Origin of the sequence: Luteitalea sp., assembly GCA_009377605.1 — a bacterium.
Lineage (GTDB): Bacteria > Acidobacteriota > Vicinamibacteria > Vicinamibacterales > Vicinamibacteraceae > WHTT01.
Genome location: WHTT01000021.1, coordinates 1 through 57,671 on the forward strand (window position 1 = coordinate 1; position 57,671 = coordinate 57,671).

A 57,671-nucleotide genomic window follows, 5' to 3' on the forward strand; every position below is an offset into this window, starting at 1 on the left:
AAACCGAGACGAGGCTAGCGATCCAGCAGTTCGAAACGCTCTTCAAGCGTTGGCCCAACAGCAAGATCACGGCCGCGGCCCAGGAAGAATACCGTGAAGCGCGGGACCGCCTGAGCGAGTCCATCTACCGCGTTGGCCTCTTCTACTTCCGGCAGCAGTGGTATCCGGGAGCGATTACGCGATTTCGTGAGGTCCTCGACGACGACCCGCGGTATACGTATCGTGACGCGGTCTACTATTACCTCGCGCGGGCACTGATTCGAGTCAAGCAGCAGGCGGAGGCGTTGCCGTTACTGGACAGGCTGCAAAAGGAGTTCGAGACCAGCGAATATCTGGGGAGGGCCAAGGAGCTGGCCGCGCAACTGAAGTCGTCAATGGAGGCAAACCTCAAGCCGTCGTAACAAGCAGGGCGCATGGGGCGAGGCGCCGCCCTCCCCTACCACGGCGCGTTCGGCGAGCGCGCCCGACCATGCGGCTCGGACCGATAAAGGTGGGGCTCTGAGGCCCTGTCGAGAGCGGGCGCGGGCACGCCGCGACTGAACGCGACATAGTAGTCGACTGCGGACCAGATCGCGAATGCGAGCACGGCCCACAGCGCCACGGTGCCGAGGAACGCGAGCGAGCCCAGGTAGTCGGCGCCAAGGATGAGCAACAGGATAGCGACGACCTGCGTCGTCATCTTGAGCTTGCCGAGCGGTGAGGCGGGCATGCTCTGTCCACGTGTCTGAGCCACGCTCCGGAGGCCGGTGACGGCAAGCTCGCGGCCGATGATCACCGCCACTATCCAGGCGGGGGCGCGGCCCATCTGGACGAGCGACACGAGGGCAGCCGTGATGAGCAGCTTGTCCGCGAGCGGGTCGAGCCATTGACCGAGGGCGGTGACCTGTTGCCGCCGTCGCGCCAAATAACCGTCGAGCCAGTCCGTCAGCGATGCGACCAGGAAGATGGCGGCGGCGACATACTCCTTGGGGAGGCCGACGATCGCGCGCCCCTCGAACTTCGTCAGCAGCACCACGACCAGCAGAGGTACGAGGAAGATGCGTGCCAACGAAAGGGCGTTTGGCAGGTTCATACGCTGACGATCATTGTATGCCTCTTTTTCCGTTATGATTGCGCGTTGATATGAAGGCGATTCTGCTAGCGGGCGGCAAGGGCACGCGTTTGCGGCCACTCACACTCCATACACCGAAGCCCATCGTGCCGATCTTCAATCGACCGTTCCTCGCGTATCAGCTCGATCGCGTACGGGAGCTTCCCGAGATCAGCGAGGTGGTGCTCAGCCTGAACTACCAGCCACGCCGGATCGAGGAAATCTTCGGCGACGGTGCGGCCTACGGCGTCCGCATTCGGTACGCGGTGGAGCCGTCACCGCTGGGGACCGGCGGCGCGATCAAGTTCGCGGCGCAGCATGCCACCGACACCGTGGTGGTCTTCAACGGGGATGTGCTGACGGCCATCGACCTCGCGGCCGTGATTCGCCTGCACCGGGAGCGGCGGGCCAAGGCGACCATCGTTTTGACCCCGGTTGCCAACCCCGAGGCGTACGGGCTGGTAGAAACGAGCGCCGACGGCGCCGTTCAACGGTTCCTCGAGAAGCCGAACCCGAACGAGATCACCTGCAACACCATCAACGCCGGGATCTACGTGCTGGAGCCGGAGACATTCGACCGTATCCCTGCCGACGAGCCCTACTCCATCGAGCGCGCATATTTCCCGTCGCTGGTCGAGCGCGGCGAGCCGTTCGTCGCGCACATCTACGAGGGCTACTGGATCGATATCGGCACGCCGGAGAAGTACCGCCAAGTGCACCGCGATATCATGGATGGTCGCTTTTCGGTCGCCCCGTTCGACGAGACGTCCAACGGGCCCGCGGTATGGGCGACGCAGGCAAAGGTCGAGGCGGGCGCCGAGATCGAAGGGCCGTGTTTTCTGGACGAGGGCGCGGTCGTGAAGGCGGGCGCGCGCATCCGACCCTACACGGTGCTCGGACGGCAGTGCCATGTCGAAGGCGGGGCCGAGATTGGCGATTCGATCATCTGGTCGAGCTCCTGGATAGGCTCCGACGCCAGCGTGCAGGGCGCGGTCGCGGGCCGCAACTGCCACATTGGTCGGAGCGTCCGGATCCGACCTGGTGCCGTGCTCGGGGACAAGTCCGTCGCGACCGATTTTTCGCAGCTCTAAGACGATGCCTCAAAACGATGTCGCTCCCGAGATCTTCAAGGCCTACGACATTCGTGGGCTCTACCCGGATCAGATCAACGAGGCGGCAGCGCACGATATCGGTGGCGCCTTTGCGTACTACCTTGCCGCGCGCCGCATCGGTGTGGGCCGAGACATGCGGCTCTCATCGCCGGCTCTCGCCGAGGCGTTCATCGAGGGCGCACGGCAGCAGGGGTGCGACGTCATCGACTACGGCATGATCGCGACCGATATGTTGTACTACGCGGTCTGCCGCGACAAGCTCGATGGCGGCGCGGAGATCACGGCGTCGCACAATCCACGCGAGTACAACGGCATGAAGCTGGTGCGCAAGGAGGCGCTCCCGCTCAGTGCCGAGGCGGGCATCGATGACATCAAGGAGATGGTGCTCGAGCGCACGCTGCCGCCGAGCGACGCGTCCAAGGGGAGTCTGGAGCGACGCGAGATCATGGACGCGTATCTCGATCACGTCTTCACGTTCATCGACGCCTCGCTCATCACGCCGTTTCGTGTCGTGCTCGACGCCGGCAACGGCATCGCCGGCCTCGTCGCTCCGCGGATTTTCGAACGGCTCCCCTGCCAGGTGGTCGGCCTCTGCATGGAGGTGGACGGGACGTTTCCCAACCATGAAGCGAACCCGCTCCTCGAGGAGAACCGGCGCGACATCATGGCACGCGTGGCGCAGGATCGGGCCGATATCGGGATTGCGTGGGACGGCGACGGCGATCGCTGCTTCTTCATCGACGGCACCGGGCAGTTCATCCCGGGTGACTTCGTCACCGCGCTCATCGCCGAGTCGTTCCTGCACAGACAGCCTGGCCAAACCATCGTCTACGACCTCAGGGCGAGCTACGCCGTGAAGGAGACCGTGGCCAAGTATGGCGGCACGGCGCTGATGAATCGCGTGGGCCATGCGTTCATCAAGCATCGGATGCGGAAGGAGAATGCGATATTTGGCGGCGAGGTCAGCGGCCACTATTACTTTCGCAATAACTTCTACGCCGACAATGGCTTCATCCCAGCCCTGGTCATGCTCGAGCTCATGGCGCGCCGCGATCAGACCCTCACCGATCTGGTCGCGCCGCTGAGAGCGAAGTATTTCTTGTCGGGCGAGATCAGCATCAAGCTGCGGAGCCAAGCGCAGGCCGAGGCCAAGATTCGTGACATCGCACGCCGCTACACGGATGCCACGGTCTACAGCATGGACGGGATCTCCATCGAGTATCCCGACTGGCATTTCAACGTACGCCCCTCGAACACCGAGCCACTACTCCGCCTGAACCTCGAAGCCAAGACCCCTGACGTCATGGCCAAACGCCGCGACGAGGTGCTCGCGATGCTGCGGTCCTAAATGATTCGCGACGGTAGCGCCCGACCCAAAGAGCCTGTAGCCGAAGCCGCCCGAAAGGGCGGCGAAGGCTGGCTGGAGCGGGCTACGGGAATCGAACCCGTCTAGCTGGCTTGGGAAGCCAGAGCATTACCACTATGCTAAGCCCGCTCAGGTAACAACGCGTTCTAGCAAGGCGACGCTAAGTGGGCTAGTCGCGCACAAAACCAAAGTCGTGGTTCAGTGCGCTACATGCGGCATCGCCATACCTGATGGTCCCCTCGAAGAGCCCGTTGATGCCCGCAGTGGCAACGCTACCGATCAGAGTGCCGGAGGCTTCGTAGCTCCGAGATCCGTCCGGGACTACGTTGACCGTGCCCTCCACGTGCATCGTTGAGCCGTCTAGGATCCCCTCGAAGGCACCCTCGGTTGGAAGGCCCTGCCTGCTGCTCAAGGTCACCGCGACATCAGTGCCGCTTTGGGTGATGGTCGCGTCAAATTCCTGTATGCGACCCGCGTCCAAGTCAGGGCTACAGGTCCCAGACGCGCGAATCGCCAGTCGATAATCGCCCGCGATGCCGGTGTCCGCCGGCGCTGTGGGCGATTCATCGTCATCACTGCACGCTGTCGTTCCGAGCACCATCATGCCAATCGCAATGGCGGAGAGGCTACGCATTATCCAACGTCGTCGTGCAGTCGTCATCAGCGCTCGCCATGCCAGAGAAACGCCCGCTTCACGTAGAAAATGCGAGACAAGCAGCGCAAGAGGCAGGCTCACCCCTTGCCTTTCTCGCCTCGCATTGTGCACATAGAGACGACGAACAGGTGGTCGGGGCGGGCGGATTCGAACCGCCGACCTCCAGTACCCCAAACTGGCGCGCTAACCAGGCTGCGCCACGCCCCGAGCAGCGCCCGCTCGCGCGAAGCGCATCCTGTGATTCTACCTCAACGCGAGCGCTTGTTACGTGTGGGACGGCGCAGCGGCACACGATCTTCAGACGACTCAACGGGCGCCTCTGGCGCCTGAAGCTCGAAGTCGCGCCCCTGGGGCTCCTCCTCGCGGCCGGCCTGGCTCGCACGGATTGGTGAAGAGTCGTCGAGCAGAGAGAGCAACGAGCGAAGCCCCTCCTTGACCTTGAGCACGCCTGCCCGAGCACGGTCCTCGACCTGTGCCGCGATGGCCAACATGTCGTCGCTGTCCACGACATCGGGCGCCGTCGGCGCCTGCTCCTGCTCGAGCTGGCGTCGCGCGCCGGCCAAGGTCAGGCCATCACCAAAGACGAGCTGCCGAATGCGCACGACCCGCTCGACGTCGGCGCGGCGATAGATGCGGGGTCCCCCCGGCGTCTTGGAGAGCCCTAGATCGGGAAACTCGCTTTCCCACGTGCGCAGGACGTACGGCTTAATCTTCGCGATCTCGCATACTTCGCCCGCTTTGAACGCGGGCCGGTCCGGAATAACAAACTCGGCCAAATCCGCCATTGTCCAACGACGGAGTATAACAGGTTCGAAGTTCGAGGTTCGAGGTTCAAGGTGGGGGTGTACGAAGCTTCCGGGTTGACGTCCGAGCACCCGGGGAGCATCGAGATACCCAAGCTCAAACCTCGAACCTTGGACCTCGAACCTTATCCCTCGCCCCTCGCCCCTCTCTTGCGCACCACCACCCTGATCGGCGTGCCACTGAAACCGAACGAGTCACGCAGACCGTTGACGAGAAAGCGCTCATAGGAAAAGTGGAATGAGGATGCGACATTCGTAAAGAAGACGAAGGTTGGTGGCGCAACGCCCGTTTGCGCCGCGTACATGATCCTCACCTCACGCTTACCTGGGCTGACGGGCGGGTGCACAGACGTCACGGCCGCGACCCAGCGGTTGAGATCTGCGGTGGGCACGCGGTGGCGGCGCGCGGCCGCAACGCGGTCGATCATCTCCAGCAAGCGCGGCGTCCGCTCGCCGCTTGCCGCTGAGATGTGCAAGACCGGCGCGTAGTCGAGGAACTTCATCCCACGCCGGAGCTCCTCGTCGAAGGTGCGCCCGAAAGCGGCACCACGGTCTTTGACGAGGTCCCATTTGTTCGCCGCAAGGATCACACCGCAGCCGAGCCGATCCGCTTCTCCCGCAATTGCCGCATCTTGATCGGCCGGCCCCTGGGTGGCGTCCACGAGCAGTACCGCCACATCGGCGCGCGCGATCGCTCGGCGCGCGACCAAGACGCTGACCATCTCGATCTCACCTGATCGCGCCACACGCCCCGGGCGACGGATGCCCGCCGTGTCGACGATACGAAAGGTCCGCTTGTGCCAGCGAAGAACAGCATCAATCGCGTCGCGCGTGGTGCCCGGCATCTCACTGACCATCACCCGCTCCTCGCGCAGCAGGCGATTCACGAGCGACGACTTGCCGACGTTGGGACGCCCGACAATGGCCACCGCAATCTCGGACTCTTCGACCTCTCGTGTCGGTACGGGGCGAGCCCGGCCCTGCCCGCGCAGCTGCCCGACGACTGCGTCGAGCAGTTCGGCAACCCCGGTTCCATGCTCAGCCGAAATCTCCAAGACCGGCTCGAATCCAAACCGGTAGAACTCAACGGCCTCGCCCCGGGCGCGCTTGTCATCTGTCTTGTTGACGGCGATCATGGTCGGTGCGGAGGCACGACGCAGTACTGCAGAGATCTCCTCGTCGGCGGCAACCCCGCCCTCCCGGCCATCGACCACCAAGACGAGGACGTCCGCTTCTTGAATGGCGCGTCTGCCATGATGCACGACGAGCTCGTGGAGTGGATCCATACTGTGGCCGAACATACCTCCCGTATCGACCAGTTTGAACGGGACGCCGTCCCATTCCGCGTCGTGCGCCAGGAGATCGCGTGTCGTTCCCGGCGTACGCGTGACAATCGCGCGCCGCGTGCGGGTAATCCGATTGAAGAGCGTGGATTTGCCAACGTTGGGCCGGCCAACGAGCACCACGCTGGGAAGTGACGCCGTGCGTTTCACAAGAGTTTTCTTCGGTCGCGGCGGTAGCCTTGCACAGGTTGGGATGCCATCCCGCCCAAAGGCCCGCCTTGACAGGCTAAGTGGTTCTTCCTATGCTAGTTACGAGCCTCTGTCCTTCGTTCGAAGGCTTGGGTGGCTATGTTCGTTTTCGCTCGGGCGCCCTGGCGAGCTCATCGGACCCTGGGCCCGCCTTCGCGACAAGCGCTACGGCGACATCCCGACATAGCTGGTTCGCGGAGGTGGGAGTGGAGGCCATTTGGGAGCTCGCACATCGATGATTAAGGCGGACATCGTCAACGAAGTCTCGCGCGTTGCTGATATTACCAAGGTCAAGGCCGAGGCGGCAGTCGACGCGGTCTTCGACGCGATGCGACTCTCTATGCAGCGCGGCGAGCGCATAGAGCTGCGAGGCTTTGGCGTGTTCCAGGTCAAGCCACGCAAACGCGGCATCGGGAGGAACCCCCGCACCGGCAAAGAAGTCCGCATTCCGCCCGGTCGGACGATTCGCTTCAAGCCGGGCAAGGAGCTCCAGAACATCCCCTGAGTGCGGACGAATCCTAAGGACGATTTCTTTGCCGGCTGACGATCTGCCACCGTACCCCTACGATCGCAGCCTCTCTGTTCCAGGTGCGTCGCCAGAGGGCATATCGAGCGCCCAGTGGCAGCCCCTGCCACCGAGGCCACGCGCTCGCAACCGTGTCTGGCTTCACATCTTGCTCTTTCTGGCGACGGTCTTGACGACATCGTTGGCGGGCGCGGGCGTGTACCAGGGCTGGTTGACCGACTTTGGGCGGGAGTCTCTTCCCGCTGGAAGCGGTCTGGGCGCCATGATGGTGGGCGGCCTGTGGTATAGCTTCGCCGCACTTGGCATCCTCACCGCGCACGAGCTCGGTCACTACTTCGCATGTCGCTACTACGGGATCGACGCCTCTCTCCCCTACTATCTGCCGATGCCCAGCATGATCGGCACGTTTGGCGCGGTCATCCGCATTCGCCAACCGATTGCCACCAAGCGGATGCTGTTCGACATTGCGGTGGCGGGCCCCATTGCCGGTTTCGTGGTCGCCATTCCGATGCTTCTGCTTGGGATGAGCTGGTCCAAGGTAACCGCTATGCCGTCCGGCCCTGACATCGTCGAGCTGGGTGAGCCCTTCGTCTTCCAGCTCGCCGCGGACTGGATTTTTGGGGCTCTTGGCGATGGGCAGACCGTGAACATGCATCCCGTAGTGTTCGGCGCGTGGCTCGGCCTCCTGGCAACAGCCCTCAACCTCGTCCCCGTCAGCCAGCTCGATGGCGGCCATGTCTCTTACGCCGTGTTTGGCCGCGCTTCGACGATCGTCTCCATTCTCTCCCTCGCCGCAGCACTCGGACTTGGGTACCTCTACTCGCCGAGCTGGTTCTTCTGGGTTGGTCTGTTGATTCTCCTGATGGCGCTTTCGGGCTTCCGCCACCCGCGTACGATCGACGAGAACGAGCCCCTCGACCCCGGGCGGAAATGGATTGCTTTCTTAGCGCTCCTCATGTTTGTGCTCTGCTTCACGCCCACGCCGATCAGTCCCACAGAGCTGGTGGGGGGATGAAAACGGGGACAGCCCTCGTTTTTCGACATGTGGAAAACGGGGGCTGTCCCCGTTTCCCCTTACAGCATCGACCAGGGGTCGACGTCCACCGTCGTGCGGCGGCGGAGATCCGGTCGCGCTGCAAGGGCCGTGCGGACCGCCTCGCGCATCGCGCGGCGCTCGGTCCCCTTTAGAAAGAACTGGACGCGAGACTGCCCGCGTAGGCGCTCGAGCGGCGCCGACGCCGGCCCAAGGACCCTGAACCTCCGGCGATCCGCCCCCAGCCCCACGATGAGGTCGTTGGCATCACGCAATCCCTCCGCATGCGACCCGGCTCGCACGACCACATTGATGAGCGCGACGTGCGGTGGATAGTAGAGCTTCCGCCGGTACTCGATCTCCTGCTCGAAGAAGGCGAGGTAGTCCTGCCGGCTGGCCAGCTCGATGCTGTAGTGCTCTGGGAAGAGGGTTTGGACAATGGCTTCGCCGGCCTGGTCACCTCGCCCTGATCGCCCAGCCACCTGCGTGAGCAGCTGAAACGTTCGCTCCGCCGCGCGAAAGTCGGCGAGCCCCAGCCCCACGTCCGCGGAGATCACGCCGACCAACGTCACGGCCGGAAAGTCGTGACCCTTGGCGATCATCTGTGTGCCCACCAGCACGTCGAGCTCGCGCCGTCTGAAGCGACGAAGCACCTCGACCATCGCACCGCGTCGCGTCATCGTGTCGCGGTCGACGCGCGCCACGCGCACCCCAGCGAATCGCCCGGCAATTTCCTGCTCCACTCGCTCGGTCCCGACGCCGGCGTACTCGAGAAGGAGGCCGCCGCACGCCGGACACGCTTTTGGCACGCGTGTCGCGTGGTCGCAATAGTGGCAACGCGCCCGCTCGGCGCGGCGGTGCAGCGTGAGCGCGACACTACAGTCTGGGCACTCGAGCGTGTGGCCGCACTGGCGGCAGAACACCGTGGGCGCATAGCCGCGTCGATTGAGGAGGACCATGCTTTGCTCGCCGCGCGCCAGCCGCTCTTCCAGCGACGCCTCCAACACGCTGCTCAACACGATCTCCGGACCGCGCTCGGCGTACTCGTCCCGCATGTTGACAATCCGGACTGCCGCCAGGGGACGGTCCAAGACGCGCCGCGCCATGGTGAGCAAGTGATAGCGGCCCCTTCTCGCATTCTCGTATGTCTCCATCGCCGGCGTGGCGGACCCGAGCACGACGAGCGCTCCCGCGTCACGCGCGCGCATGATGGCCACGTCCCGGCCGTGGTAGCGGGGGCTCTCTTCCTGCTTGTACGACGTATCGTGCTCCTCGTCGACGACGACAAGGCCCAGCCTCGTCAACGGCGCAAACACCGCGGACCGCGTCCCCACGACGATGTCCACGTCGCCGCGCCGGATACGATGCCACTGATCGTGGCGCTCTCCGTCGGAGAGGCCGCTGTGCTGAACGGCCACGCGATCACCGAACACGCTCCGGAAGAGCAGGGCGACGGCAGGGGTCAGCGCGATCTCCGGAACCAAGACGAGCACCTGGCGACCGCGGCGCTGCACATGGTCGGCCAACCGTAGGTAGACCTGTGTCTTCCCGCTGCCGGTGACGCCGTGCAACAGGCCCACCGCGAACTCGCCGCGTGAGAGTTGTGTCTTCAAGCGCGTGAGCGTCGCCTCCTGCTCGTCGGTCAGCTCCACCGCCAAGGTCGCCGCCGCATCGGCAGCAGAAGCCAGCTCCTCTACCGCAAAGGGATCGCGCTCCTCGCGCCGCTCGGCCCAGCGGATGAAGCCGAGCCGCTCGAGACGCTGCAACGTCTCGCGAGAGATGCCCTGCTCTGCGAGGCTCGCAACGGGGAGCCCCTCGCGCTCTTCCGCCAGCAGCCGGCATGCCTCACGCTGCTTGTGTCCCAGCCGCCGACTCGTTGCGCCCTCGGTGACGATCGCCGTCGGTATCGCGATCGTGACGAGCTTGAACGCTGATTCACGGAGTGCAACGTCCGGTGCTCGTGTCACGGCGCCCACTTTCTCCAGCCGATGGATGGCCTGCTCGAGGCTCGCGCGCGATGGTCCCGCCGGCGGGTCATCAGTCCACAGGACATCGCCAACGGAGAGCAGCTTTCGCACACGAGCGATGACGAGCCGCTGGGGTACCGGTCGGCCTCCGGCGAGCGCCCTCAGGACTGCAGCTTGGACGTCATCGTTGTCAGTGCTTCCAGTCTCGGCGAGCGACGTCATTGAGAGGTACGGCTCGCTCTTCGCGCTGGCGCGAGGCGGCAGGGCTGCCGCCACCGCCTCGCCGGGCCCGGCCAGATAATAGTCCGCGACCCACAGTGCAAGACGAACCACCTCGGGCGGCAGAAACGCCTCTTGGTCGAGAACGCGAGCGACCGAGCGAACATCGATCGAGGTGGGCAAATCACTCTCGGACGCCGTGTCCGGGCCACTGACGACAACGCCGGTGAGCAGGCGGCGACCGACGGGCACGACCACGCGCGCCCCTGCGTGAGCGGAAACCGAAGGCGGGAGGGAGTAGGTCAGTAGGTCGAGGCCAGGAACCGGAACAGCGACACGAACGAACCGCACCTGGACAGCTTACTCCAGCGATTCACCGAGGAGCGCCATCACCTTCTTCATGTCTTCCCAGCAGTCGCGCTTCTTGTCGGGGCTGCGCAACAGATACGCCGGATGAAAGGTTGGCACGAGCTGCGCACCACGATACGGGAAGAGTCGCCCGCGCAGCTTCGAGATCGGCGCGTTCGTCTTCAAGAGGCACTGTGCCGCGAACGTACCCAGCGCGACGATCACTTTTGGCTGAATGACGTCGATCTGTCGAAAGAGAAATGGCTCACACGTGCGAACCTCGTCTGCCTCCGGGTTGCGGTTCTCGGGGGGACGGCACTTGATCACGTTTGCAATGTAGACGTCCTCGCGTCGCAATCCCATGGCTTCGATGATCTTCGTCAGCAGCTGACCGGCTCGGCCGACGAACGGGATGCCCTGCACATCTTCGTCGTAGCCGGGCGCTTCGCCGGCGAACATCAGATCTGCGGTCGGACTGCCCACACCAAACACGATGGTCTTACGCCCGAGCCCGCAAAGCTTACAGCGCGTGCAGTCGCCGATGTCGCGGCGGACGTCCTCGAGTGTCTCTTGCGGCGCATCCGCGGCACCGGCGTCGAAGAGCGATGACGCGGCGGGGGGCGCTGCCACGGCGGTGAGACGAGGCGCGTCTACGGCCACCGAGGCGTCACCCTCCGGTACCGTTTTGCTCCCCTCCTCCGGGGCACTGTCCAACGGCTGTCGCCATGCCGCATCGCTGCTGATCCCCGCGACACCGAGCTCCCCAAAGAACTCGATATGGGCTTCGAGCTGGGCTCGCAGACGTGGATCGATCGGCATATGTGTCTTATCTCGTACCGGGTGTGCCAGCGCTGGTGGATCGGCTTCGCTCGCCACGGGCGGCAAGCAGTCGGTCGACGCGATTGAGAATCTCGTGTGCGATATCACGCTTTGGTCGTAACGGCAGCTCCTCATTGCCCGCCGTGGAGATCAGCGTCACCTCGTTCGTGTCCGCGTCGAAGCCGGCGTCCGCACGAGAGACGTCATTGGCCACAATCAGGTCGGCACCCTTGCCGACGAGTTTGGCGCGTGCTCTCTCCGCCAGCTCACCTGTCTCTGCCGCAAAGCCAACGAGAACGGGAAGGTCCCGACCGGCTCGTGCGCGACCGACATCCGCAAGGATGTCCGGTGTTCGCGTCAGCCGCAGCGTGAGGGTCTCGTCGCGCTTCGTGATCTTGTCGATGGCCGGGCCCTCGATGGGCGTGTAGTCGGCGACCGCAGCGGCCATGACAACCACCTCCACGCTGGGCGCGCGGCCCAGCACCTCGCGGTGCATCTCGCCGGCCGAGCGGACACGGACAACCTCGACGCCGGGCGGTGGCGGGACCGTCGTGGGTCCGAGCACGAGCGTCACGGATGCGCCACGACGCGCGGCGTCGGCGGCGATCGCCATGCCCATCCGTCCGCTGGAGCGGTTGCCCACGTAACGCACCGGATCGAGGTCTTCGAAGGTCGGACCGGCCGTCACGAGCACGCGACGCCCGCGCCAGGTGTCGCCGCCGCCGAGCACGCGCTCCACGGCCTCGACGACCTCGTCCGGCTCCGCCAGTCGCCCCTTGCCGATCCAGCCGCACGCCAGGAACCCTTCGCCAGGCTCCACGAACAGGACGCCACGCGCTTCTAGTGTCCGGATGTGCTCATGAACGGCCGGGTGCTCGAGCATGTTCGTGTTCATGGCGGGTGCCATCAACACTGGGGCCCGCGACGCGAGGTACATCGTGGACAAGAAGTCGTCTGCGAGGCCGAGCGCGAACTTTGCGATGACGTGCGCCGTGGCTGGTGCGATGAGCAGGAGATCGATAGACGAGGCGAGCGCGATGTGCTCGATGTCAGCGTTCATGCCCGGCGCCCACTGGCTCGTGATGACACGGCGCTGGGTGATCGCCTCGAACGTCACCGGACCGACGAACCGCCGCGCCGTCCGCGTGAGAATCGCCGCCACGTCGTGACCCCGGCGTCCGAGGCCACGCGCAATCTCGACGGCCTTATAGGCGCCGATTCCACCGGTCACGCCGAGTGCGACCAGAGCCATAGGACAAGGGGCAGGCGTCAGGGTTCAGCGGCCAGCCTCAGCGGTCAGCCTCAGTGGTCAAGGCAGCACGCGTTAGGTGCTCGACGTCTCCGTCTCGGTCTCCATTCGCTCCTGCGCGGGCGCCGCGCGGTGCACGAGGCCGCTGAGGACCTCCCGCTGCGCGGTGCGTGCCGGCTTCGCGCTGGGCTCGACCTTGGGAAGACAGCCTTGCAGGAGCTGCTTGGCTCGCGCGCTCGCGACCACAACGAACTCGAACGCGTTCGGGACTCGGTTCCGATCCACGCTCAGTCGCCACTTGTCGACGGCGGCTTGATCGGCCTCAGGGGTTGCATCCTTGGTCTGGATCTGTTCCACGGTCACTCCAATTAGTAGTTTCTACCCTTCCTGGTACGTAGCGCGCGGCCTTTCCGCCTTCGCGCTTCGGCGGACCCGACGGTGGCGAAGCCGCGCGTGCGAGGGGGGCTACAAACCCTCGCTGACTCACGCCGTTCCAGTGCGACGGCCCGTGAGCCCTGGAAACGTTCGAATGATGGCCTCCGCAATCGGCTCGACGTTCGTGCTCCGCGCCCGCTCCGCGACGATCACCGCGCTCAGTGCATGAACGCAGGTATCCAGATCGTCGTTGACGATGACGTAGTCGTAGTCGTGGTATTCCACGACCTCGCGGCGAGCCGTGTCGAGCCGGCGGTGAATCGCCTCCTCGGTGTCTTGACTCCGGCCACGCAAACGCTGCTCGAGCACCTCGTAGCACGGCGGCAAAACGAACACCGAGACGGCGTCCAACGTCTGACGACGCAGCTGTTTCGCCCCCTGGACGTCAATCACGAGGATGACATCCTGGCCCGACGCCATGAGCTGTTCCGTGTCCTCTCGCCGCGTGCCGTACACATGACCGAACACGTCGGCCCATTCGAGGAACTCGCCGCCGGCCACCATGGCTTCGAACCGCTCACGGCTCACAAAATTATAATCCAGCCCGTCCCTTTCCCCGACACGAGCCGGCCGTGACGTGTACGAGCGGGAGATCGTGACCCCTTCCAGGACCTCCACCAGTCGTTCGACTACGGTGGTCTTTCCTGTCCCTGACGGGGCCGACACGATGAAGAGCGTGCCGCCCGACCGCGGCCGGTGGGGCGCCTCACTCGACATTCTGGACCTGCTCCCGCATCTTCTCCAGTTCGGCTTTGGCGTGCACGATGAGCTGCGAGACGTTCGGACCTTCGGCCTTGGATCCTATCGTATTCACCTCTCGGTTCATCTCCTGCAGCAGGAAATCCAGCTTCCGCCCGCACGGGTCCGGCCCCTCCGAGAGCGTTTGCCAATGCTGCACGTGGGCCCGAAGGCGCACGAGCTCCTCCTGAATATCGGAGCGGGCCACGAGGCGAACCACCTCCTGCGCCAGGAGCTGCGGGTCTGACGCGCCATCCAAGCGTAGCTCCTCGAGCCTCGCGCTGAGACGCGCCTCCAGACCTTCCGCACCCGCCTGCGCTGCGCCTTCGATCCGGTCGACCGTCTCGGCAAGGCCTGCTCGCCGACCATCGAGCTCGGCGCGGAGATACGTTCCTTCCTGACAACGCATCGTGTCGAGCGCCACCAGCGCTTCGCCAACCGTCACCTCCACGAGCGCCGACAACCGTTGCTCGTCTTCCGTCTCGGGAGCATCCTGGAACGTGACCGCCTGCGGCAGTCGCAATAGGTCTCCTGGCGTCAAGCTCCCGTCGATCACGCGGCGGGCGCGCAGCCGGGCCATGGCGGCCGCCAGTGCCTCCACGAGCGGCTCGTTGATCTCGACGCTTGGCGGACGTATCCCGCGTGGCTGTGCCGCAATCGTGACGTCTACCCGCCCTCTCGCGACGCTTCGTTGAACCACCGCCCGCAAGGCGGCCTCGAGCCCCTGCAATGCCGAGGGCATCCGGAGCTGCACGTCGAGGTGACGATGGTTCACGCTGCGTATCGTGACCGCCACGGTGGCAATCTCGTCCTCCTTGGTCACGGAGGCAAATCCGGTCATCGATTTGATCATCTACCCCCTCACCCTGTCCCCGACCACCGTCCGTGCCTCCCGACCGCCAAACACTTGGAGCGCATAGAGCCGCGCATAAATGCCATTCGGACGGGTCACGAGGTCATCGTGACGGCCGATCTCGCGCACCATGCCCCGGTCGAGCACGATGATGGCGTTGGCGCGGCGGACCGTCGACAGCCGGTGCGCAATCACCAGCGACGTTCTGTCCTGCATCAACCTCGCCAACGCGTCCTGCACCAGCAGCTCGGACTCGGCGTCGAGTGACGAGGTGGCCTCGTCCAGGATCAGGATTGGCGAGTTTTTCAGGAGCGCGCGCGCAATGGCAAGGCGTTGCCGCTGACCGCCAGAGAGCCGTTGGCCACGCTCACCGATATGCGCGCGGTATTGCGTGGGGAGCGCGACGATGAACTCGTGCGCGTGTGCGGCGCGGGCGGCACGCTCGATGGCCTCGCTCGATGCATCCGGCACGCCATACGCGATGTTGGCCGCAATCGTATCGTCGAAGAGCACCGTGTCCTGTGTCACGAGCGCAATCTGCGTGCGCAGCGAGCGCAACGTCGCGTCGCGAATGTCGACGCCATCGATGAGGATCGCGCCACCCGTGACGTCATAGAAGCGCGGAATGAGATTCGCCAGCGTCGTCTTGCCGGCACCGCTCAGACCCACGATCGCGACCATCTCGCCTGCTCGCACCGTAAACGACACCGCGTCGAGCACCTTACGACGGTCACGATCTCCGTAGTTGAAGCTCACATCGCGGAACTCAATCGCATAGCGCAGGGGGGCAATGGGAGCGGCACCCGGCCGATCCTGCACTTCCGTGTGCGTGTCCAGCAGCTCGAAGATTCGCCCTGCGGCCGCCATCGCTTGCTGCAATGTCGCATTGACCCGGCTGAGCCGCTTCAGCGGGGCATACATCATGAACAGCGCCGTAAGGAAGGCTGTGAACTCCCCAATCGACATCTGATCACTTGTGATGCGCCCGCTGAAGTACCACAGGGCGCCGGCCAACGCCAGGCCACCCAGCAGCTCCATCAGAGGCGGCAGCGCCAGCACGGCGCTGGTGACCTTCATCGCGGTCCGATAGAGCTGGTCTGAGGCGGCGCGAAATCGGCGCCCTTCGTGCGCCTCGGCCCCAAACGCCTTGACGATCCGGTGTGCGGCAAACGCCTCGGCGGCCACGTGCGATAGATGCTCCTGCTCTTCTTGGCTACGCCGCGTCATGCGGCGCACACGCTGACCCAAACGGACCAACGGATAGACGACCAGCGGTGCGCCGGTCATGCACACCAGCGCGAGGCGTGCGTCCCAATAGAACAACAGGCTCGCGTAGAAGAGGAGAGCAAGCGACTCCTTGAGCAGGTCGCCAACCGTCTCCGACACCGCCCGCTGGACGAGCGTGACGTCGTGCGTCACTCGCGAGAGAAGCTGACCGGTCGATCGGCGCGCGAAAAACGCGGCGGACTGGCCGATAACATGGCTGAACAGCACACTGCGGAGGTCGCGGACGACCCGCTGTCCCGTTTGCGTCATCAAGTAGCCGGACAGATAATCGCCCAGGCCCTTGACGAGATAGGCACCGATCAGACCGAGCGCCACCAGCCCGAGCTGCGACCGATCCCGCAGCACCTGATCGAAGATCGGCTTGACGAGGTAGACGATGGCCCCAGATGCGAGGCCGTAGGCCAGCATGGCGACCAGCGCCAGCAGGATCCGCCACCGGTATGGGCGGGCATAACCGAGCAGCCGACGAAAATGAGTCACCTTTGGAATTTCACTCTTCGTACCCGTGCGGATGCGCCTCATGCCAGCGCCACGCATCCGAGACGATCGCGTGAAGATCAGCAAAGCGCGGCTGCCAGCCCATGTCTCGCTGGATGCTGCCGTTGGCCGCGTAGAGCGCGGCCGGATCCCCGGCGCGCCGCGGCCCGATCCGTGCCGGCACCGGCATTCCGGTCACCTGCTCGACGGTCGCAATCACCTCTCGGACAGAATGCGGCTGGCCGTTGCCGAGATTGTAGGCGCCCGACCGCCCGCCCGACTCCAGCCTTTCGAGCGCACGCAGGTGCGCGTCGGCCAGGTCGCTCACGTGGACGTAGTCCCGCAGGCAGGTGCCATCGGGCGTCGGGTAGTCGTCACCGAAGACGACCAGCGGCTCGCCACCTCGCGCTGTCGCAATGGCGCGCGGGATGAGGTGCTGCTCTGGATCATGATCTTCGCCAAGGCAACCACCGGGATCAGCGCCCGCGGCGTTGAAGTACCGGAGGGCGGTCCAACGGATGTCATACGCCTGCTCGAAGTGCGGCAGGGCGCGCTCGACGGCGAGCTTGGACTCGCCGTAGGCGTTCACGGGATGCCGCGGATGCTGCTCAGCGATCGGTGTCTCTCTCGGCTCACCGAACACTGCGCAGGTCGACGAAAAGATGAGCCGCTTGACCTGTGCGCGCTGCATGGCGGTGAGCACCGAGAGCGTTCCCACGACGTTGTTCTGGTAGTAGCCAGCCGGGTCTTTGACCGAGTCGCCCACCGAGAGCCAGGCCGCGAAGTGCAGGACCGCGGTCACCTCCTGCTCGGCGAGGAGATCGGCCAGCCGCGCCGTCTCCTGCATGGCGCCAACCACCAGCTCCACGGCTCCCCCGCCCGCAGAGGCCGAGGCGCGCTGTGCGTGCGTCACCGCCTGTCGATGACCAGCCGATAGATCGTCGTATACGATGACGCGCCGGCCCGCACGTGCGAGCGCGAGCACGGCATGGCTGCCGATGTACCCAGCGCCGCCGGTCACCAAAACCGTCGACACGGCTACCTCCCGATCGAGTAATAGGTGAAGCCGAGCCCGCGGAGGTGCTCAGGCTTGTAGATGTTCCGCCCATCGAAGACGACGGGCGATCGCATGAGCTTCTTCATGCGGTCAAAGTCCGGCTCGCGGAACTCGTTCCACTCCGTCACGAGCGCCAGCGCGTCCGCGCCCTTGAGGGCATCGTAGCTGCGGCTGGCGTAGGTGATACGCGTGCCGAAGTGTCGGCGGGCCACCTCGCGCGCCTCCGGGTCATACGCCTGGACGCGTGCGCCGCGCGTGAGTAAGTGCTCGATGATCGTGATGGCCGGCGCTTCCCGCATATCGTCGGTGCGCGGCTTGAAGGCCAGTCCCCAGACGCCGATGACCTTGCGTTTCAGCCCGCCGAAGTGCTGCTCCATCTTGTCCACCAGGCGCTCCTTCTGGCGCTCGTTCACCTGCTCGCAGGCCTCGAGGATCTTGAACTTGTATCCGTGGTCCGCGGCAAACCGCCCCAGCGCTTTGACGTCTTTTGGGAAGCAGCTCCCTCCGTACCCGACGCCCGGAAACAGGAACGACGCACCAATGCGACGGTCCGATGCCACCGCGCGCCGTACCTGGTCCACGTTGGCGCCGACCAGCTCACAGACGTTCGCTACCTCGTTCATGAAGGAGATGCGCGTCGCCAGCATTGCATTCGCCGCGTACTTGCACAGCTCGGCGCTGGAACAGTCCATCACCATGACCGGTGCACCCGTCCGGGTAAACGGGGCGTAGAGCTCCACCATGAGTTCGGCGGCACGATCGTCGTCGGCGCCTATCACCACGCGGTCCGGCTTGAGGAAGTCGTCGACCGCCGCGCCCTGCTTGAGGAACTCCGGGTTGCTCACGACGCTGAAGGGATGTTTGGTCTCGGCGCTCATGACCTTCCGCACGCGGGCGGTGGTCCCAACCGGCACGGTGCTCTTGTCGACAATCACCTTGTAGCCGTCCATCACCTTGGCGATCTCGCGCGCCGCAGCGAGCACGTGCTGCAAATCGGCCGACCCGTCCTCCCCCTGAGGCGTCCCGACGGCAATGAACACCAGGCTCGAGCTCCGGACGGCCCGAGGCAAGTTCGTCGTGAAGCTCAGACGCTTCTCCTCTGTGTTTCGGTCGACGAGCTCTTGGAGACCAGGCTCGTAGATGGGCAGCTTGCCACGCCTGAGCTGTCGTATCTTTCCTTCATCTTTGTCGACACAGACGACATCGTTGCCGTTCTCGGCAAAGCAGGCGCCTGCCACCAGTCCCACGTACCCTGTCCCGACGACCGCAATCTTCATGGGCAATCACTCCACAGTTCACCGCACGAACGAATACGCTAGCATACACAACCGCTGTGCGTATCCTTCTCGACTATCGTCCCGCCTTGCGACAGCGCTCTGGGGTCGGGGAGTACGTGCACCAGCTCGCAGGCGCCCTTGCCGACGAGGGCACCCACGACATCACGCTCTTCTCGAGCTCATGGCGGCATGTCGTCGTGCGACCACCCTCGGGCACAGCCGTCGTCGACCGCGCCGTTCCGGTGCGATTGCTGAACTTTCTCTGGCACCGGCTGGAGCGGCCCTCGGTCGAGTGGCTGACGGGTGGCGCGTTCGATGTGGTGCACGCACCGCATCCACTCCTGCTCCCGTCGCAGCGAGCCGCGCGTGTTGTGACGATTCACGACCTCGCCTTTCTCGAACACCCGGAGTGGACGCGTCACGAGATTCGGCGCGATTACCCGGCGCTCGTCCGGGCGCACGCGCAGCGCGCCGACGCGATCGTGACCGTGTCACGTGCCGTTGCACGGCAGGTGGTGGAGCGCCTTGGCGTCGCCGAAGAGCGTGTCGGGGTGTGCCCCCACGGCGCGCCGCCCTGGCAAGCCCGGGACCATGTGCCGACCCATGGCTACCTCCTGTTTGTTGGCACTCTGGAGCCACGCAAGAATGTTGGCACGCTGCTGGAGGCATACGCGCGGCTGGTCGAGCGCCATCCGACAGTGCCAGAGCTCGTCCTGGCCGGCGCTCCCACACCGGCGGCGCAGCCATGGCTGGAGGCGCTGGCGCGGCCGCCGCTGGTGGGCCGAACGAGACATGTGGGTTACGTGGAGGACAGCGGCCGCACGTCGTTGTACCGGGATGCCCTGATGCTTGTCCTGCCATCCTGGGACGAAGGGTTTGGCCTCCCCGTCGTTGAAGCAATGGCGGCCGGCGTCCCGGTGATCGTCTCGAACCGTGGTGCGCTTCCGGAGGTCGTGGGTAATGCAGGCGTCGTCGTCGACGCTGCCGATAGCGCTGCCCTGAGCGCGGCGATGGCGGAGCTGCTCGAGCATCCAGCGCAGCTCGAAACGCTCAGACAGCGCGGAATCTTACGCGCGCAGCAGTTCACTTGGGCAGCATCGGCACGCGCGCATTGCGCGGTCTACGAGGCAGCGGCGGAGCGTGCACGTCGCCGACTCGGAGAGGCTCGAGGGTCGAGGGTGTGATGCGCATTGCGGTGGACGCGCGGGAGTTGAGCGAGCGTCCGACGGGTGTGGGGCGCTACCTGGCAGAGTTGCTTGCGGGTTGGACCCGCAGCCCCACGGCCCGCGCGCACGAGCTGCTGCTCTACACGACGGCAGCGCCCTCGTCTCGAGAGGCCATCATTGGCACCGGCGGCGCGACCGTGGCATGGCGGGCGCTTCCAGGCACCTCGAATCTGCTCTGGGAGCAGCATCACTTGGCCCGCGCGGTGCGACATGAGCGCCCAGATGTGCTCTTCTGCCCGGCCTACTCCGCGCCACTCGCCATACGAGTGCCCGTGGTGTTGACGCTACACGACATCTCGTTCGTCGCACATCCAGAATGGTTCGGATGGCGCGAGGGCCTGCGCAGGCGGCTGCTGGCCAGGCTCAGTGCACGCCGCGCACGGCGACTCGTCACCATGAGTCGGTTTTCGGCAGGAGAAATCACGCAGCGGCTGCGCGTGCCAGCGGATCGCATTGCCACGATCCCCTTGGCAGTGGATCACCGTCTCGGCGCGAAAGCGCACGCCGAGGAAGGCACGGGACGCCGTGAGCCGCTCGTGCTGTACGTGGGTTCAATCTTCAATCGCCGCAACGTGCCAGCGCTCATCCGTGCGTTCAGTCGTCTGGTCGACACCCAGCCGGACGCGCACCTCGCGATCGTCGGCGAGAATCGCTCACATCCGCGCGAGCCGATCGCGCGCTGCATCGCCGAGAGCAGCCGCGCGGCGCACATCACCTGGAAGCCGTATGTCAGCGAGGACGAGTTGGCGGCGCTTTACTCGCGAGCGTCGATCTTTGCATTTCTCTCCACATACGAGGGATTCGGCTTGACACCGCTCGAAGCGCTTGCGGCGGGAATGCCGATCGTTGTCGCCGATACGCCCGTCGCACGCGAGGTCTATGGTGATGCGGCCGCGTTCGTCGATCCCCACCACGAGGAGGAGGTGGCGGGCGTGATGGCACGGCTGCTGTCCGGTGGCGACCAACGAACGGCGATCTTGGAGGCGGCCCCGCACGTACTGCGCCGATACAGGTGGGAGGCCACCGCGGCCGCCACCTTGAGGGTGCTCGAAGAGGCTGCCAGGTGACCTCTGTCGCCATTGTGATCGTGAGCTTCAATACGCGTGCCGATCTCGCGCGCTGCCTCGCTTCACTTGGGGCACATCCTCCAGTCACGCCCCACCAGATCGTCGTTGTCGACAACGCGTCAGCCGATGGCAGCGCGGACTTCGTTGCTGCGGCGTGGCCTGAGGCGTGCCTGATTCGCAACGACACGAACGTCGGCTTCGCGCGCGCCACCAACCAGGGAATCCGCAGAACGACAGGTGATCTGGTGCTGCTCCTCAATAGCGACACGATCGTGTCGTCTGCAGCCATCGACGCGCTGTGCCAGGCGCTGCTGTCGGATCCGCAGGCTGTTGCCGCCGGTCCACGCCTGGTCGACACGACCGGTTGGGCGGAGCTGTCATTCGGCCGCATGGTCAGCCCCTGGAACGAGCTTCGCCAGAAGACGCTCGGATGGCTGTCAGTGGCGGGGCCCGCCTGGGCTCGCCATCGACTTCAAGAGCGGACCAAGGTGCGGCGGTACGCCGACTGGGTGAGCGGCGCCTGCTTGCTCGTTCGACGCCGGGCCGCGGAGGCTGCCGGGCTACTGGACGACCGATTCTTCATGTACGGCGAGGACGTCGATTTCTGCGCGGCGCTGCGTGCGGGCGGCGGCCGCATCCTCTTCGTGCCAAGCGTCGAAGTCGTGCACCTGCGCGGGCGGTCCGGCCGGGCGACGCCGGCGGCCACGATGACCGCGTATCGCCGCAGCCAGATTGCCTTCTATCAGAAGCATCACCCCGCGTGGGTTCCTGCGCTGAAGGGCTACTTGTGGCTTCGGGGGCAGCTTCGCGACGTGTGAGGAGAGCAGTCGTCAGTGGCCAGTGGTCAGTGGGCCTCGGGCAGGTGCGAGCTTACGTGGTTGTGGTCGGACGGCACCCCCCGTTCCATCGAGCCGCCGGCTGATCACTGGCCACTGAACACTGATCACTGATAATGGTTCCGTGCGCATCGCGATCGACATCCGAAAGCTCCACGACTTCGGGATCGGCACGTACGTACGAAACATGCTGCGTCAACTGGCGCGGATCGACGCCGAAACCGAGTACGTGCTCCTCTGCAGGCCAGAGGACCGGGTAGCCGCCGCACAACTGGGCCCAAACTTTCGTGCCGTGGTCGAAGCCAGCAGGCCTTACTCGGTCCGTGAGCAGCTCGCCGTGCCTGCCAAGCTGCGGCGCGAGCGTGTCGACGTATTCCACACACCACATTACGTCTTGCCGCCGCTGGTCCGGTGCAAGTCAGTGGTCACCATCCATGACTGCATCCACCTGATGTTCCCGCAGTACCTGCCCAATCGGCTGGCCTATAGCTACGCCCGCGCCTCCATGTGGGCCGCCGCGCGAGCAGCCTGTCGGATACTCACCGTGTCCGAAGCGTCGAAGCACGACATCCTGCGCTATTGCCGCGTGCCAGCCGAGAAAGTGACGGTTATCCCCAATGCCATCGACGATCGGTTCGGCACGCCGCCAACCGACGAGGAGATCCGCGTCGTGCGCGAGCGCTACCAGCTCCACGACCCCTTCGTGCTGTATGCCGGCAACGTCAAGCCGCACAAGAACATCGGCCGACTCATCGAAGCGTTTGGTCTCGTGCATCGGGGCGGGCTCGACCACATCAAGCTCCTCGTCATCGGCGATGAGATCTCCAAATACACGACGCTGCGGCGGGCCGTCCACCGAAACAAGCTGCACACGCACGTCCGTTTCCTCGGATTCGTGCCCGATAGCACGCTTGCCGTGCTGTATCGGCTGGCGGGCGTCTTCGTGTTTCCATCGCTGTACGAAGGCTTTGGTCTGCCTCCGCTCGAGGCCATGGCGAGCGGCACGCCTGTCGTTACCTCGAATGTCTCGTCGTTGCCCGAAGTCGTTGGCGATGCGGCCCTGCTCATCGATCCCCACGATACGCAAGCGATTGCGGATGCAATTAGACGCGTGCTGACCGACTGTGAGCTGCGGCATGAGCTGCGCGCGCGCGGCTTGGCACGGGCACGGATCTACTCGTGGGAACGATCGGTCCGCCGCGTGCGCGAGATTTACGACGAAGTGGCCGGGGAGTAGTGAGGGTGACAAGGTGACGGGGTGACAAGGTGACGGGGTGACAAGGTCAACAACGTGACGAGGTGACGGGTGATAGGGGCGACAAGGTCAATAACGTGACAAGTGAGCAGGTGACTCCTGTCGATGAAGTGACCTGGCAACGCGAGACCCGCGGTCTGCGTGTGGCCATCGTTCACGACTGGCTGACCGGCACGCGAGGCGGTGAGCGCCTCCTCGAAGCCGTGGTCCGGCTCTTTCCACAGGCGACCCTCTTCACCTTGGTCCACCGCCGCGGGAGCATGGCCGCTGCTATCGAACAGTTACCGCCACGCACCTCCCCGCTACAGTGGCTGCCTCGTGCCTCCCGCTGGTACCGTCAGTATCTGCCGCTGTTTCCCTGGACCGTCGAGCAGTGGGACTTCGACGGCTTCGACCTGGTGATCAGCTCGAGCCACTGCGCGGTGAAATCGGTGGTTGCTCCTGGCCGGGCGCGACACCTCTGCTATTGCCACACGCCCGTCCGGTACGCCTGGGATCAGTTCGCCGCATACTTCGGTCGCGGCCGGACTGGGCCGGCGAGCCTACTGTTTCGGCTCGCCCTGGCGGCGTTTGCGCGCTGGGATCGCGCCACGAGTGGACGGCCGGACCGCTATGTGGCGAATTCCCAGTATGTTGCGGGACGAATCTACCGATACTATAATCGGCGAGCGGTTGTTGTGCATCCGCCGGTCGACACCGGCTTCTTTCTGCCCGACGGGCGCACTCCCGAGGCCTTTTACCTGGTGGTCTCGGCCCTCGTGCCGTACAAGCGCCTCGACGTGGCAATCGAGGCCTGCCGGCGCCTGGGGAGATCGCTCAAGATCGTTGGCGAGGGTCCAGAGCTACCTCGGCTGCAGGCTCTGGCCGGTGGCCAGGTGGAGTTCGTCGGCAGGTTGAGTGACCAGGGCGTGCGCGATCTCTACCGGCGTGCGCGCGCGGTCCTGTTACCGGGGGAAGAGGATTTCGGTCTCGTGCCGCTCGAGGCACAGGCCTGTGGGCGGCCGGTTGTTGCGTTGGGGCGTGGTGGGGCGCGCGAGAGCGTGGTGTCCGGCGTCACCGGCATCCTGACGGAAGATGCGTCGGTGGACGGCTTTGCAGCAGGCCTGGCGCGCTTCGAGCAACAACAGTTCGCCGCCGACCGAATCCGGCGGCATGCCGAACGGTTTTCGCTCGGTCGATTCTTCCAGGAGCTCCGCGCGGTGCTCCTGGATCTGATTCACAGCCCGATTGACAAGGTGCGATGGTAAAGCGCTGGAACCGTCTGCTGATCGCGATTCACGTGGGAACCGACGCCCTCCTGGGGATGACGGCCTTCGTGCTCGCGTATCTCATTCGGTTCGAGAGCGGCCTCATCCCGCTCGCCAAGGGCCACCCGCCGTTTTCCCAGTATCTCCGCATCCTGCCGATTATTGGGCTGCTGGTGCCGCTGTCGTTCCAACTGCACGGCATCTACCGTTTGCGGCGCGGGCGGTCCCGTGTCGACGATTTCTTCGCCGTCTTCGTCGGCACCATCCTGGCCGTCGTCCTCGGCGTGGTCTCTACGCTGTACATCCAAGCCTATTACGTCTCCGACGCCTTGAAGGATCGTGGCGCCTTCGAGGTGTCGCAGCTCGTGTGGGGCTTCTTTCTCGTCTTGACGGTTGGCCTGACGTATCTCTCACGCGAGGCGGTACGCGAGGTCATGGAGGGCCGCTGGCGGAGAGGCATTGGACTCAAGCGGGTGTTGATTGCGGGCGCTGGCGACCTGGGCCGCCTCGTCGCGGACAAGGCTCTCGAGCACCGCGAGCTCGGCCTCAAGGTGGTCGGCTTCGTGGACGATCGAGCCGCCGATGACCACATGGGCTACCGCGGCCTTCCGCTTCTCGGCACGCTCGATGATACGGCCGACATCATTCAGCGCGAGCGGATCGACCAGCTGTACGTGGCGCTGCCGCTCGACGAGCACGTCAGGATGCTGGAGCTCGTCGACCATGCCAACCGCGAGATCGTCGATATCAAGGTCGTGCCCGACCTGCTGCAGATGATCTCGCTCAAAGCGCGCCTCGAGGAGCTCGATGGCATCCCGATCATCGATATCCACGACGCACCTCTGCGGGGCTTCAACGCCGTGCTCAAGCGCGCGATCGATATGATGCTATCGGCCGCAGCCCTGGTTCTGCTCTCCGTCCCCATCGCCCTCGTCGGACTGCTGATCAAGCTCACCTCGTCTGGGCCCGCCCTGTTCCGGCAGGAGCGTATGGGGCTCGACGGTCGGTCGTTCCACGTGTGGAAGTTTCGGTCGATGTACCACGATGCAGAGCAGCTCACCGGGCCGGTGATGGCGAGTGCAGACGACCCGCGTTGCACGCCCGTGGGCCGCTTGCTTCGTCGCACGAACCTCGACGAGCTCCCGCAGTTCTGGAACGTCTTGAAGGGGGACATGTCGCTCGTGGGGCCACGGCCGGAACGTCCGCATTTCGTCGAGCAGTTCAGGCACCAGATTCCCCAGTACATGCTGCGCCACAAGGTGCGCGCCGGACTCACGGGCTGGGCACAGGTCAACGGCTGGCGAGGGAACACGTCCATCGAGAAACGAATCGAGTACGATCTCTACTACATTCAAAACTGGTCGGTCATGCTCGATCTCAAGATCATGTGGCTGACCCTGTTTCGTGGCTTCTTTCACAGGCACGCTCATTGACAGGTTCTTGGTCCTTGGTGCTTGGTGCGCTCATGATGCCCGAGAAGGTGCGATCGATGGCGCCCCGGTGCCTTGAAGACAAGCCACCATTGTCCGTCGCCGAACTAAGAACCAAGAACCAAGAACCAAGGACCTAAATGCCGCGGGTCGTCATCACCGGCGTCGCCGGATTCATCGGCTCCCACCTTGCCGAAACCCTCTTGGAACGTGGGTACGCGGTGATCGGAATCGATAACCTGCTCACGGGAGACGTGGCCAACATCGCGCACTTGGTCAACCGCGACTTCCAGTTCATCAAGCACGATGTGACGAATTACATCTACATCGGCGGGACGGTCGACTACGTTCTCCACTGGGCGAGCCCGGCGAGCCCGATCGACTACCTGCAGCTGCCAATCCAGACCTTGAAGGTCGGGGCCCTCGGGACGCACAAGGCGCTTGGCCTCGCGAAGGAGAAGGGGGCCAAGTTCGTGCTGGCCTCGACCTCCGAAGTCTACGGTGATCCGCGCGAGCACCCGCAGAAGGAGTCCTACTGGGGCAACGTCAATCCGATCGGCCCGCGCGGCGTGTACGACGAAGCGAAACGATTCGCCGAAGCGATGACGGTCGCCTATCATCGCTACCACGGGCTGGATACGAAGATCGTCCGGATCTTCAACACGTACGGGCCGCGCATGCGGGTGAGCGACGGCCGCGCGGTGCCTGAGTTCATCGGTCAAGCCCTCCGGGGCGAGTCGCTGAGCGTGTTCGGCGATGGCACCCAAACACGAAGCTTCTGCTACATCACGGACCTGGTCGACGGGATCGTTCGCTTGATGGAATCGAACGTCAATGACCCCGTCAACATCGGCAACCCACACGAGCTCACGCTCGACGAGCTCGCTCGCACCATCATTCGTCTCACCGGCTCATCCAGCGAGGTCGTTCACAAGCCGCTGCCGGAAGACGACCCCAAGGTGCGCCGGCCCGACATCGGCCGGGCGCGCACGCTTCTCGGCTGGGAGCCAGGCGTCTCGCTGGAGAAAGGCCTGACGGACACGATTGCCTGGTTTCGCAAGAAGTTGGGTATCGACCAGACCATCGAGCGCAGCCGTTGAGCACGCGGCTCGTTACTTACGCGGTTCCGCACGTCGCGCGCGGCCTTCAGGCCGCGTCGGAGGGGGCTAAAGTCCCCTCGCTACTCCGTACTGTGGCGAGCCAGCCGCCCGTGAAGGGGCCTACGACGTAGACACCCACCGAAGCCACCCAGAACCAGCCGGGATGCGCTGAGAGCACCAACATGTTGGTCAGCGCAATGGCGAAGAGCGACAGGCCGACGATTGTCGCGTGGAACATCGGCGCCCGCCCGGCGAAGCGTGCTGCGACCCACGCGCCGCCAATGGCCCCGACGGCCCCGGCCAGCAGCACGACGAAGAGTGCAGGCGGCGGCAGCGAGGCTACGTGGGCGCGCTGAGCCTCGACGTCACCAGGTTGGAGATCCGGCGGCCAAGGGTACATGAGGTTCCCAGCGGCCTCGATGGTAAGGGTGAGGAGCAGGCCGACCACGAATCCCGCAAAGACTGCTCCTAGTGACCGGAAGAATCCATGCATCATCACATCTCCTATCGTAACGAATGACGCACAATCTTAGTCCTTAGGAGATTTCAGGCCGCGCGCAGCGGGGGCCGAGCCAACAAAGAGCCCCAGTAAAGCTGAGGTCTCCTCCTCAGTGCTCTCTGATGATGCGCGCGGCGCGCACCAGATAGTGCAGGCCGGAAACAATCGTGATGGCCAGCGCCGCCCAGACGAACACGCTCGGGACGACCGACGGACGCGCGATGTAATTGTAGTAGAGCGTGATCACGCCGGTCCCGACGTAGATGGCCGTGGCGAGCTTGCCGTATATCGACGGCCGGAACGTCCGCTGCTCCACCGCCAGGTTGAAGATGGCAACGGTCGCCACGATGCCAATATCGCGGCTGAGCACGAGCACGGTCAGCCAGACCGGGAGGCGATGCAGGAGATGCGGCAGCGGCAGCGTCAATAGCACGAATGCCGTCAGCAGCAGCAGCTTGTCAGCCACCGGATCGAGCCAGGCCCCGAGCGCGGTCTTCTGGCCGGAGCGTCGCGCGATGACGCCATCGAGCAGGTCCGTGAGCCCGGCGAGGAGGAAGACCAGCAGGCCCGTGCCGAGGTGGCCGTACAGGACGAGCAGCGCAAACGCCGGGATGAGCAGCATCCGCAGCAGCGTGAGCTGATTGGCGGGCGTCAGGACAGACATGGAAGTGGTCAGGGGCCAGTGATCAAAACCACTGATCACTACTCATGATTCACCGTTAGTCCCGCTTCTTCTGCCAACTGCGCGAGTCGCTCCACCGCGGCGACCGCCTCACTCCCTGACACGGTCTCAGCGGGAGCGAACGTGCCGTCCTCGCGGACGCGCATGATACCGGCCGCCACCGCGCGCGAGGCTTCGGCATAGAGCAAGTGGCTCGATTCCATATCGGCAAACGATTGACGCGCCCGGTCCCACGAAGCGGCCAGCGCCGGTCGGCTCGTGCCGATCAGCGCCAAGACGCGGCTCGCCGCCGTGGCGAGCTCGCCACGGGTGAGTCTGGCCTCCGGTTGAAACGTGTGGTTGCCGTAGACGTCCATGATACCGGACTGTGCGACACCAAGAATCCAGGACTCGGCCCAGTGGCGCCGGGTATCGGTCAGCAGCACCGACGACTGGGATGCCCTCTCGATGACCGGCGCGAGCCGAATGCCAAACATCGCCGCAAGATCGCCGCGCCCGATCGCGACGGCGCCCGGAATGGTCTGGTACGCCGCTGGGAGCCGCTCGACCTCCGTGCGTGCTTCGAGCGCCTCGATGCGGGGTGCCACATCCAAGGTCGGATCCAAGCTCGCAGCCTCTCGGTAGGCAGCGAGCGCCGCATCCCTCTTCCCTTGCTGCTCACGCAGTTGACCCAGGACCTGGTACGACACTGCATCGCTGGGATCGAGCGCGATCGCCCGCTCCACGTGGGCTAGGGCCCGGTCGAGCTCACCCAGCTCGCGCTCGACTTGCGCGAGGTCGCGGTACAGGAATCCGCTCTCCGGAGACGCAGTAATCGCTCGCTGGTAGTAGGCGCGGGCGCGTGGCAGCTCGCCACGCTGTCGTGCTTGCTCTGCTGCGGCTACATCGGCCTGTACCGCACGAAAGCGAATGACCTCGATCCGTTGGCGGACGTTGGTGAGCCCCGGATCGGCGGAGAGCGCCGCCTCGTACGCCGCCAACGCGTCGCCATCACGCTGGAGCATCAGCAGCGTTTCGGCACGACCCAGCAGGGCGGGCGCGTAGGCCGGTGCGTGCCCAAGCGCACGGTCGAAATGCTCGAGCGCCGCGTCGGCTTGCTTCTGCGCCAGCTCGCTGAATCCCAACCCGGTCGCAGCCGGATAGAACGTCGACTCGCGCGAGAGCACGCGTTCGAAGTCGCGGGCCGCTTGGTCGGCACGCCCGGTTTGGAGGAGCGACCAGGCCCGCTGGTGATCAGTGGTGAGGGTGCCCGCAGTCCGCGCGAGATCATCGGTGACGGCGGGAAACGGGAACTGCGGATACGCCGGCGTGGCTGGCGGCGTGACGGGAGCAGTGCGCCGCGCACAGGCCGCCGCAACCGACAGCAGCAGGACGATCGCCAGGGCCCGGGAGACGACGCGAACGCCGCGAGAACCGCTCGCGCCAGCGAGATCCGATCCGCCGATCATCCCACGTCCGCTCCACGGAAGCGCGCGACCAGCCGACGCGGCACCTCGGCTTCGATCGAGACGCGACGACCATGAGCCGCATGTTGCAAGACGCGCGCGTAACGATACAACCGCGACAACAGCTCGCGATCCTTCGCTTGGTCCGGGTCGAGATCCATCGTGATGCGACGCGTGTCGAGCGCCAGCGCGGAAGCGACGGCTCGCAGGAGCGGCTCGACGCCTTCACCCCGCAGCGCCGATACGAAGAACGCAGCCGGGTATCGCTGTTCCAGCCGAGACCGTTGCTCCGGCGTCAACGCGTCGCACTTGTTGAACACGACGAGCTGATCGACTTCGGTGGCCCCGACCTCTGCCAGCACGCGCGTCACGGCGTCCATTTGGTGGGAGGCTGACGCGCGTGCGGCATCCACGACGTGGAGCAAGAGATCCGCTTTTGCTACTTCTTCGAGCGTCGCGCGAAACGCCGCCACGAGCGTGTGAGGAAGCCGGTCGATGAATCCAACCGTGTCCGAGAGCAGCACGGCTTGTCGACCGGGGAGCTTCAGCTCACGGGCGAGCGGATCCAACGTCACGAAGAGGGCATCCGATTCGGTGGCCCCCGCCTTCGTCAAGAGATTGAACAGCGTCGTCTTGCCGGCGTTGGTATAGCCGACCAGCGCCACGGTCGGACGTGCCGTCCGGCGTCGGCGCTCGCGCAACCGGGCGCGACGTTGCTCCACGGCAGCCAAGGCGCGGGTGAGCGACGTGATGCGCAAGCGAATTTTGCGGCGGTCCGTTTCGAGCTTGGTCTCACCCGGACCACGCGTGCCGATGCCACCGCCGAGCCGCGAGAACGCTGCAGCCGATCCGACCAGGCGCGGAAGCAGATACCTGAGCTGCGCCAACTCGACCTGGAGCTTCCCCTCACGCGTGCGGGCACGTCTCGCGAAGATGTCGAGAATGAGCTGCGTGCGGTCGATCACACGCCGATCCAACCGATCCTCCAAATTACGTAACTGGGCCGGCGAGAGCTCATGATCGAAGATCACGAGGTGTGCTTCGTGCGTCGCGCACGCGGCTGCGACGTCAGCCACTTTTCCGGGACCAATGAGCGTTGCCGGATCGGGCCGAGGCCGCTCCTGAATCATCGTGGCAACGACCGTGGCCCCGGCGGCTTCGGCCAGGCCGGCGAGCTCCTGTCGGTGCTCGTCGGTATCGGTGCACCGGCCCGATATCGGAAGCAGCACGAGCACGGTGCGCTCCCGCGTCTCTCGACCCGTGAACGCGCTCTCTGACAGTGTCACTCGAGCGATTCTAGCACGTGCCCCCAGGTGAGTGCCCCTTCGCGCAGGAGCTGTGGTGCGGTCCCGCGTATATCGACGATCGTTGATGGAGCGACCGCGGGTGCAGGTCCACCGTCCAGGACGAGCGCGACCGTCGTACCAAACACACGAGTCACCTCATCGGCCGACTCTGCCGGCGATCCGCTCGCCTTATTGGCGCTGGTCGAGGTCACCGGCCGCTCGACGGCGGCCGCGAGAGCACGGGCAACGTCGCTCGCGGGCACGCGCACAGCCACCGAGCCGTCCGGTGCGACAATGCCAGGAGCGAGCGGACGGCTTGCGGTCATGACGAGGGTCAGCGGGCCGGGCCACAAGCGTTGCGCGAGCCGCAGACCGAGCGGCGGCAGCGAGCCGACATGCGCAGCAACCTGCTCGAGGTCAGCAGCGATAATCGGCAGGGCCTTATCGGTCGGGCGTTCCTTGAGCGCCATGACCGCACGAACGGCGCGCGCGTCGTTGGCCGCGGCACCGAGCGCATATAGCGTATCCGTGGGATAGGCGACGATCTGTCCCGTCCGCAGCAGCGCGACGGCCCGCTCGATCGCCGTGGCCCATCGCTGCCGGACGTCACAGACTTCGACGCGCTGCATTATTGATTCCAACGGCCGCCTCGGCGAGGCGGCCCTACCCTCGTCGAATCGTAGGGTGCGTTCGCCGAACGCGCCGTGTTCGCAACCCGAAGGGTTTCACGTCTCGAGGGTCCATGAGCGCACGCAAATCGTCCAAGCCGCGCCTCCCTCGGGCTCCGCTGCCGCGACAGCGTGGCGGTGTGCACGAGGACCGCTCGAAACGGCCGTTTCGGCGCGCGAAGCACAAGAAGGACCCGCGCCGACTTCGCGATGACGAGTAGCCACGAAGGGGTCTAGAGGGATCTAGGGATTAAGGGATCGAGGGGTCAAGGGATCGAGGGGTCAAGGGATCGAGGGGTCAAGGGGTGAATCGCCGATCGGAGGTCACCGTCGCTGCTGCTCCATCCTCCGAAGTCCCCTTCCCTTGATCCCTAGATCCCTTGACCCCTAGCCGCATCCCTCCCCCCTAGAAGAACCTGACTTTGAAGTCCGTCGTGCTCTTCACGTGAATCGTGTCGATGAACCGAATCCGCTTTGGCCTGGTCTGCATGATGAGCGAGTAGGTTCGCACACCATCGCCGAAGAAGCGCACGCCCTTGAGCAACGAGCCATCCGTCACGCCTGTGGCTGCGAAGATGATCGAGTCGGCTGGCGCCAGATCCTCCGAGGTGTACACCCGCTTGGTGTCGGTGATCCCCATCTGCCGGCAGCGCGCTTCCTGTTCCGCGTCGTTGATGATCAGTCGCGCGAACAGCTCGCCGTTCAGGCAGCGCATGGCGGCGGCGGTCAGCACACCCTCCGGTGCACCGCCGATCCCCATCACTGCATGGATGCCGTTCCCGCCCACCGCCGCCGCGATGCTGGCGGAGAGGTCACCGTCGCCAATCAGGCGGATGCGTGCGCCGACCGCCCGAATCTGACGAATCAGCTCTTCGTGGCGCGGCCTGTTCAAGACCACGACCACCAGGTCATCCACGCGACGATTCAGCGATTTGGCGATCCCGCGCAGGTTGTGTGCCACCGGCGCATCGAGAAACACCGCATGCTTCGCCTCGGTCCCGACAACGAGCTTGTCCATGTAGATGTCGGGCGCATGCAGCAAGCCGTTCTCATCCGACGCGGCAAGCACCGCGATGGCATCCGAATCGCCCAAGGCGCAGAGGTTCGTGCCCTCGAGCGGATCCACCGCGATGTCGATCTTCGGGAACTTGTCGGTCGTCTCGCCGACGCCCATCCCCACGCGCTCGCCGATGTAGAGCATCGGCGCCTGGTCGCGCTCTCCCTCACCAATCACGATCGTCCCATCGATAGGCACGGTGTCGAGCGTCGTCCGCATGGCGGTCACGGCGGCTGCGTCTGATTTGTGTCGGTCGCCCTGCCCCATCGTGTGCGCCGACGAAATGGCCGCCTGCTCGACAACGCGGAGGAATTCAAGAGACAGATCCGATTCCATGACGGAGCCTCTCACTGATGCGCCCGACCCAAGGTCGGGCCTACTTCTCGCCTGGCGTCGCTGCCCGGTACGCCGGTAGCTCGCAGCGCGTCGCCCGATCCACACGGTATTCGAGCAGGTAGTCCGCCTGCATCAGCTTGTGGATCTCGCGTGTCCCCTCGTAGATCACGGCGCCCTTGCAGTTGCGATAGAAGCGCCCGACGGGATACTCATCTGAATACCCATTCGCGCCGTGCACTTGTACCGCGTCGCTCGCCGCTCGCTCCGAGGCCACGGTCGCAAACCACTTCGCCAGGCCGGTCTCGCGTGTATTGCGGCGCCCCACGTTCTTCAACCACCCCGCACGCAGCCACAGCAGCCGCGCCGCCTGGTAGTCCGATTCCATGTGCGCAATCATCTCCTTGACGAGCTGGTGCTGCCCGATCTCGACGCCAAACGCAGTTCGCACCTTCGCGTACGCAACGCTCGCATCACGGCAGGCCCGAATCAGCCCGGTGGCGCCCGCTGCCACGGTGTAGCGCCCTTGATCCAGCGCAAACATCGCGATCTTGAATCCCTCACCCTCGCGGCCCAGCCGATTCTCCTCCGATAGCTCGACCTCGTCCATCTTGAAGAAGCCGGTGTTTCCGGCGAGGATGCCCCACTTGTGCTCGAGCGTCCCACTCGAGAAGCCCTGGGAGGCGCGTTCCACGATGAACGCGCTCAATCCGGACGAATCGCGCTGCTTCTTCTTGTCGAGATCGGTCCATGCGAAGACCAGGAAGTGATCAGCGACATCGCCCAGTGAGATCCACATCTTCTCGCCGCTGATGACGTAGCGATCGCCCTGCTTGCGCGCAACGGTCTCGATGCCGCGGACGTCGCTGCCTGCCGCAGGCTCGGTCAAGCCGAACGTCGCAATCTTCTCTCCCTTTGCCTGCGGCACGAGATAGCGCTGCTTTTGCGCCTCGGTGCCCCATGTCAGCAGGGAGAGCGAATTGAGGCCGACGTGCACCGACAGAATGACGCGCAGCGAGGTGTCGATGAGCTCGAGCTCCTCGCTTGCGATGCCAAGGCTGATGTAGTCCATGCCCGCGCCGCCGTACTCGGCTGGAATGCAGACGCCGAGGAGACCGAGATCCGCCATCTGGGGCAGAATGCCTCGATCGAACGTATGTGTGCGGTCCAACTCGGCGATGCGCGGTGCAACCTCCCGCTGTCCCCATTCACGCACCGTTTGCTCGAGTAAACGATGTTCCTCTGTGAGCTCGAAATCAATCATGGCAGGGTCAGCTTAGGGGAAAGGGGGGAAGGGGTAAAGGGGTAAAGGGGTAAAGGGGTCAAGGGATCCAGGGGTCAAGCCGTACTGTCGTCGTCAGCACGCCGGCGAACCACGACCGGCGCGAGGCGGCGACAGCCGGTGAGCGCCGCGGCGCTGGCGGACCGCGCCGCGAGCTCCAGCGTTCCAGCGCTGCCGATCAAGCCGCAGATCTCTCTATCGCCGATGTCGGTATACGTGCCGACCAAGCGGGACACCGGCTGATCGGCCAGGCGCACGACGATCGGGCCCTCAGCCATCAGCCGTTCTAGGGATCGACGCGGGATATTGGTAATCAGGTTTCCAAAGCGATCGACTCGTACGACCGCTCCAACGATGTTGTCTTCACCAACCAGTGGCTCGGGCAAGTCGAGCCTGACGGGATCGGAGACTGGCGGGCCGAACAACTCCAGCGCCTCGCCGCGCGCGAGCCAGGCGGCCGCCGGGGCGAAGCGGTCGCGACCTTCGAACGTACGACTGACGGTTGGACGGAAATAACGCGGTTCCGCAAGCTCGACGATGCGCTTCGGCGGGAGCGCTGCGAAGGCAGCCGACAGGACACCGTTATCGGGCGCCACGAAACGATACCCGCCGGTCTCCGCCGCGAGACCACGGCGCGCGCCGCCAACACCAGGATCCACGACCACGAGGAAGACCGTGCCGGTTGGGAAGAACTGGAACGCCGCCGCAAGCTCCTGAGCGGCGGCCGCAACATCGTGCGGCGGAATCTGATGTGTGATGTCGATGAAGAGCGCTTCGGGACAGACCCCTACGGCCACTGCCTTCATCGTACCGACGTAGTGGTCTTCTAATCCAAAATCGGTGAGGAGCGCGATGATCGGTCTCACCTCGGACCTTACTGCCCTCGTCGAAGCTTGAACCTCGTCGCTCGAACCTTACTGTCTGCCTCGGACCTCGTGACTCGAACCTTTTTCGATCTGGCCTTCAACGGTAGTCCCTCGGTGGCGTGCGCCTGCCGGCTGACGCCGTTCACGCCGTGGCTCTGGTTCGGAGCGGTTCGGCGTACGCCCGCGCTCGCGCGCCCTACGGCAAGATTCAGCGACGCCGCCGCTGGCTTGGGGCGACCGGCTGCCAACCGCTTCCGCCGTCGAACGGGGACTGGCGCCTTCGCGAGCTCTTCATCGGGTGACGGCTTCCGAAACAGGGTCTCACGCATGCGCGCGCGAAGGAGGAACGATTGCGATATACGCAGGCCCTCGAAGAGGCGGTCGATCTCTCGGCTCGGCAGCACGTGGCGACCACGAGGAACCGCACGGAGGTCGCTCGCTTGGCGGACCCGCCCGGCCGTCGACGCGGCAGACTTGTGGTGAAGTGTGTTGTCGTCGACAACGACGAACCTGCTATAACCAGTGGTCGCCTCGCACGTCGTGGCAAAAAACGCCAGCAACGCACCGCCCGGCTTGAGAAGCCGAGACAACTCGTCGGCCAACGCATCGGCCGCGGCCTTGTCGAGGTGGTCGAAGAGATCCCAACAGAGGATTCCGTCGATGCTTTCGGTGGGCCGGTCGAAGCGGGTGGATAGGAAGCTCGGGAGCTGGTCCCACGTGCCGTTCCGGGCGAACCGCTCGATGTCCTCGTGAATATCTTCAACGAAGATCTTGCACCCGAGCTGCTCGCCGAAGAACGCAACATTCGGCCCCACCACAGGACCGAGATCCAGCAGCACGGGCGCCTCGCGATCCGACAGGCAAGCGAGGAAGCGCTTCAGTGCCCTCGTCTGGACCCAGGCTGTTGCGTTGGGCCCCCAGGGGTCGCTCCCGTTCCGCGCGGCGGCTGCCCCGTTGAGCATCCAGCCAAAGAGACGAGTCGCAAACGCAGTGAACCCGGAACCACGACCAGCCACCGTGCCTCGTTTCCTACGCTTTCAGAACTGCGCTGCCTCCCACGGTCGCGGCGGCCGCGGCCTGTGGCGGCCTCGCCTCCGCGGGCCGTGCGGCCGGTCGTGGCCCCCGCTGCATGTCGATGCTGCCCCTGAAGTGCGCCCCCTCTGCGATCGCCACCTTGGGGGATGTAATGTCGCCGTCCACCGAGCCGTTGTCCCGGATATCGACCTTTTCCGAGGCGGTGATATTGCCCACGACCTCGCCCAGAACAATGATGGACTTCGCGAAAACCTGCGCCTTGATCTTCCCATTCCCGCCGATCGTCAGCACATGCTCTCGCAGCTCGATTTTGCCGTCGACCTGGCCCTCGATGGTGAGATCCTCGCTGCCATTCAGCTCGCCCTTGATCACGACAGATTTCCCGATATTCACGACATCCCTTCCAGAGGAGGCCTGCGACCGAGGCGCTGCCGGCGGGTTCATGGTTGGGGGTGGCTGCGACGGCATCGCCTTCGCGGGGGCGCTGCCTGCCGCTGGCCGTGGTGCCTCATCCCGTTTCCACATGGGGTCTTCTCCGAAAAACGCGACTTCACGATTGTTGGCCGATCAACCTATGAGGCTGTCAGTATACGGAAGCCGCATGGACGATGTCTAGTAGTCTTCGTACCGTCCTGGACGTCGGTAGCGCAAACTGCTGAGACGCCAACCGCCAGTGCTAATATGGGTGGTTACTGTTTCGTCGGTGTTCTGCCCGGGGGCGCGGCACGGCACCGCCAAACCAGAGGACCCAGGTCATGGGCGTCGCACGCATCTACTTCGACCACAACGCTACCACGCCGCCGGCCCCGGCGGTCGTGGACGCCATGGCGGGCATCCTGCGCGACACGTTCGGGAACCCCTCGAGCGTTCATTACTTTGGTCAACGCGCGAAGGCGGCGCTCGATGCGGCGCGCTCTGCCGTCGCGGCGCTCATCGGCGGCCGGCCCGACGAGATTGTCTTCACCAGCGGCGGAACCGAGGCGGACAACTTCGCCCTGCGCGGTGCGGCCGACGCCCTCGCCCCGACCGGCCGCCGGCATCTCGCCGCCAGCGCCATCGAGCACGAGGCGGTCCTCAATACGCTCAAAGCGCTCGAACGGCGCGGCTGGACGACGACGCTGCTGCCAGTCACGTCCGAGGGACTGGTGGAGCCTGACGCGCTCGAGGCGGCCGTCACCGAGGAGACGGCGCTCGTGTCGGTGATGCAGGCGAACAACGAGATTGGCACGGTTCAACCGATTGCCGAGCTCGCAGCGAAGGCCGCCGCCCAAGGGGCCCTATTCCATACCGACGCAGTCCAGTCGGTTGGGAAGCTGCCGATCGACGTGCGCGCCCTGGGCGTCGACCTCCTGTCGCTCTCGGGACACAAGTTTCACGGTCCCAAGGGTGTGGGCGCCTTGTGGATTCGGCGCGGCACGCGCTTGTCGGCGACGCTCACCGGCGGCCGCCAGGAAAAGAACCGACGTGCCGGCACGGAGAACCTGCCCGCTATCGTTGGCCTCGGCGTCGCCGCGCAGCTTGCGCTCGAAGGTGCCGATCCGCTGAGCGGCGAGCCGGCACGCATCGGCGCGTTGCGGGATCGCTTGGAGACAGGCGTCCGACGGGGTGTTCCCGCCATCGCCGTGAGCGGTGAGGGTGCGCCTCGGGTACCCAATACGTCGAATATCAGCTTCGAGGGCATCGAAGCAGAGTCGCTGCTCATCGCGCTCGATCTCGAGGGCGTGGCCGTGTCGACTGGCTCTGCCTGCTCCTCGGGCACGCTCGAGCCGTCCCACGTGCTGCAGGCGATGGGATTTGGCGCCACGCGCGCGCGCAACTCCTTGCGCTTCAGCCTGGGTCACGACAACACCGAGGCGGAGGTCGATCGGGTGGTCGAGCTCTTGCCTCGTCTGGTCGAGCGACTCCGCGCCGTCACGGATCAGCGCGCTCAGCACGAAGCAGTTCTTGGCTCTTAACACCAAGAACTAACTCAGAGCTCAACACTCAGAACTCACAACTCTCCCCATGCGCGCCGCAGTTGCCATGTCGGGCGGCGTCGACTCCTCGGTCGCCGCCGCGCTGCTCGCAGACGAGGGCTACGAGACTATCGGTCTGTCGATGCAGCTCTACGATCAGCGCGAGGGCGAGGTGCGCTTCGGCCGCTGCTGCACGCTCGACGATCTGCATGATGCCAGGCGCGTGGCAGGACGGCTCGGTCTCCCCCACTACATCGTCAACTTCGAGTCACAGTTCCACACGCAGGTGGTTGACAATTTCGTACGTGAGTATGTGTCGGGCCGCACGCCGATACCCTGCACGCGCTGCAATAGCGAGGTGAAGTTCGCGACGCTACTGGACCGCGTCCGCGGGCTCGACGCGGAGTGTCTTGCCACGGGACATTACGCTCAGGTCGACTTCGACGAGACGACACGGCGCTATCGCTTGCGCCGAGGGCGTGACACGGCCCGTGACCAGTCGTACTTTCTCTTCTCGCTGACGCAGGCACAGCTCGCGCGGGCTCGTTTCCCCGTCGGGCACCTCACCAAGCCGGAGGTCCGCGCCATCGCGCGCGAGCGGGGCTTGCCGGTGGCAGACAAGCCAGATAGTCAGGAGATTTGCTTCGTGCCGCCCGGTCGCCACGCCGAGTTCGTCGAGCGGCACGCGGTGGGTGGAAGGCCGTCGGCCGGCGTCATTGCAGACGAGCAGGGACGCCCTCTCGGACGGCACGACGGCGTCCATCGCTTCACGGTCGGCCAGCGGAAGGGACTAGGCCTTGCGACTGGCATCCCCCTCTATGTCGTCGCCATCGACTCGGTGACCAACGAGGTCACCGTGGGCCCACGTGAGGCGCTGGGGCGAGCCACGCTCACAGCCGCGACGGTCAACTGGGTCGCCGGGACCAGCCCGTCCGGATCGATCCGTGCGGACGTTCAGATCCGCCATCGGCATCGCCCGGCGCCAGCCAGCGTGACGCCAATCAGCGCCACTCGCGCGCGGATCGACTTCGACGAGCCGCAAGCAGCCATCGCACCTGGGCAGGCGGCGGTCTTCTATGCGGACGATAAGGTGCTGGGAGGAGGATGGATCGAGTGACCGGTCACGTCGCCTCTGAGACCGGCTCGGTGTCGTAGGTATCGCGCGGAATTCCTTCCAAGTACCGTTCGGCGTCCAGAGCTGCCATGCATCCCGACCCGGCGGCCGTGACCGCCTGCCGGTAGACGTGGTCTTGCACGTCGCCGCATGCAAAGACCCCCGGCACGTTGGTCAACGTGCCGTTGCGTGCGAGGAGATATCCGTTCCGATCCATCTCCAGTTGCGCTGTGAAGAGCGCCGTGTTCGGCCGATGTCCGATCGCGAGGAAGAGACCGTCGACCGGAACCGTGCTCGACTCACTGGTCTTGGTGTTGCGCAGCGCGACTTCGGTCACCTCCCCGCGCGCGACATCGTTGATGTCGTCGACGACGGTGTTCCAGAGAAAGGTGATCTTCGGGTTGGCAAGGGCCTTCTCCTGCATGATCTTCGACGCACGCAGCTCGTCGCGCCGGTGGATCACCGTGACTTGCGAGGCCAGGCGGGCGAGATAGGTGGCTTCTTCCATCGCGGAGTCACCACCACCAACGACGGCAACCGCTTTGTCGCGAAAGAAGAAACCGTCACAGGTCGCGCAGGTGGAGACGCCGTGCCCCATCAGCTTCGCCTCGGCCGGCAGGCCGAGCAACATCGGCGACGCGCCGGTGGCGACGATGAGGGCCCGCGTTCGGAGCTCCGTTCCGTCGTCTCCCACGACGAGAAATGGCGGTCGCGACAAATCGACCCGCGACACCTCGCTCGTGCGAATCTCCGTGCCGAAGCGCTCCGCTTGCGCTCGCATCTCGGCCATCAGCTCCGGTCCCATGATGCCGTCGCGCATGCCGGGCCAGTTCTCGACCATGGTGGTGGTCATCAGCTGACCGCCCGGTGTGATCCCCTCGAACAAGACGGGACGTAGATTCGCTCGCGCACAGTAGAGCGCCGCTGTGAGGCCGGCGGGACCCGAACCGATGATGACGACTTCGCGGGGCATGCGTGGTTGGTAGTCCTTGGTCCTTGGTTCGTAGTCCCTGGTTCCTGCTGCAGTATCTGTCTGGTGGTGCGAGCATCGCAGCAAGGACTAAGCACCAGGGACCAAGAACCTGTTACGCGTGCTTTTCGATGAGCTGCTTGAGGGTCTCCCGCGGCTGGACGCCAACGACCGACTCGACCAGCTCGCCCTGCTTGAAGAGCAGCAGCGTTGGGATGCTCCGGACGTTGAACTTCTCAGCCACCGTCGGATGCTCGTCGACGTTCAACTTGGCCATCACGGCGCGGCCATCGAACGTCGTTGCCAAGTCCTCGATGACGGGCGCTATCATCCGGCAAGGCCCACACCACTCCGCCCAGAAGTCAACGAGCACCGGGTTCGGTGAGCCGACAACCTGTTCGAAGTTGCTGACCGTCAACGTCTGAATCTTCTCAGATGCCATCAGTGTTCTCCATATGATACGCGGCCCAAGTCTCGTCGGGCCTATTTCTAGGACGCCTTTCCGACACTTCGAGGTTCTAAGCGGCCGCCTCGGCGAGGCGACCCTGCCCTCGTGAGCCCCGATGGAAGCGCCCCTTCTTGTCGTCGGCGTCAGCCGCCCCGGACACCTCGACGCTCGACCCTCGCCCCTTGAAGCTTGAGCCGCTCCGAGCCGTCGCGCTGCGCCAGCCGATAGAGTGCCGTGTAGGCGCGGGCGGACGCCTGCCACGAGAAGTCCCGCAGCATTCCGCTGTGTTGCATGCGCTTCCAATCTGCGGGCGCGTTCCGATACACGCTGATTGCCCTCTGCAGCGCCTCGAGGAGGGCGCGGCCAGTGGCTTCCCGAAAGGTGAACCCCTGCCCTTGGTCGGTCCCCGGCTGGTAGTTCGCGACGGTGTCGCCGAGCCCCCCGGTGGCACGGACCACCGGTAGTGTACCGTAACGGAGACTGTACAGCTGATTCAAGCCGCACGGCTCGAAGCGGGAAGGCATCATGAAGAGATCCGCGCCTGCCTCGATGAGATGGGCCAGCGGCTCGTCGAACCCGATGCGAACGCCAATCCGGTCCGGATAGCGACGCGCGAGATCCCTCCACATCTCTTGGTAGCGCGCCTCGCCCGTGCCGAGAATCACGAAGCTCGCGTCCAGCCCAGCCAGATCGTCGGCGGCCTCCGCAATGAGATCCAGCCCCTTCTGATCCACCATTCGCGAGATCATCGCGATGAGGGGGCGCTCGAGCCTCGCCTCGTCCACCGGAAGAGCGTACGAATCGAGCAGCTTGCGCTTGGCATCCGCCTTGCCGGACATGTCATCTGCGGTGTAGGGCTTGGGAAGAAACGCGTCGCGCGCTGGATCCCAGATCTCCTGGTCTATTCCATTGAGCACACCAAAGAAGTGCTCGCGGCGCTTGCGGAAGACGCCCTCGAAGCCAAACGCAAACTCGTGCGTCAAGAGCTCGTTGGCGTAGCCCTCGCTGACGGTCGTCACCACATCCGCGAAGAGGATCCCGCCCTTCAAGAAACTGACGTGCAGCCAGTATTCGAGCGCGTCGACGTTGAAGAGCGCCCAACCGAGACCGAGCTCCGGGAGCCACGTCGACGGGCACAATCCCTGGTACGCGACGTTGTGAACCGTGAAGACCGTTGCCGCGTGTCCTAGCGTCGGATGGTCCGCGTACTGGGTCCGCAGGTACACGGGAAGGAGACCTGTTTGCCAGTCGTTCGCGTGGATGACGTCTGGCTCGAGGCCCCGGGCGCTCGCGTACTGGAGCGCAGCCTGGGCGAGCAGGCCGAAGCGTCTCGGGTTGTCAGGATAGTCTTGGCTGCCAACGCCGTAGAGATGCTCGCGGTCGAATAGCGGAGGGTGGTCAACGAGCACGGCGCGTGCGCCCGGTCCAAGCGGCTCTTCGTAGAACGCCGTGTCGTAGCGTTTGCCTCCCATCTCGACGGCCAGCCGTAAACGCGCATCGCCCGTGACGGAAACACCGCGATATCTCGGCACGACGAGCGTGACGTCGTGGCCCAGGCTCCCGAGTGCTTTTGACAGCCCCCCTGCGACGTCCGCGAGGCCGCCGGTCTTCGCAAACGGGGTGGCCTCCGACGCGACGAAGAGAATCCGGAGTGGTGGCATTTCAGGGCGCTGCGCCAGAGGGGCTTCCCGTCTCTCGACTGGCGCGGGCGTCCTGGTGGTCGTGGCTCCGGCGCGGCGACGCCCGCCGCGGCGCGCTGGTGCTGGGCGCTCGACGCTCGCAGACGAGCTGTGCGCTGCGGAGCTCGTCTCGCTCGGTGGTGCAGGAACGTTGGTATCGGCTTTCGCGCCGTCGGTCGGCGCAGAGGATCGAGCAGCTCTCCGACGGCGTGTGCCGCTGGATGGGGGATCGGTAGAAGGGGATGACGTTGGTGAATCGTTCTTGCGCGACTTGCTCATGATGGTTTGGCTCGGGCGGGCAGGGTTGACGCTCGATTTAACGCTCGACGCCGGAAGCCTCAGTGTACTTCAGACGGCGCTCGGCCGCATCACGCAGCTGTGACATGACGACGAGGCGCACGTGGCACGCAGCTGCTCTGTGTGGGATGCGACTACGGCTGGGTAGATGTCGCGGTCGTGAGCACGGGCGCGCCGCGCTCGTTCAGCCAGTTCAGGAGGTGCCTTGCCTCGACGAAGCGCCCCGCATTGGACCGGGCGCCGAGCACCACGACGGCAACCGGGTCACCGGTCGGAAGCTTCAGCAACGCGGCAAGGCAATAACCCGCCTTTCGGATGAAGCCGGTCTTCCCGCCCTGCACGTCGACGTCGCCCCCAAGGAGCTTGTTGGTGTTCTTGAGCTTGACCCGTCGCTTGTTGATCCTGAGCCGGTACTCCGGGGTGCGCATGACCTCGGCGATGCGCTCGCTGCCCACGGCAAACGAGATGAGCCGTGCCATGTCATACGCGGAGGAAACATTGGCAGGATCCAGCCCCGACGGATCGGCGTAGTGTGTGCTCGAAAGGCCCAGAGCCGTTGCCTTCGCGTTCATCGCGTCGATGAACCCGCTGTACCCGAGCACGGATTCGCGGGCAATCGCACGGGCGGCGGCGTTGTCCGAGCCAATGAGCATCAAATGCAACAGCTCGTTGACCGACAACCGCTCGCGCGCCCGAAGATAGGTGTGGGATGCGGCGTGGACGTCGGAAGGCGCCACGTCGATCCGGCGCGAGAGATCAGGCTCGCTCGCGAGGACGATGAGCGCCGTCATGACCTTGGTGATGCTCGCAATCGACCGCTGGTCGTCGGCGTTCTCCGCGTAGATGATTTCTTGCGTGACGGGGTTGTAAATGACGGCGGCGGCGGCCCGGACGTCCGGGATCAGCTCACCGTTCGCGTCCCGCCTGAAGCGCCGCTTGCCGGACCGCTGCGATGGCGCCGCGGCTGGCGCGCTGGCAAGCCTGGGCTGGTCCAAGCGAGCTTCGCCGGCGATCTGCACGGCGGGACGATAGGCGGCCTCGACGCCCGCGCCCGCCGACACCACCACACCGCCAACAAGGAAGACGACGGCCCTCGCGGCCCAGACGAATCCAGGTCTACCCATGAATTCACAACCTAAATTGTCAAGAATGTCCCCCGCATGCCCGAGCTGGGAGCCAGGCGTTAGCGAAGTGCCGTCATTCTACCAACTCTGCCGCAGAGATTGCAAGCCCGCTCGTCATATACTCACCTCCCTATGCGCTCGCGTCCCATGCTGCTCATCACGCTCTGCATCGTTCTCTCCGTGGTGGGCGCCACTGACGGGCGACCCGATCCCGCTGCCACCGACCGTCCCAACCTCGTGGTCCTGTTTGCAGACGACCTCGGCTACGGGGAGATCGGCGCCTATGGACAGCAGCGAATCCGCACGCGGCGGATCGATCGGCTCGCCGCCGAGGGCATGCGCTTCACGCAGTTCTACGTCGGGAGCCCGGTCTGCGCTCCATCGCGTGCCACACTCCTCACCGGCCTGCACAGCGGCCACGCGTACGTGCGCGGCAATTTCGAGCTCGGTGGCTTCCGAGACGATGAGGAGCGCGGCCAGCTCGCGCTGCTTCCTCAGACGCCCACCGTGGCCCGTTGGCTTCAGCGGCAGGGGTACGCGACCGGCGCCGTCGGCAAGTGGGGCCTCGGCGGTCCCGGCTCGACCGGCCTGCCCCACCTGCAAGGCTTCGACTCGTTCTTTGGATATCTCGATCAGAAGCAGGCGCACAACTACTATCCGACGCACCTCTGGCGCAACGACGAGCGGGTGCCGCTCGACAACACATACTTCGATCCACACCAACGCTTGAAGGGTGATCCAGACGATTCGACAGCGTATGCGCCGTTTCGCGGTCGTGAGTATGCCGTCGACCGGATGACCGACCAGGCGCTGGCGTTTCTCCGCCAGCACCGCCACGAACCCTTCTTTCTCTACTACGCGCCCACGCTCCCGCATCTTGCGTTGCAGGTTCCCGAAGCAGCGCTCGCGCCGTACGAGGGCCAATTTCCTGAAACACCCTATCGCGGTGACGAGGGCTATCTCCCGAATCGCACACCGCGCGCGACCTACGCCGCCATGATCTCGTACCTCGACACGCAGGTCGGACGGATCGTCGACGAGTTGCACGCGCTCGGCCTTGCGCAGAACACGTTGATCCTGTTCACGAGCGACAACGGCGCATCCGCCAACATCGACCTCGAGTTCTTCCAGAGCCTGGGCGGCCTGCGCGGCCGCAAGGGAGCCCTCTACGAGGGCGGCATCCGGGTTCCCTTCATTGCCTCCTGGCCCGGTCGGATCCCCGCTGGAACCGTTTCCGAGCATGTCGCCGCGACCTGGGATGTCTGGGCGACTTGTGCGGAGCTGTTGGGGCTCCAGGCCCCGCCGACCGACGGGCTCTCGTTCCTTCCGGCGCTGCTCGGACGGGCGGAGGAGCAACGTGCACACGACTTCCTCTACTGGGAGTTTGCCGCCGGTGGCGGGCAGCAGGCGGCGCGCGTCGGGCGATGGAAGGGCGTGCGTGTGAGCCTCAACGAGAATCCGCAGGCGCCCATCGAGCTGTACGACCTCGACGCCGACCCCCATGAGACGCGTGACCTCGCCTCCGAACATCCGGAGATCGTCGCGCGGATGGCGGCAACCATGCGCACTGCGCGCACCTCCTCGCCGGTTGAAGCCTTCAACGTGGTTACGCCGTAGGGTCAAGGGATCAAGGGGTCAAGGGATCAAGGGGTCAAGGGATCAAGGGAGCAAAGGGATCGAAGTCTTACGCCAAGAGGTAAAGGAAAGAAGAACGCCCGCTGTCGCGACCTCCTTGTCCCTAGATCCCTAGATCCCTTGGTCCCTTGACCCCTGAGACGATGTGCTACGCTTTAGCCTTCGATGGACCTTCGACAGCTCGAAATCATCCGCGCCATAGCGGAGGCAGGATCCTTTACCGCGGCGGGCACGAAGCTAAACGTCTCGCAGTCCGCGATCAGTCGACAGATCCTGCTGCTCGAAGAGGAGCTCGGTGAGCCCGTGTTTCTGCGGGTGGGAAGGCGCATTCGGATCACGGCCGCCGGTGAATCGCTCCTGCAGCTCAGTCATCGCGTGTTCAACGACGTGCACGACACGGTGTCGAGCATCACCGACACGCGCCGGTCGTACACGGGACCATTGCGCCTCGCGGGCGGCATGACCGTCAGCCTGTACGTGTTCCCGATCCTGCTCAGAGAGTTCCGTAAGCTCCATCCGGGCGCGGATGTGAAGATCGTCGCGGGAAGCACGGACAAGTGCACGGCGGCGCTCCGCGCGGGCGCTACCGACCTTGCACTGCTGACGCTCCCCATTCAGCACGCAGACCTCGTGACGGTACCCGCGTCCGAAGAAGAGTTGCTGGTAGTGACGGGCCCGAATCACCCCCTCGCCACCAAGAAGCGTGTCTTGCCGCAGGACCTACGCGGTGAATCGTTCGTGCTCTTCGAGCAGGGGTCGAACACTCGGCGTGTCATCGACGAGTTCTTCACCCGCGCGCGCATCGATCCACACGTGGTCACCGACACCGAGAACGTCGAGATCATCAAGGCGTGCGTCCGGGCAGGTCTCGGTATCACGATCATCTCTTACCAATCGGTCGCGCGGGAGATGCAGAACGGACAGTTCTTCTGCGCGCGCATCCACGGTCAGAAGCTGATTCGCAAAACTGGCTGGGTCTACGTGAGGTCGAGCCGTGTCCCCCGAGCGGTGCAGGAGGTTCTCTCGACATTCGAGCGGATCCGCCCCAAGCTGCGGCTGTCGCCGGCTGCGGGCAAGGATCGCGTGGGCTCAGAGCCTGAAGAATGACTTCTGCTCATGGATTGAATGCACACATTCTATTTTCGTTGCGAACGCCGGCAGGCTATCATGAGCGATTATGCCGAGCGAACGAGTTATCAGTATCAGCATCACCGAAGCCGACTGGCGAGCCCTGTTGAGTGTTCAACCCAAGCCGGTTGTCTGGATCAAAGAGCTGATCCACCAGCAGATTGCCCAGGCGCGTGCGGCGAGTGACAAGGTGATGGGGTGACTAGACGATGGGTGACAAGGTGGCCGGGTGATGGGGTGACAAGGTGAAGGAGGGTTTTCGGACGTAGGCAATTGCATCGAACGCAGTGAAAGCCTCGCCCCATCTTCGTCCTGGGTATCGAATCACACCGCGCCTTATCACCCGGTCACCGTGTCACGAGGTCACCCATTCACCCTGTCACCCCCTCACCTTGTCACCCTTGCCCCTATGCCCCTAAACGTCGGCCTTGTCGGCTTCGGAACGGTAGGTACGGCCGTTGCCCGCCTTATCACGGAGCGTCGCGATGGCTTGCTCCGGGTGACGCATGTCTGCAACCGTCACGTTGCGGCCAAGCGTGTGGATTGGCTGCCGCCCGACGTGCAGTGGACCGACTGCTTCGACGACCTTCTCGACTTTCCGGTCGACGTCGTCGTGGAGCTCGTCGGCGGGCTCGATCCGGCCGCAACGTGGGTTGCACGGTCGCTCGAAGCTGGTAAGGCCGTGGTCACGGCGAACAAACAGCTCATTGCCACGCGCGGCGGCGAGCTGCTCGAGCTTGCGTGCCGACATCACACGGAGCTTGCCTTCGAGGCGGCCGTTGGCGGCGGCATTCCGGTCGTGCGCGGCGTGCGGGACGGCATTGCCGGCGATCGGCTGCGAAGCATCGTGGGCATCCTGAACGGCACGTGCAACTTCATGCTCACCCGAATCGAGCACGGCGGCGTGAGCTATGCGGCGGCGCTCCGCGAAGCACAAGAGCGCGGCTACGCAGAGGCCGATCCCAAAGAAGACGTCGATGGGTACGACGCGCGCGCAAAGCTGTGCATCCTCGCGCGCGTGGGGCTCGGCGTCGAGCTCGAGCCGGCGCAGGTGCCGGCCTATTCGATCCACGCGCTCGATCACATCGACTTCACCTACGCCCGTCGGTTGCAAGCCACCATCCGCCAAGTGTCGCGCGTCGCGCTCAGAGCGGACGCGGACGAGCGCCTCGAAGCCAGCGTCGGCCCCGCGCTCGTGCCGCAATCTTCTCCGCTCGCCGCCATTCTCGGCAGCCGCAACATCGTTGTGACGACCGGCGACTATGGGAGCGAGACGCTCTTTGCCGGACACGGCGCAGGCGGCAATCCAACTGCCGTCGCCGTGGTCTCGGATTTGGTGTCGCTCGCGCGGCACGGTGCGCAGCCAGTCAACGTGTGCCAGCGCGGAGCCAAACGTCCCGAGGTGGTGAGCGATACGCAATCGCCCCACTACCTGCGCCTGGTGGTTCACGACCGTCCCGGCATCATCGCAGACCTCGCCCGGGTGCTGGCGGCCCACGCCATCAACATCGACGCCGTCCTGCAAGAGCCTGGCAACCCGAAGAACGCGTTGCCGTTTGTCGTCACACTGGAGCGCTGCCCGGCGTCGACGATGCGCCGCGCGGTGGAGGAAATCACGGCGCTCGACTTCAACGTCCAGCCGCCCGTGTGCCTGCCGATGCTATAAAGAAACGGGGACTGTCCCCGTTTCTGTGCCGAAAATGAACCGGGTACCTTTTTCGTTAGCTGTTCCCGCGTCCATGGGCAACCTTGGGCCGGGCTTCGACACGCTCGGGCTCGCGCTCTCCCTCTATCTCCACGTCCGCGTGACCGATGTTGTCGATGACAACCGCTCGACGCTCACCTGCGACTTCGGCGACGTGGCCCCGGACGGCGAGAATCTCATCGCCCAGGCCTATCGCCGGATGGCGGACCGGCACGGCGCCGGTCCGTCGCTTCGCGTGACGGTTCGCTCGGCCATCCCGATGAAGGCGGGGCTCGGCAGCAGCGCAGCGGCCATCGTCGCCGGCCTGCGACTCTATGAAGCCGTAACGAAGCCGTGTGAGCTCGAGGAGCTCTTGGCGACCGCCGCCGCCCTCGAGGGACACCCGGACAATACGTCTCCGGCGCTCCTTGGCGGTCTCACGGTGAGCTGCGTGGACGAGGCGGGTCGCGTCACGGCCCTGGCGTCACCGTGGCCCGAGCGGGTGCGCGTGGTGGTCGCAACGCCGGAGACAAGGCTCGAGACGAAAGCGGCCCGCGACGTGCTGCCTAGCACGGTGTCGAGATCCGATGCCGTCTTCAACTTGCAACGCGTCGCGCTGCTCCTCCAGGCTGTGCACGCGGGGCGTGTCGATCTCCTACGCACAGCGGTGCAGGACCGGCTGCATCAGCCGTTTCGGACACCGTTGGTACCGGGGCTCTATGACGCACTTCGCCTCGAGGATCCGGCGCTGGTCGGCGTATTCTTGAGCGGAGCGGGGCCGTCGATTTCCGCGCTCGTCGATGGCAATTCCGGCCCCGTGGTCCGGCTGTTCGAGGAGCTCTACAGCCGGCTCGGTGTATCTTGCGTCGTCCGCGACCTGTCCGTTCACCAGCCGGTGCGGCCCTCCGACACGATGCCAGCAATCCAGGAGCCGGTGATTGGTCAGCGCGGCCATACGCGCCAGGCGCCAAAGGCCCTGTGATCGTGCCCGTTGCTATGTCCACGCTTGTTGGTCTCGAGTGTCATCTGTGTCATGCGCGCTTCCCCGCCGAAGCACTCTTCGTGTGCGATCAATGCTTCGGCCCCCTGGAGCCCGTGTATGACTACGAGCGCGCACGTGCCACGCTGACCCGTGATGCCGTCGCGGCACGCCCGAAGAATCTGTGGCGCTATCGCGAGCTGTTGCCGATCGCGGGTGAGCCGCGCACGGGCCTCAACTCGGGGTTCACGCCGCTCGTCAAGGCGGAGCGTCTTGCGGCCCGCCTCGGTGTCCGCGAGATGTACATCAAGGACGACAGCGTGAATCACCCCACGCTCTCCTACAAGGATCGGGTCGTGTCGGTTGCCGCCACGCGCGCCATCGAGCTGGGGTTCACCGTCTTCGGCTGTGCCTCGACCGGTAATCTCGCCAACTCGGTTTCGGCGCACGCGGCGCGGCTCGGATTGAGCTGCTACGTTTTCATCCCGGACGATCTCGAGCCTGCCAAGGTGCTGGGCTCGCAGGTGTACGCGCCCCAAGTCCTCGCCATCCACGGCACCTACGACGACGTGAACCGGTTGTGCACACAGGTGGCCGACAAGCACCACTGGGGATTTGCCAACATCAATCTCCGCAGCTACTACGCCGAGGGTGCCAAAACGGTGGGATTCGAGATCGTCGAGCAGCTCGGCTGGCGCTTCCCACAACATGTCGTTTCGCCGGTTGCGGGGGGGACACTCTTGCCTCGAATTGCGCGCGCCTTTCGCGAGTGTCGTCATCTCGGGTTGGCGTCGGGCGAGATCCCCAAGATGTACGCAGCGCAGGCGGACGGTTGCGCACCGGTGGTGCGCGCCCTCCACGAGGGACTCGAGCATCCGGAGCCAGTGCGGCCGGCCACGATTGCCAAGTCCATTGCCATCGGCAATCCAGCGGACGGATTTCAGGTGCTCGAAACGCTTCGTGGCACCAACGGCTGGGGCGCCACCGCAACCGACGGCGAGATTCTGGACGCCATCCAACTCCTGGCAGAAACAGAAGGAATCTTCACGGAGCCTGCGGGCGGCACGACGGTTGCCGTGGCCCGCAAGCTGATCGAGGAGGGACGCATTGCGCCAGACGAGTCCGTTGTCGTTTGCATTACCGGCAACGGTTACAAAACCTCGGAGCTGATGGTCGACCGCATGGCCGACCCCGTCCAGCTGAGTCGCTCGCTCGGCGATTTCGACAGGTGGCTCGAAGAAGAAGGGGTCAGGGGCCAGGGGGCAGGGGGCAGTATGGTTGGCCCCGCGACGGTGGCTGACGGCCGAGGGCAGTAAGCTTCCTTCGTTGGGAGCCCCATGAATCTCCTGACGCCTATGTCCTGACGCCTGACTGACGCCTGACCCCTGACGCCTGTTCTGATCAAATGCCTCGATTTTCCCGTTCACGTCTCGTTGTGCAGAAATATGGTGGCAGCTCGGTCGCGACACCAGAGCGTGTGGCTGCCGTCGCCGATCGCATTCTCGAGTGCCGTAAGACCCACGATCACATAGTGGTCGCAGTGTCCGCAATGGGCAAGACCACTGACCAGTTGGTCGCGCTGGCCAACAGCGTCTCGTGCAACCCCCACGGCCGCGAGCTCGACCAGCTCTTGGCGTGCGGCGAGCAGATTGCCGTCTCGGTGCTCGGCCTTGCCCTCCAGGATCGCGGTGCGCGGCCGGTGTCACTGACCGCCGCCCAGTGCGGAATTCGGACCGACGGTTCCTTCAACAACGCCCGCATCCACCAGGTCGAGACCCAGCGCGTTCTTCGCGAGCTCGAGGCTGGACGAATCGTCATCGTGGCCGGCTTTCAGGGGGTGACCGATGGCCACGAAATCACGACGCTCGGCCGAGGTGGTGGCGACATTACCGGCGCGGCCATGGCGGCCGCGCTGAAAGCGCCGGTCTGCGAGATCTGCACGGACGTCGATGGCGTCTACTCAGCAGACCCCAATGTCGTGCCGAATGCGCGGTTCATCGAAGAGCTGAGCTATGAGGAGTGCATCGAGCTCGCCGCGAGCGGTGCGAAGGTGCTGCACCCCCGAGCGGCCGAGATCTGCATGCAGGAAGGAGTACCCATCCACGTGCGATCGAGCTTCCACACGAGGCCAGGCACCTGGGTCCGGGGAGGAGCCATCAAGATGGAAGAAGCGGCTGTCGTCGGAGTCACAGCAGACAAGAAGGTTGCGAAGGTCACGCTGCTCGACGTACATGACGAGCCGGGCGTCGCCGCAAAGGTCTTCAAGGACCTGGCGCAGGCCAGCGTGAACGTACGTCTCATCATCCAAGCGGCGGCGACGCACGACCGTAATCGCATCACGTTCACGGTCGATCTCGATAGCGCACCCGCCGTGCGGGCGCTCGCGCCAACCTGGCTCAAACGCAAGATCGCCGGCGAGGTCCTGGTGGAGACAGACGTCGCGAAGATCGCCATCGTCGGGTCACGCATTGCGTCGACGCCAGGCTTGGCCGCGCGGATGTTCGAGGCGCTGGCCACACATCGCATCAACATTGACTGCATCAGCACGTCGGAGATGAAAGTCTCCTGCGTGATCAGCGCCACGCAGCTCGACGAGGCAGTCCGCGCGATTCACGAGGAGTTCTTCGGCAAGCGCAAGCCAAGAGCGAGCGGCGCTGCGACGACAGCCTCGTCCCGCCGCCGAAAGGCTTCGTGACCGATTACGCTATTGCGACGACGTTTCTTCAGGGCGAAGCGTATAAGAGCTACGGTGCCACACGTTGACGTTCTTTCGGTTGACGTTCACTTCGATGCGCCGTAGCCGCTGTGTCGGATCAGGATTGGACGTGTAGTACCCGAGGACGTAGTAGTCGCTGGTCTCGTTGTCGATCCGCTTGAGTCCCTTCTCGAAATCGTTCTGATTGACCACCGCAAAGCCGCCGGTCTCTTCGGCGATCACGCGTAGGCTGTCCTGCGACTTGCGGATGTAGTCGTTGAACTCCGTCATGTCCACGTTCTCGTCGAGGTCCGGCATCCCCACGAGACCGCGCGGATCGATCGTGTACATCGTGACGTTCGCCCGGTTGCACGCGCGTGTGAGCTCCGCAAGCTCGCGCACCAGATCGGCATCTGCGAACTGCTGTCCCTGCCGGCGATAAATTGCGGTCGGATCTTCGGGATTGATGTCTTCACCATCGTAGACGCCGCCGGTAGACCCGCCATACCGCTCGTACTGATACTTGAGGCGGCCTCGTGGGAACGGATCGAAGTCGTATCCGTTGCTCACATAGACGAACGCCTTCCGTCGATGCTGAATCTTCTCGAACTCACGGACCAAATCGTAGGCCGTCGAGAAGGCAACGTGCGCCCGGTAGCGGATCTCCGAGGGTCCCTGTGCGCCCTCGGGACCTTCGACGATCTCGTTCGGCCGCAGCGCCGAGCCGCTGATCCGCTCGATGGCGTCGTCCAGTCGCTTGTGATCGTATGTCGGGTCGATAGCCAAAGACGAAGGACCGGTGGAGACAATGGCAAACATGTCGCCTTCGTGGATGAGTGTGGTCGAGATCTTCTTGAAGAGCTCGCGGATCCGGCCCGTGTTCCGAAAGTCGAGGTGGAGGTCGTCGACAAACAGGATGAAGATTCGACCCGCCGCGTCGTTGGTGGGCGCGCTTGTCGGGAGGAGGAGCCCTTCTTGCGGCGGCGGAGGCGGCGGCTCCAAGAGATTGTAGTGCCGGCCACCGTGCACGAGCGTGAATGACACGATCTCCTGCTCGACGCCGTCCTCGAGGACCTCGAAGTCGTCCTTCTTGAGATCCGCAATGAACTGACCATTGCGACTCTCGCGGGGCTGGACGTCTTGGAGAACCATCGTCACGCCGGTTCGGAACGTCGGGTCTTGCTTCTGCCCTTCGCCCCCGGCCCGCTCTTGTCCCCCGGGCTGCTGCGGCTTCCGCTCCGGCTTTTGCCCTGGCTTTTGCCTTGGCTTCTGCGCCGGCGCTTGACCGGCCGCCGGCGGCTTGGCCTGGGCCGCTGGTTGCGGCGCCTCTCCCAGACCTCCGCTCCATTCCCCGCCGGACGACTGCACGCCGCTTCCCGCGGCGAGGACCAGACACGTAACTACAGCGGACACGGCGCGTGCGAGGAACGACCTTGTCATGGTTCGTTAAGTTTACTCCGAGACTTCAGACGCCGGCGAGACTTCCATGGCCGCGCGGCGCCGTGCGGATCGCGGTCGACGACGAGCGCGCGCATTTCGGCGGGCACGCGCTGGATCCTGGTCGGCGCCACGCTGCTCCGCCCCTCGAGCGCCCTGGTCCGGGCGTCCCCTTCGCTCTGACTGGTCTGCCGAGCCTCGAGCGGCGCGAGAAACATCCAAATCGGCGACGGCGGCTGATGGCGCTGCGCTGCCCGCTTTCGCCGCCGGTCCTGCCAGCTCCGGCAGTGTCGCGGTCGTGACGGTCTGCCAGAGCGCCTGCCAATCGAATGTGACGTCAGGAAAGTGTCGCTCGATCTCGCGCCGGCTCGCCTCATCCAGCGGAGACCGTCCGGCGCCCTTCGCCGCGGACGAGCTGCGAAACCAGTAGAGAACGCGCGGGCGGCCGTGGTCGCCATCCCGCCCAGGTTGACACAGGGAGAGGTGCTCGATGCCGCGCTTGTCGCGCAGAATGCGCAGAAACGGCAATGTAAACCCTTAACGTCGCTTTTGCGCCCGCACGGTCTTGGCCCGCCGCGTCCCGGTGGTCTTGCGAGCCGGCGGAGTTTTCCGCGCGGCAGCGGCGCGGGCGGGGCGTTCAGCCCGGCCCGTGCGGCGTGTGACCGCCTTGGCGGCGCGCTTTACCGTGGCCCGGGGCGTACTCTTCGTCTTCCCAGACGGCTTGGCCGCGCGGGCGGGAGCGCGTGCTGGGCGCTTGGCCGCCGACTTGGCGCGCACCGGCTTGACCGCCGCCTCGGCCGTGCGTTCACCTGCGGCCGGCGCCCGAGTCACTTGGGTGAACCGAATCTGATCGCCGAGCGTGTGATAGCTCCAGATCTCCGACGGCGCCACGCGGAATGCGGTACACAACCGGCGCGCCGTATCGACCGAAGCAGCAGGCACGTACAAGTAGAAGCGTGCCTTGGCTTTACTGAAGGCGACCCACTGTGAGAGCGCTTCCAGGTGGTTGACCGATTCGCCCGTCTCGACCTCGACGATGGCGTGTGGCTTGCCTCCGTCGGTCGGCGTCAGAATCAAGTCGGGATAGAGCGGTGTCTCGCGAAGCCGAATCGATGCTGCGCGTTCCTCACCGGTGTTGATTTCCACGGCAAAACGGCGACGCCACCGCGTCTGCAGGAACCGGATCACACGGTCATGCTCAACCTGTTCTCGCACCGGCCGGACGAATATGGCCACTCCGCCTCCCACGGGAAAACGCTTGCTGCGGCATCGGAACACGCCAAATACGAGATGGTAACATGGAAGCGGTTGGCCGTGCTAGCAGCGCCCGAGGACACAGTCAGGCAGGGCCTGCGGTTCGCGACAAGCCGACAGCACTTGACTTAAGTAGTTTTCCTTCAAACACTTGAATCAGCAAAACCACTCGAATCGATTCCTGCGCGCCTGCAGACGGCAGCCGGTGGACGCAACGCCTGTATGGTTCATGCGCCAAGCCGGGCGTTACATGGCAGAGTATCGGGCGCTGCGCGAGAAGCACTCGTTGTTGGAACTCTGTCAAACGCCCGAACTTGCCGCAGAGATTACGCTCCAACCGCTGCATCGCATCGAGGTCGACGCCGCCATCTTGTTCTCGGACCTCTTGTTGCCGCTCGCGCCGATGGGCTTGCCTTTCGAGTTCGTCCACGGCGAAGGCCCTGTCGTCCACACGCCGCTCAGGACCCAGGAGGACATCGACCGCTTGCGGCCGCTCGACCCCCGCGCCGACCTGCCGTTCGTCCTCGAAGCCGTCCGGCTCGTGAAGCAGGAGCTCGACAGCACGCTGCCACTGATTGGGTTTGCCGGCGCACCGTTTACCCTCGCCTCGTACGCGGTGGAGGGGGGCCCTTCCAAGACCTTCGCTCGGACGAAGGCGCTCATGTACACGGCGCCGGAAGCCTGGCATCAGCTCTGCAGCAAGCTTGCCGACGCAGCGTCTGCGCTCCTCGACGCTCAAATATCTGCGGGCGTGGATGCTGTCCAGCTCTTCGATTCCTGGGTTGGTCAGCTCTCGGCGCGTGACTATCGCGAGTTTGCCCTTCCTCACACGCGCCGGGTTTTCGACGCACTCGGGGGACGGGTGCCGACAATCCATTTCGGCACCGGGACTTCTGCGCTGCTCGAGACGATGCGCGACGCTGGTGGAGACGTGATTGGCGTGGACTGGCGGGTGCCGCTCGACGAGGCCTGGATGCGGATTGGGTTCGATCGGGCCGTGCAAGGCAACCTCGATCCGACGCTGCTCCTCGGATCGCGATGGCGGATTCGCGAAGGTGCGGAAGATGTGCTTCAGCGGGCGGCAGGTCGTCCTGGCCACATCTTCAACCTGGGCCATGGCATCCTACCGACCACCCCACCGGAGCATGTTCAGATGCTGGCGCGGTTCGTTCACGAAGCATCGAGTAGGGAAGCCCTAGATCCCTAGATCCCTAGATCCCTTTCCCCCTATGCCCCGTGTAATCGTCGTCGGTGGCGGCATCGCCGGCCTGGCGGCCGCCTACGAGCTCACGCGACGCGGCGTGGACGTGCGGCTGCTCGAAGCCGCCGATCGCCTCGGTGGTCTCATTCGGACCGACGTCGTGGAGGGCTTCACGATCGACGCCGGCCCAGACGGCTTCCTCGTTGGAAAGCGCGGCGCTGTCGCGCTCTGCGAGGACCTGGGAGTGATGTCGCGTACCATCGGCACGTCTCTGCCACGCGTCGCGTATGTGCTCCGCCGCGGCCGTCTTCACCCGCTCCCGAACGGGGTGGCGCTTGGCGTTCCCACGAATCTGGCGTCGCTTGCAACCACTCGCTTGCTCTCTCTTCGCGGGAAGCTGCGCGCGGCATGCGATCTCATCCTCCCCGGCTCTCTTGCTCCGGGCGCCGCAGATGAGTCGATCGGCTCCCTGCTTCGTCGGCGACTCGGCCGGGAAGCCGTAGACTGGCTCGCGGAACCGATTCTCGGTGGCATCTACGGCGGCAATATCGACGAGCTCTCCGCTCGTCTGGCGTTGCCGGGGTTGTGGCAAGCGCTGACCGAACGAAGAAGCATCGTCGTAGGGATGCGAGCAGGCAGGCATCTTCCTCCGGCCGGCGGCGCGTTTCGCTCCTTCCCGGGCGGTATGGTCGAGCTCGTCCAGGCGATCGTGGATGCGCTACCTCCCGGCTCGATCCAGTGTCGTGCCCACGTCACAGGGGTCACGACTTCGCCTGATGTCACCGTGATGCTGGCCTCCGGCGCGCGGATGAGGGCCGATGGCGTCGTGCTCGCCGCCCCTGCCCACGTCGCCGCTGAGCTCCTCGAATCGGTGGATGCCGTTGTCGCAGACCATTGCCGCAGCATCCCGCACACCTCTCTAGCATCCGTCGCGCTCGCGTATCCGCGCTCCTCGGTAACGCACCCCCTGGCTGGCAGCGGGTTTGTCGTGCCCGCGCTCGAGCACGATTACCCATTGACCGCAGCGACATGGGTGTCGTCGAAGTGGCCTGGCCGTGCGCCCCACGGCTTTGTCTTGCTTCGCGCTTTCTTCGGCGGATCACGCGGCCCTGACTTGGTCGACCTCGACGACCGAACGATGGCGGCACGCGCGCACGAAGCGTTGTCGCCACTCCTGGGCATCGTTGGCGACCCAACGCTGACGCGGGTGTATCGGTGGCGACTTGCAAGCGCGCAACACACCGTGGGCCACGGCGTCCGCGTCGCTGAAATTGCCGCGCGTCTCGGCAAACACCCTCGCATCACGCTCGCGGGAAGCGGCTATCGCGCCCTGGGCATTCCTGACTGCATTGCCGACGCAAGGGCCACGGCGAGGGGGGTGGCGGATCGCTTAGCAAGGGGCAGCGGGTGACACGGTGACCAGGTGACACGGTGACAGGTGAACGGGTGGTTCGGAACACTCTCGGCCCAGATCGAACAACGGGAAGCATGGCCATCACGTGACCCCAAATGTCGAGTTGCCCTGTCACCCTCACCCTGTCACCCTGTCACCCCCTCACCCCCTCACCCCTCGCCCGCAACGCCCTGCCCCTCGAACCTCCCATGCTGTATGATTCTCCGCCGTGCCGGTATGGGTACACTGCACATCATTGGAGTTCCGCTCGACCTCGGCGCCGGGCGTCGTGGTGTGGACATGGGGCCCTCGGCACTCCGCATTGCCGAGATCGGCCCTCGCCTGTCCGCGATCGGACACCTCGTGGTCGATCACGGCAACGTCGATGCCCCCACGCCTGAAACCAAGGACAGCGGCGAGCCGACCAAGAAATACATCGGGGAGATCGCTGCGGTCTGCGAGACCCTGTTCGAACAGTCACTGGCGGCGTTATCGGAAGGTGGCGTGCCCCTCCTTCTCGG

The 57,671-nt window shown here is 64.9% G+C and carries 54 protein-coding genes and 2 tRNA genes (1 of these 56 running past the window's edge); 24 read left to right on the forward strand and 32 right to left on the reverse strand.

The window, feature by feature from the left end:
- A partial coding sequence (gene bamD, locus GEV06_09020; protein ID MPZ18040.1) for an outer membrane protein assembly factor BamD occupies positions 1-401 on the forward strand: 401 nt, incomplete at its 5' end.
- A 35-nt stretch (positions 402-436) separates the two neighbouring features.
- Here the strand turns inward: bamD and pgsA are convergent.
- Positions 437-1,072: a CDP-diacylglycerol--glycerol-3-phosphate 3-phosphatidyltransferase gene (pgsA, locus tag GEV06_09025; protein MPZ18041.1), complete on the reverse strand. Its 636-nt coding sequence runs from the start codon at positions 1,070-1,072 to the stop codon at positions 437-439.
- 50 nt (positions 1,073-1,122) lie between these two features.
- On the opposite strand from pgsA, the gene GEV06_09030 reads away from it, so the two are divergent.
- Together GEV06_09030 and manB are read left to right on the forward strand one after the other, a co-directional pair.
- Positions 1,123-2,181, forward strand: coding sequence for an NTP transferase domain-containing protein (locus tag GEV06_09030; GenBank protein MPZ18042.1), 1,059 nt, complete (start codon positions 1,123-1,125; stop codon positions 2,179-2,181).
- A gap of 4 nt (positions 2,182-2,185) precedes the next feature.
- Complete coding sequence (gene manB / locus GEV06_09035) at positions 2,186-3,550, forward strand: phosphomannomutase/phosphoglucomutase (GenBank protein MPZ18043.1); 1,365 nt, start codon at positions 2,186-2,188, stop codon at positions 3,548-3,550.
- A 73-nt stretch (positions 3,551-3,623) separates the two neighbouring features.
- Here the strand turns inward: manB and GEV06_09040 are convergent.
- The 5 genes from GEV06_09040 to GEV06_09060 form a co-directional block, all read right to left on the reverse strand.
- Positions 3,624-3,697: transfer RNA gene (locus tag GEV06_09040), tRNA-Gly, on the reverse strand.
- Positions 3,698-3,737: 40 nt separating this feature from the next.
- Positions 3,738-4,202 carry a hypothetical protein gene (locus tag GEV06_09045; GenBank protein MPZ18044.1) on the reverse strand — a complete coding sequence of 155 codons (465 nt, stop codon included), beginning with the start codon at positions 4,200-4,202 and terminating at the stop codon, positions 3,738-3,740.
- Positions 4,203-4,352: 150 nt separating this feature from the next.
- Positions 4,353-4,430, reverse strand: a tRNA-Pro gene (locus tag GEV06_09050).
- A gap of 41 nt (positions 4,431-4,471) precedes the next feature.
- Positions 4,472-5,008, reverse strand: coding sequence for a MerR family transcriptional regulator (locus tag GEV06_09055; protein MPZ18045.1), 537 nt, complete (start codon positions 5,006-5,008; stop codon positions 4,472-4,474).
- Between the two features lie 143 nt (positions 5,009-5,151).
- The gene (locus GEV06_09060; protein MPZ18046.1) at positions 5,152-6,519 is read right to left on the reverse strand and encodes a ribosome biogenesis GTPase Der; all 1,368 of its coding nucleotides are present in this window, start codon (positions 6,517-6,519) and stop codon (positions 5,152-5,154) included.
- 274 nt (positions 6,520-6,793) lie between these two features.
- Between GEV06_09060 and GEV06_09065 the strand changes: the two genes are divergently transcribed.
- Together GEV06_09065 and GEV06_09070 are read left to right on the forward strand one after the other, a co-directional pair.
- Positions 6,794-7,063 (forward strand): integration host factor subunit beta, encoded by a 270-nt coding sequence (locus tag GEV06_09065; GenBank protein MPZ18047.1) that lies wholly within the window; start codon positions 6,794-6,796, stop codon positions 7,061-7,063.
- A gap of 28 nt (positions 7,064-7,091) precedes the next feature.
- Positions 7,092-8,099 carry a site-2 protease family protein gene (locus tag GEV06_09070; GenBank protein MPZ18048.1) on the forward strand — a complete coding sequence of 336 codons (1,008 nt, stop codon included), beginning with the start codon at positions 7,092-7,094 and terminating at the stop codon, positions 8,097-8,099.
- Positions 8,100-8,158: 59 nt separating this feature from the next.
- Here the strand turns inward: GEV06_09070 and priA are convergent, their stop codons facing one another.
- From priA to GEV06_09115, 9 genes are all read right to left on the reverse strand, one after another.
- Positions 8,159-10,654: a primosomal protein N' gene (priA, locus tag GEV06_09075; GenBank protein ID MPZ18049.1), complete on the reverse strand. Its 2,496-nt coding sequence runs from the start codon at positions 10,652-10,654 to the stop codon at positions 8,159-8,161.
- A gap of 9 nt (positions 10,655-10,663) precedes the next feature.
- Complete coding sequence (locus GEV06_09080) at positions 10,664-11,605, reverse strand: uracil-DNA glycosylase (GenBank protein ID MPZ18050.1); 942 nt, start codon at positions 11,603-11,605, stop codon at positions 10,664-10,666.
- Entirely contained in the window at positions 11,478-12,722 is a 1,245-nt protein-coding gene (gene coaBC / locus GEV06_09085) for a bifunctional phosphopantothenoylcysteine decarboxylase/phosphopantothenate--cysteine ligase CoaBC (GenBank protein MPZ18051.1), read from the reverse strand. Before coaBC ends, GEV06_09080 begins: the two co-directional genes overlap by 128 nt.
- A gap of 72 nt (positions 12,723-12,794) precedes the next feature.
- On the reverse strand, positions 12,795-13,088 hold the full coding sequence (locus GEV06_09090) for a hypothetical protein (protein ID MPZ18052.1): 294 nt from the start codon (positions 13,086-13,088) through the stop codon (positions 12,795-12,797).
- 114 nt (positions 13,089-13,202) lie between these two features.
- Positions 13,203-13,871, reverse strand: coding sequence for a guanylate kinase (locus GEV06_09095; GenBank protein MPZ18053.1), 669 nt, complete (start codon positions 13,869-13,871; stop codon positions 13,203-13,205).
- Positions 13,861-14,745: a YicC family protein gene (locus GEV06_09100; GenBank protein MPZ18054.1), complete on the reverse strand. Its 885-nt coding sequence runs from the start codon at positions 14,743-14,745 to the stop codon at positions 13,861-13,863. Before GEV06_09100 ends, GEV06_09095 begins: the two co-directional genes overlap by 11 nt.
- Positions 14,746-16,569 carry an ATP-binding cassette domain-containing protein gene (locus tag GEV06_09105; GenBank protein MPZ18055.1) on the reverse strand — a complete coding sequence of 608 codons (1,824 nt, stop codon included), beginning with the start codon at positions 16,567-16,569 and terminating at the stop codon, positions 14,746-14,748.
- On the reverse strand, positions 16,523-17,545 hold the full coding sequence (gene galE / locus GEV06_09110; protein ID MPZ18056.1) for a UDP-glucose 4-epimerase GalE: 1,023 nt from the start codon (positions 17,543-17,545) through the stop codon (positions 16,523-16,525). The genes GEV06_09105 and galE overlap by 47 nt, the downstream gene beginning before the upstream one ends.
- Positions 17,546-17,547: 2 nt before the next feature.
- Positions 17,548-18,843, reverse strand: coding sequence for a nucleotide sugar dehydrogenase (locus GEV06_09115; GenBank protein MPZ18057.1), 1,296 nt, complete (start codon positions 18,841-18,843; stop codon positions 17,548-17,550).
- 56 nt (positions 18,844-18,899) lie between these two features.
- Between GEV06_09115 and GEV06_09120 the strand changes: the two genes are divergently transcribed.
- The 7 genes from GEV06_09120 (at position 18,900) to GEV06_09150 (ending at position 27,004) form a co-directional block, all read left to right on the forward strand.
- Positions 18,900-20,027 carry a glycosyltransferase gene (locus GEV06_09120; GenBank protein MPZ18058.1) on the forward strand — a complete coding sequence of 376 codons (1,128 nt, stop codon included), beginning with the start codon at positions 18,900-18,902 and terminating at the stop codon, positions 20,025-20,027.
- Complete coding sequence (locus GEV06_09125) at positions 20,027-21,136, forward strand: glycosyltransferase (GenBank protein ID MPZ18059.1); 1,110 nt, start codon at positions 20,027-20,029, stop codon at positions 21,134-21,136. Before GEV06_09120 ends, GEV06_09125 begins: the two co-directional genes overlap by 1 nt.
- Positions 21,076-21,954 (forward strand): glycosyltransferase, encoded by an 879-nt coding sequence (locus GEV06_09130; GenBank protein ID MPZ18060.1) that lies wholly within the window; start codon positions 21,076-21,078, stop codon positions 21,952-21,954. The genes GEV06_09125 and GEV06_09130 overlap by 61 nt, the downstream gene beginning before the upstream one ends.
- A 142-nt stretch (positions 21,955-22,096) precedes the next feature.
- Positions 22,097-23,209, forward strand: coding sequence for a glycosyltransferase (locus GEV06_09135; protein MPZ18061.1), 1,113 nt, complete (start codon positions 22,097-22,099; stop codon positions 23,207-23,209).
- A 95-nt stretch (positions 23,210-23,304) separates the two neighbouring features.
- Complete coding sequence (locus GEV06_09140; protein MPZ18062.1) at positions 23,305-24,474, forward strand: glycosyltransferase; 1,170 nt, start codon at positions 23,305-23,307, stop codon at positions 24,472-24,474.
- The gene (locus tag GEV06_09145; GenBank protein MPZ18063.1) at positions 24,468-25,907 is read left to right on the forward strand and encodes an undecaprenyl-phosphate glucose phosphotransferase; all 1,440 of its coding nucleotides are present in this window, start codon (positions 24,468-24,470) and stop codon (positions 25,905-25,907) included. The genes GEV06_09140 and GEV06_09145 overlap by 7 nt, the downstream gene beginning before the upstream one ends.
- A gap of 137 nt (positions 25,908-26,044) precedes the next feature.
- Positions 26,045-27,004 (forward strand): NAD-dependent epimerase/dehydratase family protein, encoded by a 960-nt coding sequence (locus tag GEV06_09150; protein MPZ18064.1) that lies wholly within the window; start codon positions 26,045-26,047, stop codon positions 27,002-27,004.
- A gap of 46 nt (positions 27,005-27,050) precedes the next feature.
- Here GEV06_09150 and GEV06_09155 read toward each other — a convergent pair whose 3' ends face one another.
- From GEV06_09155 to GEV06_09200, 10 genes are all read right to left on the reverse strand, one after another.
- Positions 27,051-27,500: a hypothetical protein gene (locus tag GEV06_09155; protein MPZ18065.1), complete on the reverse strand. Its 450-nt coding sequence runs from the start codon at positions 27,498-27,500 to the stop codon at positions 27,051-27,053.
- Positions 27,501-27,612: 112 nt separating this feature from the next.
- Positions 27,613-28,167, reverse strand: a complete 555-nt coding sequence (locus tag GEV06_09160; protein ID MPZ18066.1) for a CDP-alcohol phosphatidyltransferase family protein — start codon at positions 28,165-28,167, stop codon at positions 27,613-27,615.
- Between the two features lie 38 nt (positions 28,168-28,205).
- Positions 28,206-29,633 carry a tetratricopeptide repeat protein gene (locus tag GEV06_09165; GenBank protein MPZ18067.1) on the reverse strand — a complete coding sequence of 476 codons (1,428 nt, stop codon included), beginning with the start codon at positions 29,631-29,633 and terminating at the stop codon, positions 28,206-28,208.
- Positions 29,630-30,910, reverse strand: coding sequence for a GTPase HflX (gene hflX, locus GEV06_09170; GenBank protein ID MPZ18068.1), 1,281 nt, complete (start codon positions 30,908-30,910; stop codon positions 29,630-29,632). Before hflX ends, GEV06_09165 begins: the two co-directional genes overlap by 4 nt.
- 2 nt (positions 30,911-30,912) lie before the next feature.
- On the reverse strand, positions 30,913-31,545 hold the full coding sequence (locus GEV06_09175) for a threonylcarbamoyl-AMP synthase (GenBank protein ID MPZ18069.1): 633 nt from the start codon (positions 31,543-31,545) through the stop codon (positions 30,913-30,915).
- Positions 31,546-31,990: 445 nt separating this feature from the next.
- Positions 31,991-32,977: a class II fructose-bisphosphatase gene (glpX, locus tag GEV06_09180; GenBank protein ID MPZ18070.1), complete on the reverse strand. Its 987-nt coding sequence runs from the start codon at positions 32,975-32,977 to the stop codon at positions 31,991-31,993.
- 40 nt (positions 32,978-33,017) lie between these two features.
- Positions 33,018-34,238 carry a butyryl-CoA dehydrogenase gene (locus GEV06_09185; GenBank protein ID MPZ18071.1) on the reverse strand — a complete coding sequence of 407 codons (1,221 nt, stop codon included), beginning with the start codon at positions 34,236-34,238 and terminating at the stop codon, positions 33,018-33,020.
- A 74-nt stretch (positions 34,239-34,312) separates the two neighbouring features.
- Positions 34,313-35,122, reverse strand: coding sequence for a hypothetical protein (locus GEV06_09190; GenBank protein ID MPZ18072.1), 810 nt, complete (start codon positions 35,120-35,122; stop codon positions 34,313-34,315).
- Between the two features lie 8 nt (positions 35,123-35,130).
- Positions 35,131-36,138 carry a methyltransferase domain-containing protein gene (locus GEV06_09195; GenBank protein ID MPZ18073.1) on the reverse strand — a complete coding sequence of 336 codons (1,008 nt, stop codon included), beginning with the start codon at positions 36,136-36,138 and terminating at the stop codon, positions 35,131-35,133.
- Positions 36,139-36,151: 13 nt separating this feature from the next.
- Positions 36,152-36,682, reverse strand: coding sequence for a polymer-forming cytoskeletal protein (locus tag GEV06_09200; protein MPZ18074.1), 531 nt, complete (start codon positions 36,680-36,682; stop codon positions 36,152-36,154).
- Between the two features lie 230 nt (positions 36,683-36,912).
- On the opposite strand from GEV06_09200, the gene GEV06_09205 reads away from it, so the two are divergent.
- The gene (locus GEV06_09205) at positions 36,913-38,112 is read left to right on the forward strand and encodes an aminotransferase class V-fold PLP-dependent enzyme (protein ID MPZ18075.1); all 1,200 of its coding nucleotides are present in this window, start codon (positions 36,913-36,915) and stop codon (positions 38,110-38,112) included.
- A 49-nt stretch (positions 38,113-38,161) separates the two neighbouring features.
- Positions 38,162-39,229, forward strand: a complete 1,068-nt coding sequence (gene mnmA, locus GEV06_09210) for a tRNA 2-thiouridine(34) synthase MnmA (GenBank protein ID MPZ18076.1) — start codon at positions 38,162-38,164, stop codon at positions 39,227-39,229.
- 4 nt (positions 39,230-39,233) lie between these two features.
- Here the strand turns inward: mnmA and trxB are convergent, their stop codons facing one another.
- The 3 genes from trxB to glgA form a co-directional block, all read right to left on the reverse strand.
- Positions 39,234-40,199, reverse strand: a complete 966-nt coding sequence (trxB, locus tag GEV06_09215) for a thioredoxin-disulfide reductase (GenBank protein ID MPZ18077.1) — start codon at positions 40,197-40,199, stop codon at positions 39,234-39,236.
- A gap of 112 nt (positions 40,200-40,311) precedes the next feature.
- Entirely contained in the window at positions 40,312-40,638 is a 327-nt protein-coding gene (gene trxA / locus GEV06_09220) for a thioredoxin (GenBank protein ID MPZ18078.1), read from the reverse strand.
- A gap of 149 nt (positions 40,639-40,787) precedes the next feature.
- A complete protein-coding gene (gene glgA / locus GEV06_09225) occupies positions 40,788-42,305 on the reverse strand; it encodes a glycogen synthase GlgA (protein MPZ18079.1) in 1,518 nt (505 codons plus the stop codon).
- Between the two features lie 61 nt (positions 42,306-42,366).
- Between glgA and GEV06_09230 the strand changes: the two genes are divergently transcribed.
- The gene (locus tag GEV06_09230; protein ID MPZ18080.1) at positions 42,367-42,705 is read left to right on the forward strand and encodes a hypothetical protein; all 339 of its coding nucleotides are present in this window, start codon (positions 42,367-42,369) and stop codon (positions 42,703-42,705) included.
- A 49-nt stretch (positions 42,706-42,754) separates the two neighbouring features.
- On the opposite strand, the gene GEV06_09235 is transcribed toward GEV06_09230, so the two are convergent.
- Positions 42,755-43,744 carry a peptidase S11 gene (locus GEV06_09235; protein ID MPZ18081.1) on the reverse strand — a complete coding sequence of 330 codons (990 nt, stop codon included), beginning with the start codon at positions 43,742-43,744 and terminating at the stop codon, positions 42,755-42,757.
- Between the two features lie 132 nt (positions 43,745-43,876).
- Here GEV06_09235 and GEV06_09240 point away from each other — a divergent pair, with 132 nt between their 5' ends.
- The 6 genes from GEV06_09240 (at position 43,877) to GEV06_09265 (ending at position 51,865) form a co-directional block, all read left to right on the forward strand.
- Complete coding sequence (locus tag GEV06_09240; GenBank protein MPZ18082.1) at positions 43,877-45,361, forward strand: sulfatase-like hydrolase/transferase; 1,485 nt, start codon at positions 43,877-43,879, stop codon at positions 45,359-45,361.
- 183 nt (positions 45,362-45,544) lie between these two features.
- A complete protein-coding gene (locus GEV06_09245) occupies positions 45,545-46,486 on the forward strand; it encodes a LysR family transcriptional regulator (GenBank protein MPZ18083.1) in 942 nt (313 codons plus the stop codon).
- A gap of 430 nt (positions 46,487-46,916) precedes the next feature.
- Complete coding sequence (locus tag GEV06_09250) at positions 46,917-48,173, forward strand: homoserine dehydrogenase (protein ID MPZ18084.1); 1,257 nt, start codon at positions 46,917-46,919, stop codon at positions 48,171-48,173.
- A 34-nt stretch (positions 48,174-48,207) separates the two neighbouring features.
- A complete protein-coding gene (gene thrB, locus GEV06_09255; protein ID MPZ18085.1) occupies positions 48,208-49,173 on the forward strand; it encodes a homoserine kinase in 966 nt (321 codons plus the stop codon).
- Positions 49,174-49,187: 14 nt separating this feature from the next.
- A complete protein-coding gene (locus GEV06_09260; protein MPZ18086.1) occupies positions 49,188-50,486 on the forward strand; it encodes a threonine synthase in 1,299 nt (432 codons plus the stop codon).
- Between the two features lie 89 nt (positions 50,487-50,575).
- Complete coding sequence (locus tag GEV06_09265; GenBank protein MPZ18087.1) at positions 50,576-51,865, forward strand: aspartate kinase; 1,290 nt, start codon at positions 50,576-50,578, stop codon at positions 51,863-51,865.
- Positions 51,866-51,874: 9 nt separating this feature from the next.
- Here GEV06_09265 and GEV06_09270 read toward each other — a convergent pair whose 3' ends face one another.
- Genes GEV06_09270 through GEV06_09280 form a run of 3 tightly spaced genes read right to left on the reverse strand, consistent with a single transcriptional unit; the run spans position 51,875 to position 54,538 of the window.
- Positions 51,875-53,305: a VWA domain-containing protein gene (locus GEV06_09270; GenBank protein ID MPZ18088.1), complete on the reverse strand. Its 1,431-nt coding sequence runs from the start codon at positions 53,303-53,305 to the stop codon at positions 51,875-51,877.
- A 12-nt stretch (positions 53,306-53,317) separates the two neighbouring features.
- Positions 53,318-53,830, reverse strand: a complete 513-nt coding sequence (locus GEV06_09275; GenBank protein MPZ18089.1) for a hypothetical protein — start codon at positions 53,828-53,830, stop codon at positions 53,318-53,320.
- 9 nt (positions 53,831-53,839) lie between these two features.
- Entirely contained in the window at positions 53,840-54,538 is a 699-nt protein-coding gene (locus GEV06_09280; GenBank protein MPZ18090.1) for a hypothetical protein, read from the reverse strand.
- Between the two features lie 169 nt (positions 54,539-54,707).
- Here GEV06_09280 and hemE point away from each other — a divergent pair, with 169 nt between their 5' ends.
- From hemE to rocF, 3 genes are all read left to right on the forward strand, one after another.
- Entirely contained in the window at positions 54,708-55,763 is a 1,056-nt protein-coding gene (gene hemE / locus GEV06_09285) for a uroporphyrinogen decarboxylase (protein ID MPZ18091.1), read from the forward strand.
- A gap of 22 nt (positions 55,764-55,785) precedes the next feature.
- Complete coding sequence (gene hemG / locus GEV06_09290) at positions 55,786-57,168, forward strand: protoporphyrinogen oxidase (GenBank protein ID MPZ18092.1); 1,383 nt, start codon at positions 55,786-55,788, stop codon at positions 57,166-57,168.
- A gap of 219 nt (positions 57,169-57,387) precedes the next feature.
- Positions 57,388-57,671: the start of an arginase gene (gene rocF, locus GEV06_09295; protein MPZ18093.1), read on the forward strand. Its footprint extends 625 nt past the window's final position; 284 of the gene's 909 nt are visible here — the first part of the coding sequence; it begins with the start codon at positions 57,388-57,390; its stop codon lies beyond the right edge, outside the window.

Bases quoted from the DNA above. Each gene is read 5' to 3' on its own strand.
- GEV06_09105 (MPZ18055.1), bottom strand. From the start codon at position 16,569: ATGCGTGGCGCTGGCATGAGGCGCATCCGCACGGGTACGAAGAGTGAA.
- GEV06_09260 (MPZ18086.1), top strand. From the start codon at position 49,188: ATGTCCACGCTTGTTGGTCTCGAGTGTCATCTGTGTCATGCGCGCTTC.
- GEV06_09165 (MPZ18067.1), bottom strand. From the start codon at position 29,633: ATGATCGGCGGATCGGATCTCGCTGGCGCGAGCGGTTCTCGCGGCGTT.
- GEV06_09265 (MPZ18087.1), top strand. From the start codon at position 50,576: ATGCCTCGATTTTCCCGTTCACGTCTCGTTGTGCAGAAATATGGTGGC.
- thrB (MPZ18085.1), top strand. From the start codon at position 48,208: ATGAACCGGGTACCTTTTTCGTTAGCTGTTCCCGCGTCCATGGGCAAC.
- GEV06_09095 (MPZ18053.1), bottom strand. From the start codon at position 13,871: ATGTCGAGTGAGGCGCCCCACCGGCCGCGGTCGGGCGGCACGCTCTTC.
- GEV06_09115 (MPZ18057.1), bottom strand. From the start codon at position 18,843: ATGAAGATTGCGGTCGTCGGGACAGGGTACGTGGGACTGGTGGCAGGC.
- pgsA (MPZ18041.1), bottom strand. From the start codon at position 1,072: ATGAACCTGCCAAACGCCCTTTCGTTGGCACGCATCTTCCTCGTACCT.
- GEV06_09080 (MPZ18050.1), bottom strand. From the start codon at position 11,605: ATGAGGAGCTGCCGTTACGACCAAAGCGTGATATCGCACACGAGATTC.
- GEV06_09205 (MPZ18075.1), top strand. From the start codon at position 36,913: ATGGGCGTCGCACGCATCTACTTCGACCACAACGCTACCACGCCGCCG.
- GEV06_09045 (MPZ18044.1), bottom strand. From the start codon at position 4,202: ATGCGTAGCCTCTCCGCCATTGCGATTGGCATGATGGTGCTCGGAACG.
- GEV06_09250 (MPZ18084.1), top strand. From the start codon at position 46,917: ATGCCCCTAAACGTCGGCCTTGTCGGCTTCGGAACGGTAGGTACGGCC.
- mnmA (MPZ18076.1), top strand. From the start codon at position 38,162: ATGCGCGCCGCAGTTGCCATGTCGGGCGGCGTCGACTCCTCGGTCGCC.
- trxA (MPZ18078.1), bottom strand. From the start codon at position 40,638: ATGGCATCTGAGAAGATTCAGACGTTGACGGTCAGCAACTTCGAACAG.
- manB (MPZ18043.1), top strand. From the start codon at position 2,186: ATGCCTCAAAACGATGTCGCTCCCGAGATCTTCAAGGCCTACGACATT.
- GEV06_09235 (MPZ18081.1), bottom strand. From the start codon at position 43,744: ATGGGTAGACCTGGATTCGTCTGGGCCGCGAGGGCCGTCGTCTTCCTT.
- GEV06_09100 (MPZ18054.1), bottom strand. From the start codon at position 14,745: ATGATCAAATCGATGACCGGATTTGCCTCCGTGACCAAGGAGGACGAG.
- hemG (MPZ18092.1), top strand. From the start codon at position 55,786: ATGCCCCGTGTAATCGTCGTCGGTGGCGGCATCGCCGGCCTGGCGGCC.
- trxB (MPZ18077.1), bottom strand. From the start codon at position 40,199: ATGCCCCGCGAAGTCGTCATCATCGGTTCGGGTCCCGCCGGCCTCACA.
- GEV06_09125 (MPZ18059.1), top strand. From the start codon at position 20,027: ATGCGCATTGCGGTGGACGCGCGGGAGTTGAGCGAGCGTCCGACGGGT.
- GEV06_09200 (MPZ18074.1), bottom strand. From the start codon at position 36,682: ATGTGGAAACGGGATGAGGCACCACGGCCAGCGGCAGGCAGCGCCCCC.
- GEV06_09055 (MPZ18045.1), bottom strand. From the start codon at position 5,008: ATGGCGGATTTGGCCGAGTTTGTTATTCCGGACCGGCCCGCGTTCAAA.
- GEV06_09270 (MPZ18088.1), bottom strand. From the start codon at position 53,305: ATGACAAGGTCGTTCCTCGCACGCGCCGTGTCCGCTGTAGTTACGTGT.
- glpX (MPZ18070.1), bottom strand. From the start codon at position 32,977: ATGGAATCGGATCTGTCTCTTGAATTCCTCCGCGTTGTCGAGCAGGCG.
- GEV06_09175 (MPZ18069.1), bottom strand. From the start codon at position 31,545: ATGCAGCGCGTCGAAGTCTGTGACGTCCGGCAGCGATGGGCCACGGCG.
- glgA (MPZ18079.1), bottom strand. From the start codon at position 42,305: ATGCCACCACTCCGGATTCTCTTCGTCGCGTCGGAGGCCACCCCGTTT.
- GEV06_09030 (MPZ18042.1), top strand. From the start codon at position 1,123: ATGAAGGCGATTCTGCTAGCGGGCGGCAAGGGCACGCGTTTGCGGCCA.
- GEV06_09150 (MPZ18064.1), top strand. From the start codon at position 26,045: ATGCCGCGGGTCGTCATCACCGGCGTCGCCGGATTCATCGGCTCCCAC.
- GEV06_09240 (MPZ18082.1), top strand. From the start codon at position 43,877: ATGCGCTCGCGTCCCATGCTGCTCATCACGCTCTGCATCGTTCTCTCC.
- GEV06_09245 (MPZ18083.1), top strand. From the start codon at position 45,545: ATGGACCTTCGACAGCTCGAAATCATCCGCGCCATAGCGGAGGCAGGA.
- GEV06_09160 (MPZ18066.1), bottom strand. From the start codon at position 28,167: ATGTCTGTCCTGACGCCCGCCAATCAGCTCACGCTGCTGCGGATGCTG.
- GEV06_09065 (MPZ18047.1), top strand. From the start codon at position 6,794: ATGATTAAGGCGGACATCGTCAACGAAGTCTCGCGCGTTGCTGATATT.
- GEV06_09155 (MPZ18065.1), bottom strand. From the start codon at position 27,500: ATGATGCATGGATTCTTCCGGTCACTAGGAGCAGTCTTTGCGGGATTC.
- coaBC (MPZ18051.1), bottom strand. From the start codon at position 12,722: ATGGCTCTGGTCGCACTCGGCGTGACCGGTGGAATCGGCGCCTATAAG.
- GEV06_09145 (MPZ18063.1), top strand. From the start codon at position 24,468: ATGGTAAAGCGCTGGAACCGTCTGCTGATCGCGATTCACGTGGGAACC.
- GEV06_09185 (MPZ18071.1), bottom strand. From the start codon at position 34,238: ATGATTGATTTCGAGCTCACAGAGGAACATCGTTTACTCGAGCAAACG.